Origin of the sequence: Flectobacillus roseus (assembly GCF_030056595.1) — a bacterium.
Taxonomy (GTDB): Bacteria; Bacteroidota; Bacteroidia; order Cytophagales; family Spirosomataceae; genus Flectobacillus; species Flectobacillus roseus.
Genome location: NZ_JASHIF010000009.1, coordinates 1 through 57,671, shown reverse-complemented (window position 1 = coordinate 57,671; position 57,671 = coordinate 1). Strand labels below are relative to the sequence as shown.

Below are 57,671 nucleotides of genomic sequence, written 5' to 3'. Positions count from 1 at the left end.
GATATGGAAACATGTTATAAGCTATTCAGAACAGATATTATTCAGTCGTTGACGCTAAAAGAAAAAAGATTTGGATTTGAGCCTGAAGTAACAGCGAAAGTATCTAAAATAAAAGGGATACGAATTTACGAGGTAGGGGTTTCGTACTACGGAAGAACCTACGAAGAGGGAAAGAAAATCAACTGGAAAGATGGATTCAGAGCCCTCTATTGTATTGTAAAATATGGTTTGATGAATTAATTAATAGTGCAAAATCGAATTCGATAATTCAAGATTCGGTTTTCAGCTATGGGCGCTTTGCTAAAATATTTCTCATTAATTCATAGAAGTTTTTGGCTGCTGGCCTAATGTCTATAAAATTCAAGTAATTCTGAATGCAAATTGCTAATAATTAAACATTTGTGTTCACAAGTAGAAGTGAACATAGGATTATAAAAACCATTTATTTCGGATATCGAAAGTTGGGTTTCGGAAGCGTAAACTTCTACATTGCCGAAATCCAACATGCCAAATGTGGAACAATTAGAAATCCTACGGGTAGTACTAATTTATAACTCAGTGCTACTGCTTAAGCTGTAAAATGCTGAAAGTCAATTATTAGTGTATGTGAGTATAAGATATTCTCAGGTTCAATACACTCAATTTTAGTGCTTAAGTTCTGATATCCCAATCCTGTCAAAGGAATAGAGGGCAGAAAGTGTACCTATCTTCATTAATAATATTCTCCATTCATTCTACTCTTTCATAAACTTCATAAGGACATTTTCGTGTTGCAGGTCCTACGCCATTAGTGAACTGTATCAGAATATTTCATATTCTTCAGACAAAATGATCCATCGCTAGACAACCAAAACCTTTAGATTTTGGTCATAAAAGCTGAGGGAGGGTTGTATGCTTAATTTATGTATAAGCTATCTATCCTTTTAACATAAATCATTGATAATTATGACCAATTTTTATTCATTTCCAAAATTACTTGGGTTGGTTTGTTCAATACTCTTGCTTTCAAATAGTACATTTTCTCAAAAAATTGATAATATTATTTTTAGGGATTTACCGCAAGAATCTCAACTATTTCCACGTGATGCCAATAATTTAGCCAATATTCCTATTGCAGGGACTATTGTGCAAAATGGATACTCGTATGTCTCTGTAAGCTTTTCAAGAGAGGGTAAACCATTTACTTATGCAAAAGGAGTCATCAGCTATCCGACAAACTCATCCACAGGGAGTTTTACGATTCCTAATATCTATATAAAGGCAGAACCTGCTGAATATGAATGTAATATCTATTTGGTGAAAGGGAGTGATTCAACTTTGCTTGTTACCCGTAAGCACCTAGTGGCAGGTGATTTTTATGTGGTCAATGGGCAATCCAATGCATATGCTTTTAATATTGGTAATGAGCCTTATTATGAGTCTAATCCATATATTCGAACATTTGGTATCAACATGGGTAAGGACTCTGATACTTTGTGGACTAGTCCAAGCCCACAAGTAGGAGCTTGGGCATTGGCACTGCAAAAATATATTATTCAAAATACAGGAATACCAACTTGCGTAATCAACGGGGCAGTACCAGGGACGAGTATAGCTTTACATTTTAGAGACAATCAGAATCCAACTAATTTAGGTACAATTTATGGCTCATTATTGTATCGGATTCAGAAAGCTAAAGCCACAAATTACATCCGTGCATTTATCTGGGCTCAAGGTGAGAATGATACTTTTGAGCACTCTACTACTTACCCCGATGATTTTAGAAAATTGTATCAATCTTGGCAAATAGATTTTCCAAAAGTAGAGCAATATATTGTTTTCCAAAATAATGTTTTACCATTGCCAACCCTAACTGGAGCTAGTATTCGTAATTTTCAGAGAATGACTCCTAGTCTGTTTAGTAAAACCGAGGTTTTTTCTCAAATCGGAATAGAAACAATCGATGGTATTCACCATTCTAATCAAGGGTATTTTCGCATAGCTTCAGAGTTGTATAAAATTTTAGCGCCTAAGTTTTATGGTTCTCAAGATGACCCCAATAATCACTCTCCAAATGTTAAACGGGCTTATTTTACCAATAGCCAACATACTGCTATCGCATTGGAATTTCCTGTTGGAACTACAATGATTGCTGTTCCAGACACTATTATAAAAAGCCCAGCAACAGGTAATACGGTGACTTTGGGCATAAAAGATTATATTTACTTTGATAATGATGAAACAAAAGTTTCAACCATTTCGGACATTTCTTATCAAGGGAATAAAGTAATTTTAACGTTTACGAAGCCTATTTCCTACACTAAAATAGACTACCTCCCAGCTCGTTATTATACGAATGATTTCCAGAAATTTATGGGGCCGTGTTTACGCTCCAAAAATTATGTAAATGCGTGTTCTTTTTATGATCTTGCAATAGACCATGAAAATACTGCACCAATTACAAACCCGACTCTTGGTGCTCAAGTTTTATATTACAACCAAGGCAAACTATATTGGAATCAGGTAGATAGGGCTATCTCTACTGTATTGGAAGTAGAACAGGCTGATGGTTATCATGTAATAACGACTCTGGATGCTTCTGTAACTGTTTGGAATTTATCTAATCTTTTACCCAATACAGTTTATAAATATAGAATAAAAGCGATTTCGGCAACAGCTACATCAGACTATGTATATGTCACCTTAACTACCCCAGCAATGCTAGTAACACCTAAGCTTGAAGGTTCACAAGTGGCGATTAATCAAAATAGAGTAACTTGGAATGATATTTTGGGAACCTCAAAATATGTGTTAGAAAGAGCGACTGGACTTGGTGTATTTGAAAAGGTTGGAGAATTTGCTTCCAACGTAACCTCTTATGTAGATGGTGGAATTAAACTGGGTAATTCTTATACATATCGCCTCAAAGCTTATGGCGTTTTAACCGAATCTGAAGCAGCCATAGTAGCTATTATAGTAAAAAATGAATTAAGTGTTCCCACAATTTCCCTCACCTCTGTGTATTCCTCTGCCAATGGCGTTTCTGTTGTGTCTCTAAGCTGGAAGTCGATTACTGGTGCTACCAATTATAGTTTGGAGAGAAAACAATCAGATAAAGCTTCTCAAATCATTACAAATTTAGATAATTCACAAACGAGCTACAAAGAACAAAATTTACTTCCTGCTACCACCTATGTCTACCGTATAAAGGCGGTAGGTGTATTGACAGAATCAAAATATGATTCTATAATTGTGTTAACTCCGAATGTATTAGCGACTCCGAACTTGACTGTAGATGAAAATTTAGGAAATAAAACCCTATCGATTCGTTGGAATGCGATTGCTGGGGCGACTTCATATCAATTAACTCGAACTATAGCTGGTTCAACAGAGAGTTTGAAAGCTAATGTTAGCGCTACCTCAATGATAGATTCAGCTTTTGTTCAAAAAGCTAATTATACCTATACTGTACAAGCCTTTGGTATTAATACCGAATCTGCCATTGCGACGAAAACATTTGTAACGTCTTTAATTTTAGCGAATGAGCCTCTGGCTGTGGAGTCACTGGTTTACCCGAATCCATGTAGCGAGTTTATGTCGATACGACTACCATATGTCACTTCGGGAAAGGTAGAAATTATAGATATTCAAGGAAGCATACTGAAAACTCTTGATTTTAAGAATCAAGAGTTACTAGAACTTTCAGTCCAAAATCTACCTGCTGGTATGTATATTACTAGGGTTCAAACCACTAAAGCAAATTGGGTTACAAAGATGAAGGTTGTTCATTAATTGACTTTAGTATAAAAACTTGCATCAAAAGCCGAATTGGAAATTATTATTCCGATTCGGCTTTATTTTTATTGGAGCTGTGAAAAGTTTTTGATTATGAGGTAGTTAATCAATACAATGTTATCTTGCGAAAATATGATAATACCCAAATACTACTTTACTCAAAACCTACTTTATGATTCAGCCCATTTATGTTTATGACCAGCAGATACTAGAGCAACCATGTCCTGATGTACCTCATAACTCGCCAATACTTACTAATTTGATAATTGACTTGTGGGATACCATGCGTAATGCCCAAGGATGTGGACTTTCGGCGCCACAAATAGGAGTATCCTACAGTGTTTTTATCATCGACAGCAAAAGTGTTTTTCAGTCTATAGGTACGGCGTTTAGACATAAATATTATGAGCCTGATGATAAAGGAATTACTGAAACTTTTATCAATGCAAAACTGCTTCAAACTTCTAGTGAGATTTGGACTGCAAAGGAGGGATGCTTGAGTTTACCCAGTTTGGTTCGTGATGTGAGTCGTCCTTGGAAAATAAAGATTAGTTATTTGAACCAAAATCTTGAAAAACAAGAGTGCGAGTTTACTGGACTAACTGCTCGTATGATTCTTCACGAACTTGATCATATCAATGGGGTATTGTTGTTAGCCCATCTCTTACCATTTTCACAGAAAATGCTTTATTTTAAATTGAAATCAATCAAAAACGGGAAAGTGAAAGTGACTTACCCCACTATGAAAAAACAAAAATTAGTAGCATAATTCTGTGGCTAAAATTTTGTGTGAACAGTTATGAAATCAACGATACAATTTGGTGTAGATCATTTAATGACAAATTTTGACCCTTTAAAATTTGGAAAAATTGGGTTAGTGACAAATGATGCGGCATTCACCTCATCAGGAAAACGCTCTCGAATAGCACTCTTAGAAGCTGGGTTTGAGATTACAAAACTATTTTCTCCAGAGCACGGCATCTCTGCCAAAGGCGCTGATGGTGCCTTTATGCCCAATGGAACAGATTTATCTACAGATTTACCGATTGTAAGTTTATATGGTGAAAAATTAGCACCTTCAACAGCAGATTTAGATGAAATTGATACAGTACTCTTCGATGTTCCAGATATTGGCTTACGATATTATACCTATCTCTGGACTTTATCTTACGTATTAGAGGAATGTTCCAGAAATCAAAAACGCCTAGTAATTTTAGATAGACCCAATCCACTTTCGGGAGTTATTGAGGGACCAATGCTTGATGAAGAACGTTGTTCGTCGTTTATTGGTAGATGGGATATTCCTGTTCGACACGGCTGTACCTTGGGAGAATTGGCTAAATTGTTTAATTCAGAAAAACAACTAAAGGTAGATTTGCAAATTATTCCTTGTCTTAATTGGCAAAAGAATATGTTTTTTAGTGATTGGAATCTCGATTTTCAACCAACTTCACCAGCAATACTGTCTTGGGAATGTATGCTTGCTTATCCCGTTACTGCTTATTTGGAAGCCACCAATTTAAGTGATGGAAGAGGTTCTGATACTCCATTTGCCCAAATTGGAGCTCCGTGGCTTATTGATATTAATTTGACAAGATTTTTGGAAATAACAACAGCCATTGAAGTTGAGCCTTGTCAATTTATTCCTGAGGAGGGTAAATTTCGAGGCGAACTTTGTTTGGGCATAAAGCTTAAGGTGACAAATCCATCTCTTTATCATCCTACGCTAGCAGGATTATGTTTGATAAAAACGATAAGGGAACAATACCCCAAATATTTTGCTTGGAAACCATATCCAACAAGAGCCAATCCCGCGGGTACTCGTCATCTGGACTTATTATTGGGTGTTTTTGAGGCAGAAAAGCTGTTTGATTTACCTTGGGATGCATTTCTTTCTAGCGTACTTGATTTGACGAATACTAATAAATGGCAGGAAAGAGTTAAACCGCATTTACTTTACTAAACAGGAGATGGTTTATTGAAATCTTATCAAAAACTTCGGTTTTAAAAGGTTTGTACTAACGTCAGAGTTAAAGAGTCCAAGTAAAAATGTAGTTTTGCATATAGAAAAGAAAAGGACATGATACAAAAATATCCAGTAGGAATTCAAGATTTTGGAGAGCTACGTACAGGAGGGTATTTGTACGTAGATAAGACCGAATATGTTTATCGCTTAGCGACTGAAGGGAAGTATTACTTTCTATCTCGTCCCCGTCGATTTGGCAAGTCGCTGCTTATAAGCACATTGGAGAGTTTATTTTTGTCGAAGAGAGAACTCTTCGAAGGATTATACATTGAAGATAAATGGGATTGGACTCAGTGTTATCCCATTATTCGTATTTCATTTAGCAATATTGGCCATAAAGAAAAAGGGCTTTACCAAGCTATTGACGACCAATTAGATAAAATTGCTGAGAGTCATGCAATAGTACTTACAGAAAGTGTAATCAGTGGAAAGTTTAAAGAATTAATAGAGCAGCTATCGGTCTCTAGAGGTAAGGTTGTGGTTTTAATTGACGAGTATGATAAACCGATTATTGATTATTTAGGAGATGAAACAGCCAAAGCTATTGAGAATAGAGATGTGATGAAAATCTTTTATTCAATATTGAAAGATGCAGATCCTCATTTGAAGTTAGTTTTTATCACTGGAGTATCGAAGTTTTCGCGGGTCAGTATCTTTTCGGATTTGAATAATCTAAATGATATAACAACGGATTATCGGTTTGCTGGAAGTTGTGGTATCACTGAGGATGAATTAGAGATTAATTTTGTTGAAGAGTTGAAGGAATTTGACCGCAAAACAATTAAAGAATGGTATAATGGCTATTCTTGGGATATTGGCGTAAGTGTTTACAATCCTTTTTCTTTATTGAATTTTTTTACAAAGCGAAAGTTTCAAAACTTTTGGTTTGAGACTGGTACGCCTACATTTTTGATAAAATTAGCAGAAAAGGGTCAGCTGTATAATTTTGAAGAGATAGAAGTTGGAGGGAATGCCTTGAGTTCCTATGATATCCAAAAGCTAGAGATTATTCCGTTGATGTTTCAGACAGGCTATTTGACGATGAAGTCTTATAGCGAAATGAGTGATGTATATGTATTAGGTTATCCTAATAAAGAAGTTCGTAAGTCATACATCGAAGTGCTGATGTCTTCTTACAGTCATAGCGATTTAGGATTTGGGGTAGTTTATGTCGATAAAATTCGACAATATTTAGAGAAAGGAGAGATCGAAAGAGTCGAGTCAATCTTAAATACAATCTTCAAATCTTTACCTTATGAGCTTTGGCAGGGAGAGAATGAGCACTTTTACCATGCGATTATTCATTTAACGTTTACCCTTTTGGGAGTTTATGTACAGTCCGAAGTACAGACATCCGATGGTCGTATGGATGCCCTTATCCGATTGAAAGATTATGTTTATTGTATAGAGTTCAAGTTAGATGAGTCAGCTACTAAAGCAATAGAACAGATAAAGGCGAAGGGATATTTAACTCCTTTTGCTTATGAGGGTAAGAAATTGATTGCCATAGGAATAAACTTTTCCCGAGAAAAGAAAAAGGTAGAAGAGTTGAAATGGGAGGAGGTAAATTTTTAAGAAACAACAATCATGATACAAAAATATCCAGTAGGAATTCAAGATTTTGGAGAGCTACGTACAGGAGGGTATTTGTACGTAGATAAGACCGAATATGTTTATCGCTTAGCGACTGAAGGGAAGTATTACTTTCTATCTCGTCCCCGTCGATTTGGCAAGTCGCTGCTTATAAGCACTTTGGAGAGTTTATTTTTGTCGAAGAGAGAACTCTTCGAAGGGTTATACATTGAAGATAAATGGGATTGGACTCAGCGTTATCCCATCATTCGTATTTCATTTAGCAATATCGGCCATAAAGAAAAAGGGCTTTACCAAGCTATTGACGACCAATTAGATAAAATTGCTGAGAGTTATGCAATAGTACTTACAGAAAGTGTAATTAGTGGAAAGTTTAAAGAATTGATAGAGCAGCTATCGGCCTCTAGAGGTAAGGTTGTGGTTTTAATTGACGAGTACGATAAACCGATTATTGATTATTTAGGAGATGAAACAGCCAAAGCTATTGAGAATAGAGATGTGATGAAAATCTTTTATTCAATATTGAAAGATGCAGATCCTCATTTGAAGTTAGTTTTTATCACTGGAGTATCGAAGTTTTCGCGTGTAAGTATCTTTTCGGATTTGAATAATCTGACAGATATAACAATGAGTCAGCATTTCTCAGGAAGTTGTGGTATATCCGAACAAGAACTAGAATCTTGTTTTGAAGAGGAGTTAAAAGTGTATGATAAAGATCGGATTAAAGAGTGGTATAATGGATATTCTTGGGATTTATCAACGAGTGTTTACAACCCTTTTTCGTTAATGCACTTTTTCAGAGAGGGGCGTTTTCAAAACTTTTGGTTTGAAACTGGTACGCCTACATTTTTGATAAAATTAGCAGAAAAGGGTCAGCTGTATGATTTTGAAGAGATAGAAATTGGAGGCAATGCCTTGAGTTCTTACGATATCCAAAAGCTAGAGATTATTCCTTTGATGTTTCAGACAGGCTATTTGACGATGAAGTCTTGTAGCGAAATGAGTGATGTATATGTTCTAGGTTATCCCAATAAAGAAGTTCGTAAGTCATATATCGAAGTGCTGATGTCCTCTTACAGTCATAGCGATTTAGGATTTGGGGTAGTTTATGTCGATAAAATTCGACAATATTTAGAGAAAGGAGAGATAGAAAGAGTCGAAGGAATCTTAAATACAATCTTCAAATCTTTACCTTATGAGCTTTGGCAGGGAGAGAATGAGCACTTTTACCATGCGATTATTCATTTAACGTTTACCCTTTTGGGAGTTTATGTACAGTCCGAAGTACAGACATCCGATGGTCGTATGGATGCCCTTATCCGATTGAAAGATTATGTTTATTGTATAGAGTTCAAGTTAGATGAGTCAGCTACTAAAGCAATAGAACAGATAAAGGCGAAGGGATATTTAACTCCTTTTGCTTACGAGGGTAAGAAATTGATTGCCATAGGAATAAACTTTTCCCGAGAAAAGAAAAAGGTAGAAGAGTTGAAATGGGAGGAGGTAAATTTTTAACACGGAAACCACCATTGAAGCATGTAAAGTTTATTCTTTTTAAAGAAAAGTAATACTTTCCCATCAGAGCTATGATTTGGAGTTTCCTCAAGAGCTATACATTTCATAACGCCGTTTTCAGGGGTGTTAAATTTTTTTAGTTTAGAAAAAGCATGAGGGAATATTTTGGAGACGACTTCTAGGGTAGTGTTCTTTGAGAGGCGTTGTTGTTTGAATATGATGTAATTTCCCTGTGTAAATTTAAACTCATTGACTATAACCTTATTTTTCGATACTTCAAATTTGATGCCTTTATTGAAGTAAAATTCACTATTTGGATCATCTTCAAAGTTAGACGTGCAAGCTTCTTCTGTTGTTACGCGTATTCTTCTTTCTGGCTTTTTGTAGATTCTTTTATAATCCGATAAACTCAAAGCTCTATGATGTTGACCATTGAGCATGATGTCTTTTTCTGACATTGCTTCAACAGAATTTGAAGTGGTAACTTGGATAGAGGTTTTTTGAAGGCCTTTTGTTGTGTAGCCTGTCATGAGCATTACCGACAATAGTGTTGTAAAAGTATTTTTGAAATAACTCATCTGTGTAGGGTTTAATTAAAATTGAATAGGTTTCTTTTACTTCTCTGATTAAATTACAAAAGGTACAAGCCTAACGAGACTTGTACCTTTTTATTATTCATTTTAAAGATGTTATGACAAACTTAACAATGTCTCTTTCACTGTCTCAGCCAAAGAAGTAGTTGGGCGACCGATTAAGGCTGATAACGTTTTAGAGTCATCAAACAAATCTCCTTTCGAGGCACTTACATCCCAACTAGCAATCGCTTGAGCAAAAAACTCAGGTAAGCCAAAGCTTGTCAAAATCTTGGCATATTCAGCCTCTGGAAGGTTTGCGTAAGGAATCGCTTTGCCAGTTTGTGCCGAAATTTCAGCAGCTAATTCTGTCAAAGTATATGATGTATCGCCAGCCAATTCGTACACTTTTCCGTCATGACCTTCGGTTGCTAATACGGTTGCTGCTGCTTCTGCAAAATCGATACGTGCAGCAGAAGCGATTTTGCCATCTCCTGCACTACCAATCAATGCTCCTCCTGCCAAAGCTCCACCGATTGAACCTGTGTAGTTTTCAGTGTACCAACCGTTGCGAAGAATCGTATAAATTAAGCCTGATTCTTTCAAGTTTTTTTCTGTGGCAACGTGTTCAACCGCCAAGCTCAAGGTTGAAGTATCTGCATGTAATAAGCTCGTATAAACAATTTTTTTCACGCCCGCTTCTTTGGCTGAAGCTATTACATTGGCATGTTGTACCTCCCGTTGTCCAACTTCGCTACCCGAAATTAACAGAAGTGTATCAATACCTTTTAATGCTTCTACCTGTGTGGCTTTGTTGCTGTAATCAAATGCTTTTGCTTCTACGCCCAAATCGCTTGCTTTTTCAGGTGTACGAACCAATACTACGATATTTTCTGAAGCTACTTTTTGTTTCAAACTTTCTACTACCAATTTCCCTAATTGTCCTGTAGCCGCTGTAATTCCGATTTTCATTTTTTTATCTGTTTAAAGTTTTAGAAAAGCAGTTGAACTGAGCTTTTATCTTCAAATCAACCGCCGATTTGATATGACAAAGCTAGCGCTATTCTGTTTTACCATAATTATCAAAATAGGCGTATAAAGTGTAAAAATCGGAAAGTTGGAAATTAGAAGAAATAGAAAGTTTGATGGGTTTTGTTTTATAAAAGATGAATATTCGCGTAAAATAAAAGGGAAGTTGTTTGGTATAGTAATGTTAAAACAAGAATTTATACAAAAGCCTTATCACATACGCCTCTGAAGGATTCGGGAGTATTTTGAACATATTTTTTGAAAAACTTATAAAAATTAGTGGTCTCCTCAAAACCAGCTTGATAGGCAATTTCTTTGATAGACAAGTTTGGATTTGTCAGTAGGCGTTTGATTTGCAAAATTACAATCTCATCTATAAACTGTTTGGCAGATTTATGAAGGATAGTTTGGGTAATATTATTGATGGTTTTGGTACTAAGATTCATTTTTTCTGCATAATCTTCCACTTTCTTTGTCTCCAAGCAATGGGCTTCGACCAAGGCTTGGAGTTTGACAAACTCAGGTAAATATTTACGTTTTTGTAATTGTAGAGCCGATAGTGATTTTTGACGTAGTAATTTATTAAGGAAAATATGTAACAAAGAACCGATGATAGGAAGGGCATACTCGTCTTGTAGACTATTATATTCTTGCTCGATTTCAGAAATTAAAGGAACAAAAAGCTCAAATTGTTTAGAATCCAACTCCGTTAGAGGAGCCGTAATCAATTCATTAAATAGTTGCAAGCATTTAGTCGCCTCAGATTTTTCGAAAAACTGAATGAAAAAATCCTCCGTAAACACAAACAAATACCCCTTACTTTCAGAATAATGATAACGATGAATTTGATCTTTTCGAATGGTTAAAATCGTGCCTTTTTGATAGGAGTAATCCACAAAATCAATGGTATGCTTCCCCGAACCCGAAGTGCAAATCAGAATGGTGTAGAAATTATTCTTCTGGTAATTCCGTAATGTATCACTCAAATCTGCTCTTTGGAGCAAATTCTCTAACAACAATAAGTCAAACTGGCTAGCATTGCGACGGTTATCGTATTTGATAAGTTGGATGTTTTGTTTCATGGTTTTAAAAATGACTTAATCTTGCTCAATAACCTAAATTTACCTTAATTGATTTCAAGATACTGCATAAAACCAAAACAAAAGTCCCACTCAGAGGAGTGGGACTGATATATTAAAAACTAAAACTAACATTTGCCATTAATCTTCTTGGCATTTGTGGCTCGATGGTGGTCCAGCCGCTGAAGTATTGTTTATTGGTAAGGTTGTCGAGTTTTAATCCTAAACGCATTTTTGAAATACTATAAAACACTGAAGCGTTCAGCACTGTATAACTTGGTAGGGTAAACACACCCGTCACCGAACTATTGGTAATAAGGTTTTCGCTTGCGTAATTTCCTCCCAAGCCAAATCCTAAGCCTTTGGCTTTACCTTGAAGAAGTGTGTAGCTAGCCCAAAAGTTAGCTAAATCCGCAGGACCTGCACTTACTGGACGACGGTTGAGTAAACTTTCGGCAACTTTTGTTTGCTTGCTATCATTATGCGAATATCCGAAAATGAGGTTCAATCCTGCAATCGGGTTAGCAATCAAGTCAAATTCGATACCGTTACTAATCTGTGTTCCGTCTTGAACGGTGATGTTATAGGTTTTTCCATCACTAACTACTACGTCTGCACGAGTCATGTTGTTGACAGTAATGTCGTAATAACTAGCAGTAAAATTGATTCTGTTTTGCCATAAATCTACTTTGATACCTCCTTCAAATTGGTTGGCCTGTTGAGGCTTGAAGGTTCCGCTAATATCAGCCAATGGTTGGGTCACAGGCGCTACGTTTCTAAAACCATTCATATAATTTCCAAATACAGAAACTTTATCTTTGATTACTTGATAAACAACTCCTAGTTTTGGCGAAAAGGCATCTTGGTTATAATTTCCTGAGGTTACTCCAGTCGCAAAGTTGGTAGTGCCAACGGTTTCGAAGTGGTCATAACGCAAGCTTGCCATTACCATCAATTGCTCGGTAAGATTGAACACATCCGAGGCGTAAATCCCATAGGTATTGCTTACGGCCTTGGTTTTGGTTGGTGCACTGTTGGTTGCAATTTTGGCATCTACGGCTTGTTTGGTCAACAAAGGATAGCGAGGGTCGTTGCTTTTACTGCTATTTACTTGGTCAAACAAAATATAGGCTGTATTGTAATTGAGCGCTACTTGTTGCAAATAGTCAAACCCAAACAGGAATCTATTTCTGATTTTTCCGATGTTAAAATCACCAATAAAATTCTGCTGTAAATTGGTTGTGGTAACTGTCGAGGTCAAGTCAGCGATGTATCTGCTTACCAAGGTGTCGTTATTCGCTTGCAAATACATGATGTACGAATAATACCCGTCTGATTCTCTTACACTTTTGGCAATATTGGTCTGAGAAGTCCATTTGTCAGAAATTTTATAATTCGCCTGACCGAAGATATTTAGTGTGTTGTTGGTAATGGTAATATCATTGCTTGTGTATGAGCGGTTGTAGTCAAATTGTAGTTCACTAGGGTTGGTTACAATGAGTTTTCGAGAACGATTCAGGAAAATCATCAAAGGATTTGTTCCTGTTTGAGTCATATACTCTGCCGTAATATTGACATTCAACTTGTCATTTACTTTATAGCTAAAACTAGGAGCTACAAAAGTACTTTTTCTAAATCCAGCATCCTGAAAACTTCCTTGATATTGATGTGAACCATTCACACGCATCAAGAGCTTATTTTCTTTATCGAGTGGCGTATTGACATCCAAACTTAGTCTACTCAAGTCATATCCACCAATCGAATACGATACCTCTCCTCCAAAAGTTTCGTAAGGCTTTTTGGTTACAATATTCAACAGTCCACCAAATGAAATTAAGCTACTGCCAAAAAGCGTTCCCGATGGTCCTTTAATACTTTCGATACTTTCGATATTAGCTGGGTCAATACCACCGTTGGTTTGTCCTGCTACACCATTTACCATGGTTGGCTGTACTGCAAATCCGCGCATAGAAAAGTATCCAGCACCATCGCCACCACGCCCTGTTGCCGACCATAGACGATTTACTCCTGGGGCATTTTTCAAGGCATCATCAAAGCTTACAATCATTTGTTCTTTCAAAAGCTCTTTACCGATGCTGTTGTAAACTTGTGGATTCTCCAAGTTTTTCAGTGGCATTCTGGCAATGTAATCTGTCTCTTTTTGAGCAAATTTATTCACACCTCCCGACACAATAACCTCATCTAATTGCTCAGCGCTCTCTTTTAGAGTAAAATTCAGTTTCAAAAATTGACCAGCTTTAAGGTCAATTTTTTGCTCCTGTGTTTCCAACCCAATCAAGCTTAATCTCAAGGTATATTTCCCAGGTTTTATACGCTCAATACTATACGTACCGTTGGCATCTGTCAAAGTACCACGGTTGATTTCAATGAGTTGTACACTTACATACGCTGCTGGCTTTCCGTCAGAAGTTTTGACATTTCCACTGAGTTTTGCTCGCTCATTTTGGGCAAAACACTGCCCAAGGCTTAGGATTCCTAAGACCAAAAAATTTAAAATTACTTTCATTGTTTTATAAAATTAGTGAGTGACAGTTTCTGTCAAAATTTGCTTTTTGCTTGATGTTACGTTTTTCTTTTTGCGACGACCCCACCAAATCAGGAATCCGCTTACGGGTAAACTAGCAGAGATAAGACTCACCACAAAGGCCAGTATCTTGGACCATATCCCAAAAATTGACCCTACATGGACATCATAGTTGGCTGCGATAGCTTTTTCTCCAAGATTTTTGTCTTGATGTTTGTGTACATACAGGAGTTTACCAGAGTTTTCGTCGAATATAAGATTATGATTTTTATGGTAAGAGTAGGATAATTCTTTCACAAAAACCGATAAACTTTCATGTTTATGGTCGTCTAAATGTTCTTGACCCAAGTCGATACGATACCCGTAAGCATGAGGAAAGCGTTGTTCAACTTGTTGTGAAATTCTGTCGATAGTTTGCGCACTTCTTTGCTCAATCGGTGCCGAAGTTTTGTAATTTGAGAAGTCTGGGTACTTGGTTTGACCTCCTGAAAACGTAAAATAAATTAAGGCTTTTACTGCGAAAAAGGAGTAAAAAATGCCCGTCATTGCAATAATTAAGGCAAAAAAGGAAGCGTAAAATCCTAGGACATTGTGTAAATCATAATTTTTGCGACGCCAGTTTTTAACATTTTTCCAAGAAAACCAAAAGCGCTGTTTGGCAGCTGATTTGTTTTTAGGCCACCACAAAATAATGCCTGAAATCAAAGAAACGATGAAAATAAGCACTGGAATACCGACGATATATTTGCCCCAATCATTTCTGAGTAGTAAACTCCAGTGAATGAATTTTACGATATTAAAAAAGCCATTTTTCTCATCAAAAACCGCCAATACTTTTCCCGTAAATGGGTTGACGTAAGCAGTTTTGTAGATCACCAATCTGTCGAAATAATGCCAACCTTTTTTATTGGACTCATGATAGACAAATTTATAGCTCTGCGCTTTATTCAGTGGAATTTCGACCCAATGCAAAGGATACTTTTCATGCGTTTGTTGATTCACCAAAGCTTCCATTTTTCGGATTGGAAGAGTATGCTTATGACTAATATTAGGCTCTTTGTGATAAATATACCCTTTTCTGATGATGCCTTGTATTTCCTCTTTAAATACATACATTGCTCCTGTGATGCTTACAATAAACACAATAATTCCTGTGCTTAAGCCAAGCCAAAGATGAAGTTTGCCAATAGTTTTTTTGAAAGACATGATAGATTTAGCTCAAAATAATTGTGTTTATTTAGACTTGTTAAAAATAATAGCACAAAGTAAAGGTGCTAATTTTTAAAAAGCAACAGTTATTTAGAATTATTATAAATAAAAAAGTGCAATCTAAACGTATTAGGATAAATTTTAGAATTGTCTGACTTCTTCCTTGATTTTAACCCATTCTCCTTGTTTTTTTTGATAGGTGAATATAAACCACTTTCCGACAGAGTGTACAGTTAATTCAATATGGGCATTGTTTTCTGCTATTTTGAATGAATCAACTGAGATATAAAATTTTGGATGAAGCCAATCACTTTTCCAACTACCTAATTGTGTAGAATCCTTGAGAGCTATGCCAATTCTTTGATTTTGAAACAATATATTTTGAGCCGACTTTTTATCAACAATAGTATCTAAAACCAAAATTGGAGGAGTATTATGGAAAGTAAAAGAAAGCTCTTCTCGAAATGCTTCATCATTGAGTGATTGATTTAAAATGTTGATTTTATCATCACTTTGGTGCCCTTTGGAACAACTCCAAAGAAATATAATTATCAGGCTTGTGATTGACTTTAATATTACCGTGTTCATATCCAGTAGCTTTTCATAATGATAAACTTACTTGTTTTTACTCAAATTTGAATTTCTGAGTAGTGAGTCTATAAGTTTTTCTGAATAAATCCGTTTTGAAAGAAGCGGTTCTTGAAGTTTAAATGCATAAAAGATAGATAAGAGCTAATGATTAATGCATTAATATTTTTGTCTCAATACTTTCAATTTACGACATAGACAAATGATAAGCCTTCTCTCATTTTTCCTAACTCACTTTTTATTTACGGAACCAACGCAGTATTACCAACTATCTGCTGAGGCTTTTAGTAAATTGCCTCAAATACAAATGCCGATCAATCCTGTTGCGCCAGACTATGAACTGTTGGATGCTGCGATTTTTCATCAGACTAATTTGATGCGGAAAAAATATGGTTTACCTGCATTCAAACTAGGAGAGGGGCTTTATCGTGCTGCCCGAAATCATTCGGAGGCAATGATTAATAAAGATTTTTATGACCATCAAAATCCGTACAATAAAAGTCTTCGAAATTTGGATGACCGAGTAGAACAATTTGATAGGCGCTACTTTGAATTAGCCGAAAATATTGCCGAAATTGATTTGATAGATACTCCAAATGATTTTTGCCCAGAAAGGATGTCTAATGGCGAATATCGTTATATGGACTGTCGTACACATCGACCTTACAAAATGATGTCCTATTGGACATTTGCTGAAGAAGCACTTCGTTTGTGGATGGATTCTAAACCTCACCGACGTAATATTTTACATCCTGAAATGCGTCTTATTGGATGTGCTGTCCAAATCTGTAAACGTCCTTACGCTACCGAAGAAGGACCTTTTGCTAGACTCACCCAAGATTTTGCTTCAGAACCCTTACCCGAATAAAAACTTTAAGTAGTGTCAAACTATGCGGGTATTTCTTGTGTTATCCAAAAATAGACTTAAGTTGCAGGAAGTTGTGCTATCTTTTGAAAAAGTGACCAAAAAATGCCTGTTTTTAGGTATCTTTGTCAGATAGCACCAATAAAAATACAGTTTCTCTGCATATTGGCAAAGCCCGCTTTCCCATAAATTACGAATAAAAGGTTCTTCATTGTCAATGTTTTTTGACAGAATAATCGAGAGGTATTTGGTGGTTGGATTCGAAGAACCAAATGTTTGATAAGTCCATCTGTCTCATCCTCTGTTTATTGTGATTATTGATTCGTAGCTTTTTGGGTTATTTATAGAGAATTGTATCAAAATAAGTAAACCACTGGTGCGAGATAAAAATGACTTTTGGCAAAATTAAAATGTATTTGTGCAGGGGATAAAAAAGTATTTGCCCAATAAGGAAAAAGTCATTTTGTTATATCTCAAAATTGATTTGATATACGAAGACAGAAATATAGACCAATGAAATTAACATTTTGGGGTGCTTCGAGACAAGTAACAGGTAGTATGTACCTGCTTGAACTCGAAGACGATTACAAGATTCTGATTGATTGTGGTACGGACATGGAGCGTGAATTAGATTTTACGCAACCCGTTACTGGATATCAACCTTTCTTCCCCTTCGAAGCTGCTCAGGTCAATTTGGTTCTGTTAACTCACGCACATATCGACCATTCGGGTAACATACCCATGTTATACCGTGAAGGTTATGAAGGACAAGTGCTATGTACGCCTCCTACGGCCGAATTAGCGGAGATTCTTTTGTATGATGCAGCGAGTTTGAACTACAAAAAACTGAAGCAAGCGGAAGGAGATAGCAAGAAGAAAAAGAAAAAAATGGACCGCTTGATGGTAAAGGGTGACCTTTATCTACAGAAGGATGTCGAGGATACGATGAGTAATTTTGTTACTCTTCAATTTAATCGTCGATTTAAGGTAAAAGATGGTGTGTGGGTAACTTTTGTTCCTGCTGGGCACCTTTTGGGTGCAGCCCACGTTATAGTCGAAGCATTTGACAAAGGTGAAAAGAAAAGTATTTGCTTCTCAGGAGATATCGGAAGAGAAAATTATCCTCTTTTGGTTGATCCCGCAAAGGAGTTGCCACAAACAGATTATGTAGTTTGTGAGACCACCTATGGCGCACGTTTGCATGAGGATAAGGTAATTCCTGAGGATGCACTGGCCAAGGTTATTCAACGAGCTTGTATCGATTTGCCAGGCCGTTTGATTATTCCAGCCTTTTCTGTAGGTCGTACGCAAGCTTTGCTGTATACCCTCAATAAGCTTTATACCGAACGTGGATTCAAGCCTATTAAGGTATTTAGTGATTCACCTTTGGCGTATGCTAGTACGAAAATTTACCAGAAAAACGTACGCCAGTTGAATAAAGCAGCACAGGAGTTTTATGAAGAAAACGACGGTTTGTTTGACTTTGAAAACTTGCAGTATATTCAATCTGAAAAAGCGAGTAGAGCTATCTCGAATTATACCGAGCCTTGTATTATTATCTCTGCTTCTGGTATGGTGTCTGGTGGGCGTGTTGAACAGCATATTGCTGCCAATATCAATAATGTGTATTGTACCATTTTATTAGTTGGTTTTGCTTCTGAAGGTACTCTAGGCTGGAAGTTGATGCACGGACAAAAAACACTTCGTATCAAAGACGTGGAATTGCCTGTATTGGCAACAGTCGAGAAAATCGACGTGTTTAGTGGACATGGCGACCAAAATGACTTGTTGAAATTTGTAAGTAAACATAAACCAGAGCGTGTAAAGAAAGTATTCTTGGTTCACGGTGAGGAAGAAAGTATGGTTATTTTCAAAGAGCTTCTTGAAGGAAAAGGCTACGCCAATGTCGAAATGCCAGAGAAGGGACAATCATACGAATTATAGGTTTTGTGCTTTAGGGACAAGGCAACAGGCACAAGGCAAAGAGTGTTAAAATGTTTTTAACGACCTTGGACATGCATTTTTCCCATAGCCCACCGCCGAAAGCCGATACCTGAAAGCTTAAAGCACAATCTTAAACTTTATTTTGCGTACTAACTTAACTATAGCATAGTTTTATATCAAAAAAGGCGTTCGAAAAACTAACTTCGAACGCCTTTTTTGATACTATATTTCAAATAATATCTCTTTAGACGCAAAGAGTTATATCTCTAATTGTAAAATTTTATTAAAAATAATCACTCATCCACTCAATCCCTACTCGCTAAATTGAGGATGATTTTTCAGATTTCAGATGGTTAATAAAAAATATAGAGGCTAACTACCGCATCCGCTGCATCCACCACTACAACCACTACATCCGCTACCACAGCCACTGCACCCGTGCCCACCACCGTCACCACTATGTCCACCATCACCTGCATGTCCAGCGTCGCCACCATCAGAAAAAAAAGTAGCTCCACATCCTGAGTCTACTTTCGCTCTTTCATCATGATTTGTGTTTGAGCCTTGTTGTGAGGCTAAAACAATAGCTACTAGTATTCCTATGATACCCGAAATTACCCAAAAGATACCAGAACCGGATGCACGAACAAATAAGAACAAACAACCAACTATGAAGAATGAAATAAGGACAGGTTTTATCGAATTGAAGAAGGTGTTTTTTTGAATCAACCAGTAGTTATTGGTATCTAATCGTTGGAATTGTTGTTTTCCAAATCGTTCTTGGTGTGGTCGCCAGATATTTTGAGGAGGAAGGGTGTCGAAGATTTCTTGATAAAATTTTAGGCTTTTACTGTAGTAGTCATCAAACTTATGGGCTTCTTTATTGCCACCTTCGGTAGGATTATGGTGTATGTGTTTTTGTAGCGTATTTTGACAGAAATCTATCCAATAGGATTGTGTATAGGTCAGGTGTAAATGCCAAGCTTGGTCAACTTCATCGGATGGGGTAATAGGAGTGGGACTAATACAACAGAGAAAGATAAATTTCTTATATTCTTGAATCACTTTTAAAGAATATTGGTGTGTCCAACCATTTTCTCTAGCTAGTCTTTTCGAAAAGGGAAAAGATACATTTGGAACATCCAGTTCAAACTGTTGAATGCGGTTCCATAAGTCAAGGTTTTGTTGAGGAATCATACAAATAGAGGTTTTATTTCTATATAAAATATATAGACTATATTCCATATTTGCAAGTGTTTTAATCAATTTTTGTGTAGGATAACTGATTACTGCACAAATTTGAAGTTACTAGTTCAAGACTTAGTCTTGGACTCATTTTTTTAACAGTTTAAAACTGTTTTTTAAAAATGCGTGAAAAAGTCGATACACCTGAATCAGGCTTTCTCGTTTTATCCAGTAATCAGAAAAAAGCTGTAATAAAAGTCTACAGACAGATTACCACAGCTTTTTAAGGTTAGATTTTTTACTAGACAATCGAATTAAGAACTAAAACACCCATTAAACCCATTACACCTACAATAGTTTCCATCACCGACCATGTTTTGAAGGTATCCTTGATAGTCAGGCCGAAATATTCTTTGAACATCCAGAAACCTGTATCGTTTACATGTGAGCACATCAAGCTACCTGCTCCAATTGATAATACCATTAATTCAGGGTTTACATGGGTGGTAGCCATCAAAGGTTGAATAATACCTGCTGCAGTCAAACCAGCTATTGTGGCTGAACCCAATGCTATTCGGATAATGGTGGCGATTAACCAGCCCAATACCAATGGGGATAAGGTAGAATCTTGAAAAGCTTTTGCTATATCTGTTCCGATGCCACTATCAGTTAATACCTGTTTGAATGCGCCACCTGCTGCAATAATCATAATAATCATTGATGCAGAACTAATAGCACCTCCTGTTTTTTCCATTAAATACTCCATTGTTTTTCCACGACGAATACCCAAGAATATCAACGCAAATGTTACTGCTATCAGCATCGAAATACTTGGGTCACCCAAGAACTTTAAATAGTGATGTAGCGCAGAGTTAGTGTCCATCGTTAACTCACTCGCTGTAGCCATGCCCATAAGCACTACAGGAATTAAGGCTGTTAGGATACTTAAACCAAAACCAGGCATTTCTTCCTCTTTGAATTGTTTGGTTTCGAATAGACCTTTTGGAGGATTAGAAGAGATATTTTTGATAAATTCTGGAAAAACCAAGCCCGCAACAATTAAGGTTGGAATTGCCACAGTAAGTCCATAAATCAAAGTTTTACCAATGTCTGCTTTAAATAACACCGCAATGGTTGTAGGACCAGGGTGAGGAGGTAAAAATCCATGCGTTACCGACAAGGCCGAAGCCATGGCGATACCCACATAAATCATCGGCTGACCAGTATTGAGAGCCACTGAGAAAACCATGGGTATCAATATCACGAAGCCTGCATTATAAAACATGGCAATACCCACTACAAATCCAGTAATTAATACGGCTAGTTTTACTCTCGATGCCCCAAAATACTGAATAAGAACTTGACTGATTCGCTGTGCTGCGCCACTTTCTGAGAGTAAGCTCCCTAGCATTACGCCAAGTCCAAGAATCAGAATGAGCGACCCAAGCGTGCTACCTATTCCTTTTTGGATGGATGCCAAAATATCTGCAAGGGGCATCTGTTTGGCAATACCCACTAAAATTGCTGAGAAAATTAGAGAAAGAAAGGCATTGAGTTTTCCGAAGGTTATGAGGATTAGAAGTAATAGAATACTTAATACTAAGATTAAAATTGACATGTTTGAAGGGTTTTATGTATTTACTGGGATAGTATGCCAAAAATAACATAAGTAGCGTATTTTCTCTAAAAAATAGAACTTTTTTAATAGGGTCTTAGACGAATAACGCTAAGAGTACAAAAAAACGAGCTTTGAGGAAAAAGCGTGGATTCATATCATTTTAGAATTGTATAAAAACTAGAGAAAAAAGCGGTTGTTTCATGAAATTATCCTAAATTGCCCAAGAGATTTATTGAAAAAATAAAATCAAATCAGAAAAATACATTTCATAATTAGACAGGTAACTGCTTCATTATGAGGTATTAATGTAGTTTGAGTTAGATTGGTCACTTGAAAAATATGATTATTTCGTGTTGCGAAAGGTCTTTTTGACTAACTTTGAGGGCTAAAAATCTTCCTAACGTAAGGATTGTTATTACTTAATCTATGCTCAAGCAAAACTTGGGTATGCGATAAATTCAACAACAAAATGCGAACTCTCTTGGATTTTGAAAAACCGATAGCCGAATTAGAAGCCAAATTGGCAGAAATGAAAAAATTGGCGATTGATAATAATGTAGATGTATCGACAGCTGCGGCTCAATTGGAAGCTAGCATTGAAGAACTCAAAAAAGAAACTTTCTCAAACTTGACACGCTGGCAAAGAGTTCAGCTGTCTCGTCACCCAGAACGTCCATATACACTCGACTACATCGAGCACATGTGTGATGAATTTATCGAGTTATTTGGTGATCGTACCGTAGCAGATGATAAAGCAATGGTGGGTGGTTTTGGTAGAATTGGTGACGAAACTTTTATGATTATTGGTCAACAAAAAGGTCGTAATACCAAGCAACGTCAGCTTCGTAACTTTGGTATGCCAAACCCAGAAGGATACCGCAAAGCGTTGCGTTTGATGAAAATGGCTGAAAAATTCAATAAGCCAATCGTTACTTTGATTGACACTCCAGGGGCTTTCCCAGGTCTTGAAGCAGAGGAGCGTGGACAAGGTGAAGCAATTGCACGCAACATTCGCGATATGTTCATGTTGAAAGTACCAGTTATCTGTATTATCATCGGTGAAGGTGCTTCAGGTGGTGCGCTAGGTATTGCGATTGGTGACAGAGTTTTGATGCTTGAAAATGCTTGGTATTCAGTAATTTCTCCAGAAAACTGTTCTACCATCCTTTGGAGAACATGGAATTTCAAAGAGCAAGCAGCAGAAGCATTGAAATTAACAGCCGAAGATATGAAAGGCAACAAGTTGGTAGACGGTATCATTCCAGAACCACTAGGCGGTGCTCACTTAGATTTTGAGCAAGCAACTCAAACTGTGAAAAACGTAATTCTTGAAACCTACAAAGAGCTATCTCAACTGACACCAGAAGAGAGAATCGACCAAAGAATTGAGAAGTTCTCAGCGATGGGCGTGGTAACAGAATAATCAGTAAGTAAAAATGCAACTAAAATAAGCATATTAATAAGAGGTAAAACGATGAAATTACAGCGTTTACCTCTTATTTTTTTGTCTACAAAACTTCGAATCAACCGTTTATTTATTTTATGAAAAACATCATTTTTGATTTAGGAAATGTCGTAATCGATATCAATCTGAACGAAACTTATAAAGAGTTAGCAAAGCTATCAAAGGATTTTTCTTGGGAGGACGGAGAGAGATTATTGAAGGAAAAACAAATTTGGGCTAACTACGAAAAAGGACATTATTCAGATGCTGAATTTAGAGATTTGTTACGTCAAGAACTGAATATCACAGCCTCTGATGAGGAAATCGATCGTGCTTTTAATGCACTGTTATTAGATATTGATCCTAAGAGAATAGCCTTGATTAAACAATTAGGACAGAAGTATAATACCTATGTTTTGTCTAATACTAGCAATATTCATATTATCGAAGTAAATAAAATTTTGGAGCGTTGTACTGGCGAAAAACGTCTTGAGGATATATTTACCAAATTGTTTCTTTCGTATGAGATGGGCAAAGCCAAACCTCACACCGATATTTATGAAGCTGTTTTGAAGGAAGCAGGTTTGAATCCCGCCGAAACATTATTCCTCGACGATATGTTGCCTAACTTGGAAGGAGCTGCGAAAGTTGGTATCCAAGTAAAACAGATTATTCCCAATGAATTTACGATTTTAGATATGTTTGCAAATGAAGAATAAAACTTTAGCGATTCAGTTGGTGCTGTTTGTAGTGACAGTTATAACTACAACATTGGCAGGAGCGGAGGCAATGACAGGGCGCTTTTTCTTCTTTTTACCTGAAAAGGATATACTCAAATTTCCACGAGATTTTTGGCAAGGATTTGAGTTTTCGATTCCTTTTTTAGCAATCTTGACCTGTCATGAATTTGGTCATTTTTTTATGGCAAGGTATTATAAAATCCGAACGACACTCCCATATTATATTCCAATGTGGCTAAGTGCATTGGCTATGAGTATCGGAACGCTTGGCGCAGTGATTCGTATTCTTGACAGAACACGTACTCGTAAACAATATTTCGACATTGGTATTGCAGGACCATTGGCAGGTTTTGTGGTTGGTTTTGGTGTGCTGTGGTATGGATTTACACATTTGCCAGCACTTGAGTATATCTACAAAATTCATCCTGAGTATATTAAATATGGGGCTAATTATGCTCATGAAATGTCCAAAAATGCCAATTTGCTCAATGGGCAAATGACCTTAGGAGACAATTTACTGATGCTTTTTTTCAAAAACTATGTAGCGGATTCTGCTTTATTACCACCTAATTTTGAGTTATCGCATTATCCACTGCTTTGGGCTGGTTATCTATCTTTGTTTTTTACTGCGCTAAATTTATTCCCAATTGGACAACTAGACGGTGGACATATTTTGTATGGTCTTATTGGCAAAAAGAAATTTAATGCCATTGCGCCGATCATCTTTGTAGGATTTTTGTTTTATGCAGGCATTGGAATGTATACGATTGACGAAATTAAGTCAATTGGCTTTGAAGGAAGCGCCTATAGCTCCGACTTAGATTTTTTCCTGTGGTTGGGTATTTATATCTTTTTCTTGAAAACCTGTCTTTCCCGAATATCTCCGAATCCACTAACTCCTTGGGTAATCAGTTTGAGTATGGTAGTTGTTCAATTGGTAATGAGTGCAACGCCTGTGGTTAAGGATTTTCAGGGTTTCTCAGGATTTTTCCCATTTGCTTTTTTACTCGGAAGATTTTTAGGAATCTATCATCCAGATGTAGAGGAGGATTCGCCACTCGATACCAAGCGTAAAGTTTTAGGATGGATTTCTTTGGGGATATTCATACTTTGCTTTACACCTCATCCTTTTATGTTGATTGATATTAGTAAGTAAACATAGGGGATAAGGCACAAAGGCACAAAGTGTTTGTTTGAATCGTATTTAGACAGATACTTTGTGCCTTTTTACATTCATTATTACTGAATTATGTAATTTTTCCAGTGAAATTGTTTCCGCTGAAGATTTTAATTATTTTCACTTGAAATATTAATTCACTTAAAATTATGCTAAATAAAATATTTATAATGCTATTTAAGTTGGCGGGTTGGAAATTGGAAGGACAAATCCCCGCATCACTTAAAAAAAGTATTGTGGCGGTTGTGCCACATGCAAGCTGGGTGGATTTTCCTGTGGGGCTTGGTGCAAGGGCTGTTATCGGTAAAAAGATTGGATATTTAGGAAAAGAGGAGCTTTTTAAACCTCCATTTGGCTGGCTGTTTAAAGCTTTAGGAGGAACTCCCGTTGATAGGTCTAGGAATAATAACTTGGTGGAAGCGGTTATTCAGGTATTCAATAAAACTACTGAATTACACATAGCGCTGGCACCAGAAGGGACTCGTAAAAATGTTGAAAAATTAAAATCTGGATTTTATTATGTCGCAAAAGGAGCTAATATTCCAATTGTGCTGGTTGGATTCGATTATCCAAGAAAGACTGTCTTTGTGAGAGAACCTTTCTATCCGACCGATAACGTTGAAGCTGATTTCAAAGAAATTGCAACTTACTTTAGTCAAATACAAGGTATCCAGAAATCTTGGATTAAGAATTATTTGGAAGGAAAATATCTCTAATTGAGTGCATGAGTGATTGAGTAATAATTTTTAGAATGACTCAATCACTCATGCACATAAGCTCTAACTATTTCAAAAGATAGTCAACCATCAAACTACCAGCTTTAGCAGACGCGCCTTTGTCGCCTAATAAAGCTTTCACTTCGGCATATCCTTCTAGTTGTGCTTGGCGTCCTTCTGGCGTTAATATTTTGTTTAGTTCTTCCTGAACAGTGGTATTATTCAAATCATTTTGAATTAATTCTGGAACAATTTTTTTCTGAGCTACCAAATTTACCAAAGAGATATAAGGCACTTTGATAACCATTTTGGCAATGGCAAAAGAAATACCACTGGTTTTGTAACAAACCACCTGTGGAATATTCAGTAAAGCAGTTTCTAACGTGGCAGTTCCTGAAGTCACTAAAGCAGCATCAGCTACTGAGAGCAAATTGTAGGCGTCATCATACACCACTTTAATCGGAAAAATAGACTGCCAGCGTGCGTATAATTCTTTGGGAAGATTAGAAACTCCTGCGATTACAAACTGGTAATCGGGGAAGTTATACGCCTGTGCCACCATCATAGGGAGAATTTTGGCTACCTCTTGGTGACGCGAGCCAGGTAAAAGCGCAATAATGGGTTTTTGACCAACACGGGCTTCTTTTCTGAAATTAGGTTTCGGCTGAAAGTCTGCAATAGCATCAAACAGTGGGTTTCCGACATAATCTACCTCGTAATCATATTTCTTAAAAAAGTCTTTTTCGAAAGGAAAAATCACAAACATGCGGTCAACAAATTTCTTGATATTGAGTGCACGTGATTGATTCCAAGCCCAAACTTTTGGCGAAATATAATAGAATGTTTTGATACCAATAGACTTGACAAACTTCGCCACACGCATATTGAATCCCGCATAGTCGATAAGAATCACCACATCAGGCTGATAGGCTTGAATATCTTTTTTGCAAAACGATAAAAGTCCAAGAATTGTAGGGAGATTTTTGATGACTTCGGCAAAGCCCATAAAGGCAATGTCCTTGTAGTGTTTTACAAGCGTAGCACCTGCTTCCTGCATCATATCGCCGCCCCAAGCACGAATTTGGGCGTTGGCATCCTTTTGAAGGATGGCTTTGATGAGATTAGAGCCATGCAAATCGCCTGAGCGTTCGCCAGCAATGATATAATATTTCATGTTGTGGGCTTTAGGCTGAGAGCTTCAGGCTGCTTGAGGAGCCAAGAATACCAGCCCAAAGCTTCACACAGTACAATTATTCGCCGTAATACTTCACTGAGTTTTTAGGCGTTTCGATGAGTTCGATGCAGTGTAGCTGTCCATGTGGAATTTGTTCATTGAGCTTTGGAGCTAAAATTTTCCAAATTTCCATGGCAAATATTTCACAACTTGCCATCTTACCTTGCATAAAATCTACATCGAGATTTAGATTTTTGTGGTCAACACGTTCGATGATTTCATCTTTGATAATTTGGCTCATCACTTTCATATCAATCACGAAACCTGTGTCAGGGTCTGGAATACCTTTTACAGTAACGATAAGCTCAAAATTATGTCCGTGCCAGTTGACATTTGCACATGGACCAAATACCTCACGATTCTTTTCCTCTGTCCAGTTAGGATTATACAGCCTGTGAGCGGCATTGAAGTGTTCTTTACGAACTACGTAAACCATTTGTTTTCAGTTAATTTATTCGTTTTGCGAAAATCTCAGATGTTATACTAGTGGTATATCTGTTATCAGTTTATAAGTAAAAATGACCAATAACAGACAATAATGACAAAGCAAACGCCCCAAGCACAAAACTACGAGTGATGACCAGCAAAATCGCCGTGATTGGAGTTGGGAAAACGTAGCAAAACCAATCTGTGGATTAAGAACACAAAGTTAATGGCTTTTAGTTTCACAAAAAAGAAAGCTGAAAACAATCATTTTACGAAAGTCTTTAATTTGTTCAATTTATTTCATTATTTTTAGATGTGATATTTCTGTTAATCAGCCTATTACTCTAACCCCTCTTATTACCCTATAAGTGTTATCTTGAAAAGTTTATATTTTTTCAAAGTTAAGTGTATTGGTTTTTCGCAAAGCTTTAGGTACTTTTGCTTAATTTTTCTAGGAATAGTGCGATTTTAAGTCTGTTTTGATTTCTTATAATAAATGGCTTTTGTCATAGAATTAAAAATCCCGATATTCCTACAAAACAACTTTGCTCCTTATCTGCTTATTGTATTTTGACAATATAGATTTAATAAATAGACAGGTTCGTAATAGAACCACGTAGTCGAGTTACTACCTTTCGGAATTATTTATTATCCAACATGATTGAACATATCTTCCGAGTGGATTTTTCTCGATTATAAAGAGAATCATTAGTTTTTCATAAATAACACATTCCAGAACCACTCAATTTTAGTTTCTATTGTATGATTATTGTTACAGGTGCCGCTGGGTTTATTGGAAGTTGCCTTATTCAACGCTTGAATGAGGACAATTTTAACTATATCATTGCTGTTGACGATTTTTCCGATGAGCAAAAGAATAAAAATCTTGAAGGAAAAAAGATTCAAGAGCGTGTAGACCGCGAACACTTTTTTGAGTGGTTGGATGCAAACTATCAAGAGGTTGAATTCTGTTTCCACATTGGTGCTCGTACAGATACGACAGAATTCAATGTAGATATTTTCAACAAATTGAATTTGAATTACTCAAAGAAGATTTGGAAAAAATGTCATGACTACCAAATTCCTTTGGTGTATGCTTCTTCGGCTGCTACTTATGGTTTGGGCGAGCATGGCTATGATGATAATGAGTCTTTGATTCCTCAATTGAAGCCTTTGAATCCTTATGGTGATTCAAAAAATGACTTCGATATTTGGGCATTGCAGCAGCAAGAAAAGCCTTTCTTCTGGGCTGGGTTGAAGTTCTTCAACGTTTACGGACCAAACGAATTCCACAAAGGTCGTATGGCATCTGTGATTTGGCATACATTCAACCAAATCCAGAAAACTGGCGCGATGAAGTTATTCCGCTCTCATAACCCTGATTTTCAGGATGGTGAGCAGATGCGTGACTTTGTGTATGTAAAGGATGTGGTAGAAGTTTGTTTGTTTTTGATGCACCACCGTCGCAACTCAGGTATCTATAACTTAGGTTCTGGAAAGGCAAGAACTTTCTTGGATTTGGTAAAAAATACTTTTTATGCCTTGAATCTTGAGCCCAATATCTCATTTATTGATACTCCAGAAGATATTCGTGATAAATACCAATATTTCACTGAAGCAAATATGTCAAAATTAAAGTCGATTGGTTACGAAAAACCTTTCCATACTTTAGAAGAAGGCGTAACAGATTATGTGAAGAATTATTTAGCAGATCAAAAGTATTACTAATATATATTTAGTGAATGGGTGAGTTGTGAATGAGTGATTATTTTTACAAGTCTCTTTCTTAAAATCAAAAAAAGCGGTCAAAAATTGATTTTTGACCGCTTTTTTTGATACTACCATTCTAGATATAACTCGGCTTACGACGCAATCATTGCGTCTCTACTGCTAGAATACAAATTTTAAAAATAATCACTCAATCGACAATCACTCACTCACTAAATTTTTCAAAACTCTACACTCAAAACTCATCACTTCAATCAGGATGGATATTCGATGTTGTCTCCTAATTGTTTATATCCTTTTTCTTCAAACAGTTTTTTCCAACCTTCAGTGATAAAACCTATGCCGTAGCCCACCAATTGCACATATACGGCAATTACACTGAGTAAACCTACTTGAATACTCTTATTCTTGAGTGTTGAATCAATAAAATTGAGTAAGGTATATAGGGCAAAAATACCGATAGCCAGATAGAAAAATGGTTTGAACACCAACCACCATAAAGGAATACTAAACAAGCCAAGTGTAAATACCATTGGAAAGGTGTGTACCAATTTGAGTTCTTTTGGAAAAAAGCGACTGATATTGATTCTTGCTTTTCCAAAAAATCTCAACTGTTTGTAAAACTGTATAAAACTAGTTCTTCGTTTATGATAGATAAAAGCTTCAGGAATAAGTCCAGACTTAAAACCGAGGCTTATAGCACGAATCGAAAATTCAATATCTTCGCCCATACGAGTAATAATGAACCCTTGGGTTTTGCGATATACCTCCTTCGACATACCCATATTAAAGCTTCTAGGATGAAATGTACCTCCAAGATTTTTCTTGCTCCCTCTAATTCCTCCTGTAGTAAAAAGGGAAGTCATAGAATAAGAAATGGCTTTTTGAATAGGAGTGAAGTTGGGGTGGTCGCGGTCTGGCCCGCCATAAAGGTCTAGGAAATTGCTATTGAGCTGTTTTTCTACGATTTCCAGATAGTTTGGTTCTATTAGCGCGTCAGAGTCAAGAATAATGAAATAATCGCCAGTAGCGTGCTTAAAACCTGTATTACGAGCAAATCCTTGACCAGTATTTTGTTGTTGGATATATTTTATTTCCAGCTCAGAATGATATTTTTCAACAATTTTATCGGCTTTTATGGCCGAGCCATCCTCTACAACTACCACTTCGAAGATTTTGTATGTTTGTTTTACTAAACAAGCCAACAATTCATCCAATTCGTCGGGGCGGTTGTATACAGGAATAATAATGGAATAATTTCGCATGGAAAAAGCGCTGTGTTGAAATAACAGCTATTGTTTAATTTTTTGTGTTGAAAACAAGAAAGTGCCATTGCATCAGACCTCTTCTAATGGGAGACACTCATTCTTCAGACCACAAAACTAATCATTTTACATATTTTTTCTTCACTTTCATTTCCCAATCCCCGAAGCTTCCATATAATACCATTGATCCAAATCTGAAATTATCAATGATTTCTTGTCCTTCTTCTACACTATCATAAAACTCCTTGTCTACAGGAATCTCAAAATCTACCGCATTCATAGCATCTTTTATATGTTTTTTGATGCTTAATGATAAATGCGATTGTTTCAAACGAAGTTTGAGGATATACTTATGCGAATCACCACCATTTTGGGCAATACGCAATTGCTCTTTCAAAGCACGATTTTCTTCTCGAAGTTTGTCTGCTTCGGAACTTCCACAAGAAAAAAGGAGAAAAATGACGAAAGTAGAAAGAAGATAAGATTTCATATGGAACGGAGAGGTTTTAAAAAAGGTCAGCAAATTGCTGACCTTTGATGGAAAATGATATTTGGCGCTAAACTATGCTGAAATCTCTTTAAAGCTCTCATAACTCGCATCCAAGATTTGAGCAACGTGTTCATCAGTAAGCGCAGTCGAGATAAACATAGCTTCATATTGTGAAGGAGCCATATAAATACCTCTTTTCAACATAGCATTAAAGAATTTACCGAATAGTGCAGTATCTGATGATTTTGCATCTTCAAAATTGTTTACAGGCTTCTCCGTAAAGAATAAAGTAAACATAGAGCCAACGTGGTTGAGGGTATAATTCAATCCAAGTTTTTGCATATTGGCACGAATACCAGAGGTTAAAGTATTACCAACCGTTTCGATTCGCTCGTATACTTCTGGATGCTCGTTCAAGTAAGTCAACATAGCTTGACCCGCTGCCATAGCAATTGGGTTTCCTGAAAGTGTACCTGCTTGATATACTGGACCCGCAGGAGAAACGCAATCCATAATTTCTTTTTTACCCCCGTAAGCACCTACAGGCATACCACCACCGATGATTTTGCCCATGGTTGTCATATCTGGTGTTACGCCACAACGTTCTTGAAAACCTCCTTTTGCCAAACGGAAACCAGTCATTACCTCATCAAAGATTAAGACAATACCTTCCTTATCGCAAATTTGGCGAAGTCCTTCTAAGAAGCCTTCTGCTGGTTTTACCAAACCCATATTACCAACTACGGGTTCAAGGATAATACAAGCAATCTGATCTTTATTAGCATCAACTAGCGTTTGTACTGCAGTTAAATCATTATATGGAGCTGTTAGCGTATCTTTGGCCACACCTTTAGTAACGCCTGGACTATCTGGATGTCCGAATGTGATGGCACCAGAACCTGCTGCTATCAAAAATGAATCACCATGACCGTGATAACATCCTTCAAATTTGATGATTTTGTCACGACCCGTATAACCACGTGCCACACGAATAGCCGACATCGTAGCCTCTGTGCCAGAGTTTACCATACGTACTTTCTCAACAGAAGGCACAATCGAAGTAATGAGTTCTGCCATTTCTACTTCACGACGCGTAGGGGCACCATAAGAAAAACCTAACTGAATAGCATCGGCAACGGCTTTTTCGACTAGCTCATTGGCATGACCCAAAATCATAGGCCCCCATGAGTTGATAAGTTCGATAAATGCGTTTCCATCTTCATCGTAAAGGTAGGCACCTTTAGCCGATTTGATGAAAAGAGGATTTCCTCCAACGGCTCTAAAAGCTCTTACAGGTGAGTTTACACCGCCAGGGATGTAGTTTTTAGCTTTGTCGAAAAGTTCTTGGCTGTTTTTAGTAGTCATTTTGTCAAAAATTAATGCGATGGTAGCCCATGCACTATTTAGCTAATACAAATTTATAATTTTGGAAAGTAGTAATGGGTACTACTTGGTTGTCTTGAGACTGTGTGTAATCGTACCCTGAGGTCGAGAAAGACTGTTTGTAGGTATCTAAATCGTCCAAACCTTTTTTGAAGTTTACACCATATTTAGAAAGAACCCTTCCCCAAAACAAAGTCATGTCATATCCACAGAACGAATAATAGGAAGGAATGCTTCCATATTTAGCAAAATATTCCTTTTTAAATTTATCTACCTCTGGATTTTCATTATCAATAAACTCTGGGTCAATACAGTAAATTTCTCTTCCTGCAACGGTTGTGCCACTCAAATTGCTTGATTGAAATGCCTCTGCAGTAGTCACAAGTGGCGTTGATAAATCTTTCTGTAAAGCCGTGAGCATCGCCAAGCCTGCTTTTTTATCTGAAGTTGCCAAAAAAACATGACTGAGTTTTTTGTCAGGAATTTTGCTAGCAATCATTTCAGAGTTGGCTGTTACTTTTACAAAGGCCTCAATATCATAACCCTTTTTAACAAGTACTTGTTTGTAAGCTTCTGCCAACAAGGAATCAGTGCTAGAGGAGGTATAATAAATTGCGGCGTTGCGTCCTAGAAATGCTTGTTTTGTAACATATTCGGCTGCCTTGATGGCTTGCATTTTGACAGAAGGTTGTGCTAAAAATGACTTATCGAAGATTTCTAAGAGTTTTTCATTATTAGAAATAGGGTTGATAAGTGGTATTTGATAGCTTTCACAAAAGGCATTTGCTAACTTATTACTTTCGGAATAAAGGGGACCAACTAACAAATCGGTTGTTTGGAAGTAGGCATTATTCAGTACTTCAAGCATTTGATCTCCGTCGTTCGAAATATCATATACCTGAAGATTCACATTGATTTTTTCCTTTTGTAATTGTGCTTTTGCCAGTTTGGCGCCCTGATACATGTCGAACACATATTGGTTGGCACGACGCGGGTGGTCAGGCGATAGTTCGTCGATGTTTACTGGAAGTAAAAACGCAAAATTAAGAAAGCCCTTGTTCAAGCGGTATTGCTGAAGGTCTTTCGTCGAAGACATTTCTGAAGATTTGGCTTGAATACGTTCTTTTAGTAATATTTCATCAGGAAATTGCTCACTCAATGAGGTTAATTTCTTGGGGTCAGTAATATCAGAAAGAAAGTTTTTCTTTAGATCTAGGATATCATTCTTCAAAGAATCAGAAGTAATAGCATTGGCTATCTGGAGTCCTTTGGCATAATCTTTATTCTCAAATGCAATGGTTGCATAAAGATAGGCTACTTCTTCATTTTTCTCCCAATTGGGATATCTCAATTGAAGATTTTGCAAACTAGCTTCTGCTTCGGCATATTTTCCTACTTTGATGGCTGCCAAAGCTTGAAAATAGTAAGAATAAGGAACAATAGGATTATTAAAACGAAGGTTACTTAGCTGGCTAAAGGCGATTCTAGCTTTTTCAAAATCATTGTTTTGATAGAAAAGTAAGGCTTTTTGATATTGAGCTTCGTATTCTGACAGATTGCTCTGGGCCTGACTGAAGCCGTAGGATGATGCCACAAGTAACACTCCTAACAATAATTTCTTCATAATTCATGGAATTTGTGATTGTACAAATATAATAAACTTTGACGAATGCCGATTAAGTTGGGGTAATTGATGACATTATTATTAAATTTACTATTGTCAACCTAAAATCACAAACTATTAATTATCCTCTTATGAATTTGAACTGGTACTATAAACATTTTAGAAATCTCAGCACGACAGAACTTTATCAAATCTTGCAGTTACGTTGCGAAGTGTTTATTGTGGAGCAAAATTGTCCGTTTCAAGACCTTGATGATAAGGACTTTAAATGTCATCACCTCATGGGATTTGATACTGAAACACAACAGATTGTAGCATACACACGCATCGTTCCTCCAGGGTTATCCTATGAAGAGGCATCTATTGGACGTGTGGTAACTTCTCCGAAAGTAAGGAAATTTGGAGTAGGAAAGGAATTAATGAGAAATTCTATCGAATTAGCTGAAGAACTTTACGGCTCGTCTATCAAGATAGGGGCACAGTTGTATCTAAAGGGATTTTACGAATCTTTTGGTTTTGTGCAAACTAGTGAAATATATCTCGAAGATGGGATTGAGCATATAGAAATGCTGAAAGATTAATTTGAAAATTAGGTAATTTGAAGATTTGGAAATGGGGGAATCTGAAAATTTGGGAATTTGAAAATTTGATAATTAGGCGATTTGGTAATTTGATGATTTGGTAATTTGAAAATGGGGGAATCTGAAGATTAAGTAAATTGAAAATTGTTGAATTTAAGAAAAAAAGAAGGTCTTCATAGAGAAACAATTTAGTTCTCAGTGAAGACCTTCTTACATTAATAATTTTCAAATCATCGAATTTTCAAATCTTCAAATTCTCCAATTATTTTTTCTTCTTCTTATCTTCGTTTTGCTGTTTCTGCATTTCTTCAGCAGCTTTCATTTGCTTTTGCAAATATTCTGAGAAACGAGATTTTTTACCACCGCCTGCAGCGATTTTCTTACGGTTTTCTTCCAAAACTTGCTTGATTTTATCTTCGTCAACAAACTTACGAATACCGATTTGTTGTAAAATCGTTACTAAGTTAGATACGAAGTAATAGAAGCTCATACCCGCTGGAAGTGAGTTCATCACGAACATAAAGATTACTGGCGTGATATAAGCCATTTTCTTCATATCGATTGGCTGACCTACTTGATCTGGTGTATTTTGGTTGTTGTAATAACCGTATGCAATACTCGAAAGGGTCATCAACAACGTAAACAAACTGACGTGGTTACCATAGAAAGGAATGCTAAATGGCAAATCCCATACAGAGTCATAAGTAGAAAGGTCATTAGCCCACAAGAATGCCTCCTGACGAAGGTTAATCAAGTTAGGGAACAACATAAATACCGCCATCAAAATAGGCATAGTTGCTAATACAGGCACACAACCACTCAATGGACTTACACCTACTTCACCATACAATTTCATTTGAGCTTGTTGCAATTTAGCTGCATCGTCACCCACTTTTTCCTTGATAGCATTTAATTCTGGTTGAAGAATACGCATTTTTGCCATACTTACATACGATTTGTAAGTCAATGGCAACAACGCAAACTTAATTACCAATACCAAGGCAATAATCAATAAGCCGTAGTTGCTAAATACTGTTTCAAGAATATTGAATAAAGGAACAAATACGTAGCGTGTAATTGGCAAGAAAATATCGTAACTCAATTTTACGTTGCGACCAAATGCTGGTGCAATTTCTTTGATTTTATTATAGTCGTTTGGACCAAAATACCACTGATATTGTCCTTTACCAGCTTTCATATCAGCCAATGAAACCTCCATATTAGCACGCAATGTTTTGATATTTACCGAATCCTGAGGATTTGGCGTAGCCCAAATTTGTGCTTTTGAGATTGGCGTATTTTTAGCAATAAAACCTGACAAGAAGTACTTTTTCTTGAAAGTCAACCAATTTAATGGCTTTTCAAGTGTAGCATCGTTGGCACTTGTAGGGTTTTCGGTCAACTGGTCAAACTCTTCACCTTCAGCGATTAGGTAGTTAACAGTAGCCTTACGGTTTTCGTTTAAGTCTTTTTCTGTTGGACGAACCTCTTCAATCCAGTTGATTTTAGCAGTTTGGCTTTTCAACAAACCGTCCAATCCTTTGATTTGAGTATTTTGGTCTACTAAAAAACCTTCTCCAGCCAAAGTATAAGTTTGTTCGATAGACTGACCATTTGCCAAAGCCAATGTGAATGTTACAGATTGTTTTTGACCTTCCGCAACCACACCACCTTTTGATTGGGTTGTAAAGAACAATTTGTTGATGTCTACATTACCTTTTGTTGTAGCTAATTCAAAAGAAAGTTTGTCGAATGCTTCATCATAAATCGTCAAAGGGGTTTCTTTATGAGCTGCAAAGTCATTATATGTTTTGTAGTGCTTAAGCAACACTTGTTTTACTTTACCACCTTGAGTTGAGAAAGTAACTTTGATGTCTTTGTTTTCAAGAACTACATCTTGTGCCACGCCTGTAGCTGCCGTTGCAAAATCACCAGCTGCGGCCTTCAAAGCTACAGTATCAGTGGTTGGAGCTACAGTTTTGTGTACAGTAGTTTGAGCAACTTGCGCTTTTTGTGCTTGTTTTGGTTCATCTTTCGGAGCAAAGAAAAACTGGTACCCCAGCAACATCCCCATCAGCAATAATAGCCCCGTGATTTGATTTCTATCCATTTGGTATTTGTTTAAAAGCGCCTTTCATTTTTAAAAGGCTAGTTATTTTTGGAATTGTAGTATTTAAAAGTTTGACCTTGGTTATTTTGAGGCAAAAGCAAAAGTAACTGTTGGCTAATGTTTTCGTATTGAGAATAAAGTTAAATGAATGTTTAGTTTGTATATAAATACTATTTTTCTCTTCGCAAAGCCCTACTTTTCTTGTCTTGACACAAGAAAAGTAGCAAAAGAAAGTCAAGAATTTATAAACTCGCTTCGCTCAAACAGTATAAATTCATTGCTTACGCAAGCAATCTCCCACAAGTTTAAACAGCTTCAATATGTTCAATATCTTTAAAATCGAATAGTAAAGAAATAAAAATGCACCGCCTCGACTTTGGCGGTGCAAAATTACAAAGAACTTGGCTTTTTAGCTGTATTTTTTTACAAAAGGTTATTTACTTGTTCCTTTTGCTACTGGAGAAGCATTTTTTAAAGCCGCCTTTACAAAATGTACAAACAATGGAGCAGGATTTACCACTGTTGATTTATATTCTGGGTGGAATTGAACACCGATAAAGAATGGGTGATCTTTGATTTCAACAATCTCAACCAAACCAGAGTCTGTATTGATACCTGTTGGGGTCATTCCAGCAGCTTTGATTTGTTCAAAATAATTATTGTTAAACTCATAACGGTGACGGTGACGCTCTTGGATATTCAATTTTCCGTAGATGCTGTGTGCCAACGAACCTTTTTCGATTTTACAACCATAAGCACCCAAACGCATGGTACCACCTTTGTTAGTGATGTCCTTTTGTTCAGCCATGATATCAATTACTGGATGAATGGTCTCTGGGTTCATTTCTGAAGAGTGAGCTTCTGCTAGACCCAATACGTTACGAGAAAACTCGATTACGGCACATTGCATACCCAAACAAATACCAAAGAATGGAATTTTGTTTTCACGGGCATATTTTACTGCGTTGATTTTACCTTCTATACCACGCTCACCAAAACCTGGTGCTACCAAGATACCGTCCAAGTTAGCCAATCTGCTTTCATAACCAGCATCGATTAGCGTTTCAGAAGAAATCCAACGAATATTTACTTTTGTTTCACAAACCGCACCCGCATGAATAATTGCTTCAGCAATAGATTTATACGAGTCTTTCAATTCTACATATTTACCAACCAAACCGATAGTGATTTGTTCTGTAGGGTTTTTCAATTTACCCAAGAACGCTTTCCATTGGTCTAAGTCTGCATCACGGTCGTTGTAAATATCTAATTTGTACAATACTCTTGCGTCTAATTTTTCTTTACGCATCAATAAAGGTACATCATAGATAGTCTCAGCGTCCATAGCCTCAATCACATCGTTGGCAGATACGTTGCAGAATAGGGCAATTTTGCGACGCATATCTTGTGGAAGAGGATGCTCTGTACGACATACCAAAATATCAGGCTGAATACCAGATTCTGACAATTGACGTACTGAGTGTTGAGTTGGTTTGGTTTTAAGCTCACCCGCTGATGCCAAATATGGAACCAATGTTAGGTGGATAAACAACGTGTTTTTCTCACCTAAATCCCATTTTAATTGACGAGTAGCTTCAATAAATGGAAGTGACTCGATGTCACCCACGCAACCACCGATTTCAGTGATTACTACGTCGTATTCGCCAGTTTCGCCCAACAACAAGATGCTTCTTTTGATTTCATCTGTGATGTGAGGAACTACTTGAACGGTTTTACCCAAATAATCACCACGACGTTCTTTCGTGATTACATTGTAGTAAATACGACCAGTTGTAATGTTGTTTGCTTGCGAAGTAGGTACGCCCAAGAAACGCTCGTAGTGGCCTAAGTCAAGGTCAGTTTCGGCGCCATCGTTGGTTACATAACACTCCCCATGCTCATAAGGGTTAAGTGTACCCGGATCGATATTGATATACGGGTCAAATTTTTGAATAGTTACCGATAATCCTCTGGCTTGCAGAAGTTTTGCTAATGATGAGGCAATAATACCTTTGCCTAATGAAGAAGTCACACCGCCCGTAACAAAGATGTATTTCGCGGTTTTAGGTTGCCCTTTACCTGACATTGTAAGAAATGATTGATTTGTGAATTTTCCGATGAACGAAAGTTCATGGACGTTTCAGATTTCCCAAAGAAGATTTCATTTTAGAAAATCCGAAACTATGGTTACGGGATACAAAGGTAAGAAAATTACTTAGAACTCTAAGTGTAAAGGGGCTAAGTTTTTTTGAAGTGCCTGATTTTCAGGATAATATTTTTTTATTTTTTTTGAAGATACATTCTGCGAAAAATTTTACCTGATGATGTTCAGAAAACTCTTTCATCATGGTCTGATTTCCGACAGTTTTTGATTGACTTAACAAAAATTGTATTTTTTCTTGTAACTCTTCTGGATTATTTGGCTCAACGGTAATTCCCAGTTGATTTCTTCGGGTAAGTTCTCCCATCAAACCATAATTGTAAGTCAAGAGTGGTTTTTGGGCAAAAGCTGAGCGCACCATAATGCCACTCATACCTATATGTTTTTGATACAAGCCCATAATTACATCAGAAAGCGCAAAGAATTGTTGAATCAACTCTGGCTCTACGAAATAATCAACTTTAACAATTTGTAAGTGGTTTGAACCCTCAATAGCTTTGAGTTTTTCGTCAAAACGGTATTTTTCCTCCGCAGTCCAGCCACCTACTAACAGTAAGCAGGCTTCTTGTTGTTGTTTTTGGGGTAATTGAAGTAATGCCTCCAAAGTTGGAATGATTCCTTTTCTTTCGTCCAAAAAACCAAAAATTAGAAAAACTTTTCGATGCGGTTCGATGCCCAATTGTTGTCTGAGCAGAATAGGAGCTTCCTGAGCAAAAGGATAGGTTTTGACAGGGTCAGGTAAATATAGTGCTTTGTTACTATGCCATTTTTCTTGAATATATTCGGCAGCATAAGGGTCAAGACAATAAAGATTGGTCAACTTTTTAGAAAAAAGTAAGCCACGAAGCATCCATTTTTTACGAATAAAATTGATACGTTCTTTCCAAGAATCTGGACGATAATTGGTTAGTGTAGTTCTAAAAAATATGCCAGAAAAGGTGCAAGGCGCTTGATTGCCTTTTTGTAAAATCGCCAATTGTAAATGGTCAAGATACATCAAAACGCCATGTTTGGCTTGAAATACTGAAGCATATTTACAGAATAATCCCCATTCAAAATCTCCACGTTTGATGACATTATTCTCTGCTTGATACTGCTGAAATTCCTCCTCAGAAATATATTTCCACTCAAAAACTGAAGCATCTACCGACGTTCTTTGCGTGAGCTTAGCGTGTTTTGTGGCAAAGATGGGACTTACCAAAGCTATTAATTTGATTGGTAAACGATGTTCAAGCTGATATTCAATCAAATGTGTAAGATATTCAGAATGATGACCAGAAGCATCTAAATCAAATAATAAAATAGTCGGGAAAGGCATTTTGAGTGAGGAGTGCTGAGTTTTGAGTGAGGAGTTTTTAAATTATTGGGGATTTCAGATATTGGAATTCGGAAAAATCAAACATTTCCGAAATCCAATATCTGAAATCGCAGATAACAAAGACACTTTGTCCCTATGTGCCTTTGCCACTTTGTGCCTGCCTATCTAGGCATTCATCAAGCTTTCGATTTCGTCAGCGTCCATTGGAATACTTCCCATCAAATCGATATTGCTATCTTGAGTTACTAAAATATTATTTTCTAGACGAACACCTAGACCTTCTTCTTGAATATAAATTCCAGGTTCAATTGTAAATACCATACCTTCTTCAAAACGACGGTAGCGATTCCAAACATCATGCACATCCAAACCTAGGTGGTGTGATGTTCCGTGCATAAAGTATTTTTTGAATAAAGGAGATTCTGGGTTTTGATTTTTTACGTCGGTTTTATCAAATAGACCTAATCCAATCAATTCAGACTCGATAAACATTTCTACTTCGTGTTGGTATTCACTCCATAAAACACCTACCTGCATGATAGACTTAGCGAATTTGAAAGCACGATGTACGGCATCATATACCGCACGCTGACGAGCCGTAAAACGACCATTGACAGGAATAGTACGCGTTAAGTCCGCATTGTAGTTAGCATATTCAGCTGCTACGTCCAACAACAACAAATCTCCATCTTTACAAATACGGCTGTTTTCGATATAGTGCAATACACAAGCATTGGCACCCGAAGCAATAATTGGCTGATAAGCAAAGCCTTTTGAGCGATTGCGAACAAACTCATGGATAAGTTCTGCTTCTACTTCGTATTCTGTAACACCAGGTTTTACAAAATTCAAAAGTCTTCTAAAACCTAATTCTGTAATACGAATAGCTTCGTTGAGTTGCGCAATCTCCACAGGACTTTTGATTACGCGCAAATGGTGCATAAGCGGAGCCACGCGCTCAAGACGGTGCAAAGGATAGCGCTCTTTTACCCAGTTGATAAACTTTGCGTCGCGTGTTTGTACCTCAGAACTATTACGAATATGTTCGTTGGTGTTGAGATAAATGGCATCTGCCTCAAATACCAAAGTAGTTAATATTTGCTCAAATTGACTAGTCCAATAAATAGTCTGGATGCCTGAAACCTCTCTTGCGTGTTCTTTCGTGTATTTGTATCCTTCCCAAACCGCAATCAAATCTGATGTTTCACGCAAGAACAAAATTTCTCTCATTCGAGGGTCTGGCGCATCTGGAAACAACAAAACAATGGTTTCTTCTTGGTCGATACCACTCAAATAAAACAAATCAGAGTTTTGTCTGAAGCCCATTGTACCGTCCGCATTGGTTGGCATAATGTCATTTGAGTTGAAAATCGCTATAGATTTTGGTTTCAACAGCTGGTTTAATCTAGCTCTGTTTGTTACAAACAGTTGACTATCTATTGGTAAGTATTTCATTGATGAGTGTTGATGGGGTTATTTTTTTTCGCACAAATAAATAATCTCCTCCTTCGGAAGAGCATAGCGTTCTACTTGGTCTTTTGGCATTTCCATCACAAAACGGTCTTGCGTTACATGCCAACCACCTTGTTCGAGGCGTTTGTGGTAGTCACGACCAAAAATACGGAAGTGGTCATCTTGTTTGAAAAGACGCTCACGCTCTTTCGGGTCGGTGATGGTTTTATCCTCAAAAGTAGTTTCCAAGTTCCAGTCTTGTGGCGATTGCATAATACCCCAACCGTTTGGTTTCAGTACACGACGCATTTCTTGCATACAACGAATATCATCGTCGACGTGCTCCAATACGTGATTACAGAAAACTACATCGAAAGTATTGTCTTCGAAAGGAATATTGTGCAAGTCCATTTTTACTTTTGCCAAAGGCGACTCAATATCAGCGGTGATATAGTCCAAGTTTTTCATTTTTTCGAAACGGTCGATAAAACAATACTCAGGCGCCACGTGCAAAACTTTAAGGTCGGCTTTGAAGAAATTTGTCTTTTGTTGAAGGTATAAATACATCAAACGGTGACGTTCGAGCGCAAGACAGTTTGGACAAAGAGCGTTATCACGAGGCTCAAGACGACCATAAGGAACGAATTTCGAAAATGTAGAGCCACAAACTGTACATTCCACCTTATTACCTCGCAAAAAGAACGCATATAGGTTCATGGCAAAGTGACTAACTAATTGCAAATACTTACGAGGAATGTTTCGGAGTGTCCAGCTAATAATTTTTTTCATGGAAATGATGGTCAAATATATTTTTTGCAAAGGTAAAAAATGATTCCGAAATAAAATAGGAGGGATTACTTACTTGACAGAATAGCCTGATTAAGTAGCTTTGATTAAAAATGCTAGCCTTATGAGTGTTTTGTAATACAAAATGTAACTAAATTTATAGAAATGAAACCTTTGTGAATCTATAATTTATTTAAAAAGCATATTTGAATATGTAATTTATTTTGCAAGTTTGTCATTTCGTTTAACCCTTAAATTAAAACCCTGTAGAATTTCAAAATATAAACACCTTCATTACTATGAACATCACCGAACAGGAAAAGCATATTGTATCCTTATTTCGAAAACTTCCATCTGAGGAGAGCCAGACTAAGATTGTCAAAGCTTGGTGTCAAACAGGCAGAGATGTTACAAACCCTCAAACGAATGTAAGTATAGATTTTTATGAAGAGTCTTTAACGACAATCATCGAAAGGGTAGGAGAGTTAAAGATAAAATACGAAGCATACATTGCATTAAAAGAGCTACTAATCAACCAATTTAATAATGGTAACAGCTACAGCGATATCATGGTTACTTTGTATCCTGATGGAAATTATGAGTTTAAATACTGGTATGACGAAGAACGAATTTATAAGCAAGAATATGATGTTGGAATGCTTCGTTCAAAAGATTTTCCTCATGCAATGGCAAAGGCATTAGTATTTTACCATTTGGAAGATATTAAGTTTAGGAGGAAATACAACAGAATAATAATGACTTTTGAAGTAAAGGAAGGAGAACCTTTTGTGGATTTGTATCTCATAAATGGTAGAAAACAAATCCTTCCTGTTTACGATGCAGAAAAAATTGAAAAGTATGGAGATATCATCTCTGAGAATACCTCCAATGTAAAGACATGGTTAAAAGAGCACTATGAAAGGACTAACCATGGAATATTAAAAGATGTCTGGAAACCATGGAATAAAATCGTAGTGAGCGTACCTTCAAGTGGGTATTTGAATGAACTTGAGGATATACATTATTATTTGGATGAGGTAGAACTGGAAAAAGATTTTTTTCTGAAGGGCTATTAATCTAGTTTATGCCTTATGCCCTCGTTGGAGTTTTCTCCATTGAGCCTAGCGACAGCAAAAAGTCTGTTATTTATGCTAATATGTTGCTTACGCCAGTTTGTTGGAGAGAATTTCAACAAGGGCGAAAATAATGACTAAATCTTTCTATTAAAATCTCCACAAAGAATAATGACAAGGAAATATTTTTTAACGGAATTAAATAAGCTAATGGGTTCTTATTTAGCTGAACATGGCTTTAAAATCAAGCAAGATTGCACTATTTGTAAAACAACAAATGACTTTTTTTGTAAAATTAAATTGTCCTTCTTGACCTATGATACTATTCGTCTTAACTATATAAATTGTTCCATTAAAATGGTCAGCCTCGAAAAAGCATCTACTGAGATATATTATGGTCATCTTACCAAAGAAAGAATAAAAGAAAAATATCAAATGGCTGTAACGCTGTATGGCCCCCGTAAAGAGGTAGAAGTAGATATTTATCAGGATGAGCAAATAAGCTTGTTTGTTATTGCATTTAAGGATTACTTCGAGAAAGTTCTTCTTCCATTTTTTAACAAGTATTCAGATATACAAGCACTCAGTGAAAGGTATCAAGAATATGATTTAGAGTATCAAGAGGGTACTGGTTATATAGGTAATTTCCATGATTTTGAAGCAAGTCGACCCTATTTTGGCTACCTCTGTACACCTGACGCAGTAGGTCGTAGAGTTTTAATTATGAAGTATATTAATGACCCCAAAGTGAATGATTTCCTCAAATGGTACCAATCATGTATTGAATCTGGACAAGTTGGTTTAGAGGTCAATAGAGATTATTATCTTCGTATAGTACCGAAATTAATTGATTGGGAAGTTCCCCAAAAATACCTTAAATAGTACTAATTCCTTAAATATTCTCGTTGGCGAGAACATCACGCACGGCGAAATATCAAAAAATAAACACCTTTTTATGCCCTAGTTGGAGTTTTCTCAAACGAGTCCGGCGACATCAAAAAGTCTGTAATTGATACTTATTTGTTGCTTACGCCAGTTTGTTCGAGTAATCTGTAACATGGACTAAAAATCACAAAAGCGGTCGAAAAACTCATTTCGACCGCTTTTGTTTTAACTCGAAAATCGAGAATATTAAGCTTTCTGAATACGATTGGTCAAGTAAATACCTGCTAAAGTAAGTCCACTGCCAAAACCTGCTAACATTAATTTGTCATCCAATTGTACTTTGCCGTTTTGGATACCGTTGTACCAAGCAATTGGAATAGAGGCTGCTGAGGTATTTCCGTAGTTGACAACGCTCTCCAAGCATTTTTCAATAGGGAAATTCATTTGTGAGCAAGCTGCTTCCAAAATACGAATATTCGCACTGTGAGGAATCATCCAGTCGATTTGATCTGTAGTGATGCCATTTTTTTCAGCTAATTTGATAATATTAGCGGGGAGGTTTGATACAGCCCATTTGAATACGGTACGTCCGTTTTGGTGGATTTTTCCGTTACAGTCTATCTGTTCAAAATTGATAGGAGCGGGTTGATTCGATAAATACAAATCTTTTCCTAAGTCGCCATTGGTTGTCGAAATAGATTTATGAAGATATTGCGTTTCTGAACTTTCTACTAAAACTGCACCAGCGCCATCACCGAATAACACACAACTGGTACGGTCGGTAAAATCTGAGATTTTTGAAAGCGTTTCACCGCCAATCACCAGTACTTTTTGGTAATCGCCAGTAGCGATAAGACCTTTAGCTACAATCAAACCGTATGCAAAACCTGCACAACCAGCAGATATGTCCATACAGCCTGCACTTGGAATTCCTAAACGACTTTGTACCTGACTTGCCATACTAGGGAAGGCTTGTTCTGGTGTACTGGTGGCTACAATCACAAAGTCAACGTCTGCAAGATTCTTTTGATAATTGTCAGCAAGATTTTGAGCCGCTTTTACACACAAATCACTGGTATATTCGGTTTCTGAGCTGTAATAGCGGGTATTTATCCCTGTTCTGCTCACTATCCATTCGTCGGTGGTTTCCAAAAATTGCTCGAAATAGTGGTTGTCGATTTTCTTTTCAGGAAGATACACCCCGATAGAATCAATAATTGCATTCATAATGACTTGTTTTTGAATTGTTTGAATACACATACCGAAAGGTATGTGGTACTGCAAATTTTTTTAGAGGCGGATCTGTTCAATAATAGCCGACTCAATATGATTAGCGATATTTACGATGTAATTTTTATTTTGGGTAATCAAAGACATGAATATTCCTCCTTCAATCATGGAATAAATATTGGTAGCCAAGGTATGTGCGTCGGTGGCTTCTTTGATTTCTTTGTGCTTAATGCCATGGGTGATAATCGTGGCAGTATTTTGGATAAGTCTATCGCAAATTTTACGAGCCTCCTCAAACAAAATTGGATTGTTGAAACGAGCATCAACTCCCAAATTAAGAAGCGGACATCCACCTCTTTCAGAAGCTAATTCATAATAATATTCTTTGAAATAAAAGGTCATGCCATAAAGCTTGTTAATAGCACCTTTACGTTCAATAACTACATTATTAAGGGGTTTTACCAATTTTTTTACATTCAAATGAAAAGCTTGAAATGCTAAATCTTCTTTATTTCTGAAGTAAAAATATACTGCTCCTTTGGTGAGATTGGTGGCCTTAGTAATCTCAGAAAGCGACGTACCGTTATAGCCTTTTTTGTTAAAAAGAGGAGCTACTTTTTCGAGTATGTATTCTTGCGTCGTTTCCATGGATTGTAAATATAGGAAAAAAAATAATTCACATACCAATCGGTATGTGAATTATTTTTTCGGGTTAAAGAAAATTAACTTGTTCTAACCTAAAATCTTATGGATACAACTTTTAAAAAATGCTTCTTTCAAAGTTAATTCTACAGTGAGAATCAAGCGAAGCAGAAAATGAAATTCCTCTGGTAAAAAATAAGTCTACAAATCACATTTTTTTGCAATAAAAGTGCCTCATTCTTTGTTCTAATAAAGTAATAAAACATAATCCTCAACAACTTATACATATATTTTATGAAAGATACCGTCTTTGCCAACTGGACTTTATCTAAACTTTTGAGCAAAAAACAATCTCTAAAGTTTTACGTTAACACTTTTTTTGTATTTCAAATTACATTGGTGCTTATATCGGTGTATCTCATCTCCACCATCAACAAGCCAGCCTTAATGTCTCCCTTAATTTTGTTGAACGTAGGAGTACAGCTATATCGTAACAAACATAAGTTACAATTAAAAATGGTAGAGCAGGAGATTTATTCAAGAAGGAAATAATAATTGCCTGATCAGGTATTCGGCAAACTATTTCTAATGAATCAAAAAAGCGGTCGGAAAAAACTAATTTCGACCGCTTTTTTGATGCTACTATAAAGACGCAATCATTGTGTCTCTACCAATGGAATACAAATTTTTACTCAATCACTCAATCTCAATTCACTCAATGAAGAAAGATTCATTTATTTGGAAAAAATGGTGCCTTCACGATGACTAAACTTTCATATTTATTCTCCTAGCAAAGCCACTGCTTTATCAATTTGGTCGCAGTATTTGTTTAGTACTGAGGACACAATCTCAATGCCTTTTTCTGCTTCTTTCCATTTTCTTTGTTCAATAGACTCACGTACCGAAGGAATTGTTTTTACCCCATATCCCGTAAAAAATCCTGGCGCATAAATTTGGTGTTTATACCACGGACGATTCGGTAAACCTTCTGTTAAAGTCAAGGTTCTTTCTATCGTATAGAGAAGTTGGTTCAGTGCCTCAAGTTTTGCTGGCGCTAATTTATTGCTATTTTTTACCGCTGAAGCGTAAGAATTAGCACTTTTGTTAAGACGATTCAGACTATTTTCGAGCGGTGCAAAATTGATATAAGGAACCTCATCATAAGTTTTTACCATAATTGGTTCGTTCGGGTCAGCGGCTGCCGCAAAATGTCCTTCTTTTACCAAACGATTATTCTCTTCGGTTTTACTACGAATATTTTCTAATAAAGCCTTTACCTCAGTGCCGTAGTTTTGAAGGGTATTCGAAAAGTTTTGGAACTCAAAAGGCAGAACATCGGCATTTGCCAAACGCAACACGGTTCTTCCCATGGTTTTTGCCAACGTAACCCCATAAGCAAAATCAGGGTCTTTAAAACGAGTGTAATGGTCAAATGAATCATAAATTGAGTGGTATTCGCCTCCTTCATCTTCGCCACCATAGCCCACATTCATAGCAGATACGCCTAAATGTTGTAAAAATGGTGTGAAATCCGAACCTGAACCCAAGGCACCAATCCGAATATCACCACGACTCAATGCTTCTTTTTTACTTTCCCCCGACCCATTTACCAAAATATAGGAACGTAAACGGTCATAAACACTGATATTTTTTTGTGGGTCGATGACATCTCGGCTTACTTGATTAAAGAATTTTTCTAGGGTATGAGAGCCTCCTGCCGAAAGAAAACCTCGTCCGTTGCCATCAGAGTTGAGATAGGCTACTGCTTTTTTCTGTAATTCTGCACGATTGGCCTCAGCCCATTCGGTTGAGCCTAACAAACCAGGCTCTTCACCGTCCCAAGCACAAAATACTAGGGTTCTTTTCGGTTTCCAGCCTGTTTTTGCCAATTCTCCAATGGCACGAGCTTCTTCCATAACGGCAACCATACCACTCAACGGGTCGGCTGCACCAAATACCCAAGCATCATGGTGATTGCCTCTGAGAATCCACTGGTCAGGAAATTCCGAACCTTTCATGACGGCAATAACATTAAACAAAGGCTCTACTTTAAAGTCAAATTGTAACTTCAAATGTACTTTTGCTGCACCCGGACCCACATGATAGGCAATAGGTAAGCCCCCTCTCCACGATTCTGGTGCTATTCTTCCATCCAGTGCTTTGAGTAATGGCAAGGCATCGCCATAAGAAATAGGCAATACGGGAATCGTCATGATGGTTGTGGCGTCTTTTATGTCTAATCGTTTGGCATCTTTGGTATCTCCATAACCTGGCGTTAGTGGGTCACCAGGTGCAACAGGCAGGTCTAATACCGAACCACGTTGTGCACCAGCTTCTGGTCTGAAGGGGCCTTTGGGGTATACATCGCCTTGACCGTAGCCATCGTCTTTAGGGTCGGAGTAAATAATACAACCCACTGCACCTTTTTCGGCAGCTAATTTAGGTTTTAAGCCACGCCAAGAACCGCCATAGCGCACAATTACAATTTTTCCTTTGACATTCACCCCCATTTTTTCCAGTACTTCATAATCATCAGGACGACCAAAATTGACATAGACTAACTCAGCCGTAACGTCTCCGTCTGCCGAAAAGCAATTGTAAGTCGGCAAATGATCTTTGAGTTGGTTGGAAGTACCATCTTCTTTGAGCATAGGTTCGACCAAACTGGCTTTGAAAATCGTAGGACTTACCAAACTCACCTCACGAACTTTGGGTGTTGGAAAAAGCGTGTACAAGGTGTCGATACGAGCCTCAAATCCCCATGATTTAAACAAATCACGCATATATACGGCATTGGCACGGTTGTGTGGCGAGCCTACGTAATGAGGTTTTGAACTCATATACTTCATCCAAGTACGTAGGTTTTGGGCATTGAGTTGAGCGTCAAACTTAGCTTCTAATTCTTTTTCTGTAGAAGTTCCTTTTTCAGAAAACCCTAAAAAATTTTGAGCTGACGAGGTAAGTTGTCCAAGGCACAAAAAGCCTAGGAGTGTAATCAGTTTTTTCATAATAAGTTACGATGAAGAAAAGTGAACATAATCGCCGAAGATTAAGTCAAATTCGGTATTAGTAAAGATAAGAAGTTTATCGATTAGCAAAAGGATTAAATACCCTAAAGTTCAGAAAGAGGAAAAATTAGTAACGGGTTATGCCGATAATCACTTTTTCAATTTACTAACTATCATATTTTTTATAACTTGAAGGTCATTAAATCACAACTAAACTAAATCACCTCTCGACATGAAAGATGAAACCTATTCAAAATTGACCCTTGAAGAACTAAAAGCCAAAGAAAAAACATGTAAGATATCATTTTACATTACCCTCATTCTACAAATGCTTTTGGCAGTATTGACTATTTATTTAGCTATTGTAAAAAAACAATTTGCCTCTATTGCGATATCTTTAGGCGTCTTACCATCATTGATTTTTATGTATCAAAACCTCAAAAAAGTTCAAGAAGAATTAAATAAACGTATTTAGTAATGTTCAAAAATTTAGGATTTCAAGAATATCTATCGATTGGGTATCTTTATTTATTGATTCTCGGCGTGGTCAGCGAGTCTATTTTCTATAGAATGTTGGGCATCAATATCCTCCATTTCGCTTCACTTTCCGATATTCTCACTGCTCCATTGACATTGCTAGTAAGTCATTGGATGATTCCTGCTAGTATTGTAGGAATGATTTTAGTTTTGTTTTTACTAACTAAGCTCAGTGAAAAGTTTAATGCAAAGCATAATAAGGAGCAGTCTGTAAACCTCCTAGTATTGTGCTCAGCATTTATCTTCTTTGGTTTCTTCATCGGGATAGAACTAGGAAGAGGAACTAAACAAAAAAGTTTAATCGCTGAAGGAAAAAACCAGCCAAACTATCTTATAACTTTCGATGATGGACAAGCCCAAAAGGTGAAAGTGATAGGACAAAATTCTACTTATCTATTTTATGTTCCTGAAAATGGTAAAAAGCTTATTATTACTTTGATTGATGGGAATGTGAAAAAGATGGAGGTTTTGTAGAAAGAATCTCTCAAAGAATCTAGTTATGTATTGTTAGTGAAAGGTGAATCAGTTATTTGAATATATTCATAACATGTAGTCATTATAGCATTTTTTAACAGATAATCACCAAAATAAAGCATTCGTCCATTCGTTGCATAGAATAGCTAGATTTGTATTTTTTATGAATCTAGCTATTGTTTTCTAGTTTCAACCTAAATATTAATAGCTTGTGAAGAAAAATTTTATGTTCGCATCCTGTTTACTCTTTGTTTGTACTGTACCTCTGGTTGCACAAGATACGCTTGAAGGTCAAGTTCAAACAGTGCAGCTCTCTACCACTGAAACAAAAGTCTCTACGGAACATTTTCCTAATATTTCTAATGATTCTGAGTCGAATAGACCGACAGGGAGTCTACCAAGTTATCATATCCCCACCGAAAGAAAACGGATTCAAATGCTTGTCAAGGCAGAGTATAATACTTATGGCTATAAAACCTACAGAGTCGCAGATAACGAGAAAATGTTTCAAAAGTCAGCTTTATCCAATATGTCGTTAGGAGCAGGGGTGCTCTGGGAACCCAAAGGTTTTAATCGAAAGCTAGGCGTAGAGATTGATGCCGCTTTTGCAAGCTATGAAGAACTTGCACAAATGAACGCGGGGTTTTTACCAGCGAAAAATGTAACGGCCTTAAGTTTTGCGCTTTTACCTCAATACGTTTTTTACCAAAACGAAACAGAAACGGTTGCTTTATTTATACAAGCTGGACCAACTTTTGAAAAGGTTATAAGTGATAGTACTCCCATGAAAACATATGTCTATTATGATGACATATTTGGATACAAAGTAAGTTTAGGAACAAGATTTGGTAGGTTATTCACTACTGTAAACTTCTCTCAAAATGATTCAGGAAGAACATCATGGAGTAATTTTGTAAAAGCTCGCATTACAAAAGTTGGTTTGTCGTTGGGGTATAATTTGAGTAAGTAATAAAAACAAAAAAGCGAGCGTCTCGAAAAACGCTCGCTTTTTTGTTAGAATCCTAAAATCTTACAATTCTCTAATCCAAACATTTCTGAAACTTACTGCATTTCCGTGGTCTTGCAATGAGATTGGGCCTTTTGGACCGTGTACAGGATTGGTTGGCTGACCAATATAGTTAGTTACACCTTGAATTTTTGTATGATTTTGTACGATAATGCCATTGTGAATTACTGTAACATAACCAGGCGTTTCGATACCACCATTTACTGTAAAGCGAGGGGCTGTATAGATAATGTCGTAAGTGTTCCAGTCGCCTTGTTTCGCTGTAGCATTTACCATTGGAGGTGTTTGCTTATAAATCGAACCAGCTTGTCCGTTGCGATACGTTCTGTTTTTGTACGAATTTAATACTTGTACTTCGTAAATGCCGTGGAAGAATACACCGCTGTTGCCACGTCCTTGGCTTTTTACATTTTCAGGTTCTTCAGGAGAACGCCATTCAATATGTAATTGACAATCGCCAAAATGTTTTTTAGTTGAGATATTGCCAGCGCCTTTAACGACTGTAAAAACACCGTCTTTTACTTCCCATTTAGCAGCACTACCATCTTTGACAGATTCCCACTGGTCAAGATTTTTACCATCGAACAACACAATGGCATCTGAAGGAATTGCTCCTGGGGTTACAACGCGAACTTCTGGGTCCCAATATTCAGTGGCGTCTGGTTTTTCAGGATTTTTTTCTACAAAACGGAAATCCTGTGCTTGAACTTTTAAGCCCAAAAGACAAACTGCGGCACTTAAAATTACCTTCTTCTTGATTTTCATTGGAAAAATTGTTTAAGTTTAAATTTTAAATACAGTAAAACAATTCTACAACTTTGGATGTATCCAAATTAGGAGTTTTGCCCTACTGTAATTCGGGAATAGTTATTGATTATAAAAATAGTTTTAAGTTTACCGAAATAAACTGTCTGTAAATTTAACAGCAAACTTAAATAAATATGAAAAATGCCCAAATTAATTGGATTAAATTCTATATCCTATCAGGGTTTATACTTATCTCTCATACTTTTTTTGGACAAAATACAGCTTTTCGCTATCTTGATGTAAATACATTATGTAAGGACAAACGTGTTTTGGCACTTCGAAATGAATTGCCTAAAGGTTGGCGTTTCAGAACCAATGGCTCAAATTTTTACATCGAACGCATTGATGATGTATATTTGCCCAAAGAGGCTCTCAAAAGCATAGAAATGAAGACTCAGCCTGTTGAGAAATATCTAAACGGGAAAAAAATATTACTTTTCAAGACTAAGGCTTACTTTTTGATGAGTGTTGAGAAAAAGATTCCTACCAAGCTCAATAATAAACAAAAGTCGATTATGAAGGCGGTTTATGAATCTGATTTTTATACATTTTTCTTATGGCAGAAACACGGATATACTTATGCCAAGACTATTTTGCCTCAAAATCTTTATGAAGAATTTAGAGAAGTAGAGAAATTGCTGGCAAATTATTGGCTTTCCGAATAGCCAGAGTGGCATCAAGGGTCAAATAGCTTTTAGTAATCAGTTATTTCAAAAATTGTTACTAGTGCCTCGTGCCAAACTAACACATCCTTTTAACCCTAATACTTTTACAATACGAAATGAGACCAAAAATTGCAAAAAAAGCACCAGGAGAAAGATTAGTAAAGCGTATGCCATTGCGTACCAAGTGGATATTATGCGCTGCTGCTGGTATTTTATTATTTGGATTTGGCCTTTCTGTGGTTACTACCGCTGCATTCAAAAAAGGCATGAACGAGGCCTTTTATATATGGTTCTTGCTGGGCTTGTATGGATTAATCCTAACAAGTTTGGGATTGGTATGCCTTGGTCAAGCTGTTCGCTTTAGATTGTTGATGGACATCAATAAGAAAATGAATAAGCAAGAAAAAGAGCTAGCTAAGCAAATTAAGAAACTAAATCACTTGGGTGAGGTACTTAGAAATAAGGAAGACAAAAAGGTGGAAAAGAAAGAAGAAAAAAAGGACGATAGAAAAGGGAAGCCCAATCAAAGAAAAGTAAACGAAAAACCCAAGGTAGAAAAACAAGAAAACCCCGCCACTACCGACGAGGTTTAAATCTCTTAGAAGAAATTTCGAAAATTACTTCGCAGCCTTCGCAGCAAATTCAGCTTTGATAGCTTCGATATCAATCAACTTGATTTCTGGCTTCAAACGCAAACGCTTAATTGCTTCGACTTTGTTTGTAGCTATAGCCTTATTTCTTCTGTCTTTTCTTTTTAGTCTTGTAACGGCCATTGTAAACAGATTTTTTGTTTGAGGTGCAAAATTACAGAATTAAACATTCTTATCCAACACAATATTGGATATTCCTTTGAGAAATACCCTGAAATATAGAGATTTTCGGATATTAAAACCCTTTAGGCTTCCAAAAACCTAAAGGGTTTGTTATTTTTGCAGACATTTTAAAAAAGAGTAGGAAACCCATAAGTCAAGTTTGAATCTCAAAAATGCCATAAATGATGTGATTCGGTATTTTTATTATGGCTCGTCTTAACAAGCTTCTACTTTTTTAGAGTTAATCAAATTACTAATTCAGAATCATGAGTAGCAAACCATCATTAGCAAGAGGAACTAGAGATTTTGGCCCAGAGAAAATGGTCAAAAGAAATTATATTTTTGACACAATCAAGGCCGTTTTTCAAAGATTTGGCTTCCAACCATTGGAAACTCCTTCGATGGAAAACCTCTCGGTTTTGATGGGTAAATACGGAGATGAAGGTGACCAACTTTTATTTAAAATCTTGAATTCTGGAAACTTTTCTGAGGAAATCTCACAAACAGATTTGGATGAAGGGTATAAAAAATTAACGACCAAAATTTCGGAAAAAGGCTTACGCTACGACTTGACTGTGCCTTTTGCAAGGTACGTCGTGATGAATCGTAATGAATTGCCTCTTCCTTTCAAAAGATACCAAATCCAACCTGTTTGGCGTGCTGATCGTCCTCAAAAAGGTCGTTATCGTGAATTTTACCAATGTGATGCCGATGTAGTAGGTACGGATTCTTTGATTTGTGAAGCCGAAATCGTGATGATGATTCAGGAAGTAATGCAAAGTTTGAATATCAACTTTAACCTGAAAATTAATAACCGTAAAATCCTTTCTGGTTTGTCAGAAGCCATTGGTGCTGCGGGTCAAGAAGCCGCTTTGGCTGTAGCAATTGACAAATTAGATAAAATTGGTCAAGAAAAAGTGATGGAAGAATTGGCAGAGAGAGGCTTTTCTGAGGAGGCTTTGGCTAATTTGACTCCTGTTTTCTCTATCACAGGTTCAAACCAAGAGAAGTTTACGAAGCTGGAGGAATTACTTCAAACGTCGGAAGTTGGTAAAAAAGGGATTGAAGAACTTCGTGAAATGTGGAATTACATGACAGCCTTTGGCGTGACAGACGAAAATATTGAATTAGATATTACGCTTGCTCGTGGTTTGTCATATTACACTGGTGCGATTTTCGAAGTAAAGGCATTGGATGTCCAAATTGGCTCTATCACAGGTGGTGGTCGTTATGATAACTTAACAGGTACTTTTGGGGTTCCAGGATTGTCGGGTGTTGGTATTTCTTTTGGAGTTGACCGTATTTATGATGTGTTAGAGGAGCTTAATTTATTCCCTAATAATCAAGCGGTAACCACCAAGTTATTATTCTGTCATTTTGGAAAAGAAGAACAAAACTATGCTTTACCATTGCTTCGTGCGGCACGAGAAAAAGGTATCAATGCAGAGGTTTTTCCAGACAATGCCAAAATCAAAAAACAATTGGATTACGCAGACCGTAAAAAGATTCCATTTGTCGTAATTATTGGTTCTGATGAATTGCAATCAGGTTTGTTGACCTTAAAGGATATGACTTCTGGCGAACAGTTCAAACTTTCGATAGACGATATTTTTGCAAAAATTACAGAATAACAGATTACATCAATATACATAAAGAACCCCACCGACGAAAGTTAGTGGGGCTTTTTTGTATCTGTATTTTCAAGTAATTATTTGATATATAGATTACTCAGTTCAGCTTTATTTCCAAGGAAAACATTAAAATCTACTGTTCCTTTGATACCCTCAACCCAGCCATTTTTGTTATGTTGCCAAAACCAAAGATTTGAGCCATATCCTTTCAGAGACTCATTGGAATAATCCGCAATCCAAAGTGGATAATCGTCGTAATTACCTTTGATAAATTTTTTGTAAAAATTAGGATTGGTATAAATGATGGGCTTGGTTCCATAATGATTTTCAACCATGGTGAGCCACACGCCAATTTCTCTAATAATTTGCTCATCAGATTTTAACGAATTTTGCTCGATATCCAAAACAGGAGCGAAGTCGCCCTTTTCTAATTTTACTGAATTGATAAAATTTCTTGCTTGACCCACTGGCTCACGCCAAGCTATATAAAAGTGATAGGCACCACGTCGCATACCAAATTTACGCGCATGTTCCCAGTTCCGGTCAAACTGACGATCGGCGTGTGTAATCCCTTCGGTAGCTTTCAAAAAGGCAAATTCTATTTTTCTGTTATCGTCAAAACGCATCTTTTCGACTTTTTTCCAATTAATTTCACCATTGTGGTGTGATACATCAATGCCATGTACTTCGTAACGTAGAGGCATTGAAATTCCTACTTTCGAGACCTTTTCCCAACCATTAGGGTTAGGTCTGAAAAGCATTACAATAGCATAAATCCCCCAAATAATTAAGGAAATAATAGATAGGAAACCTGTAAGAAGTATGGCAATCTTTATGTTGCGTGGTAAAGCGAAATATCTTTTCAGTAATAGTTGAATCATTTTGCAAAAATATAAAATTCATACTAAACTATTCCTGAACTACTTGCGCTTTTGAAAGAAGATTTTGATAGAAAAGATAGACATAAGCTATTCTAGATTCTGGAATTAGACTTATGTATCTGCTGAATAACAAAAAAGCATTCGAAAAATTATTTTTCGAATGCTTTTTTGATGCTACTCTGCTATGTGTGACTCGGCTTAAGACGCAATGCTTTGCGTCTCTACAGCTTAAAATAATCACTCATTTACTCAATCTCAATTCTCTCAATTAGAGACTAAGCATAGCAATGGGATAACATAAAACAACCTATAACCTATTTGTTAGGCTGTGGTGTTGTACGTAAATATGGTTTAACTACTGTGAATCCTTTAGGGAATTTCTCAGTTGCATCCTCAGTTTTTACGGCTGGCGTAATAATAACATCTTCACCATCTTTCCAGTCTGCTGGCGTAGCCACTTGGTAGTTGGCAGTCAACTGCAATGAGTCGATTACACGAAGTAATTCTTGGAAATTGCGACCAGTAGAAGCTGGGTAAGTAAGAGTCAATTTGATTTTTTTATCTGGACCGATAATAAACACCGAGCGAACTGTAGCTTTTTCAGAAGCATTTGGGTGAATCATATCGTACAAAGTAGCAACGTTACGGCTTTCGTCAGCAATGATAGGAAAATTAACTGACACACCATTTACCTCTTCAATATCTGGAATCCAACGTTGGTGAGAATCCAAATCATCTACTGAAACTGCAATAACTTTTACACCTTTTTTCTCAAATTCACCTTTCAAAAGCGCTGTTTTACCTAACTCTGTAGTACAAACAGGAGTAAAATCAGCTGGATGGCTGAACAATAAAGCCCATGAGTCGCCTATCCACTCGTGAAAATTGATTGTACCTTGCGTTGTTTCTGCCGTAAAGTCTGGGGCAATGTCTCCTAATCTTAATGACATAATAATATTTGTTTTAGGTTTATACTCTGAGTACTCTAATTAGTCTATAAACTTACAAGATTATATCCATTTTAGTTCCAGTTTGGGAGAAAACTTTATGAATCTTGATAAAAATCAATTTTTTTAGAAAAGATTTAGCCGAATATACAAAGATTAGGTCTATTTTTTATTATTTTAATGATAAATGTCCACTTTGTGTCTGTAAATATCATCCAAAAAACACTCTTATTATGAAGTACCACTTTGCTAAATTAATGAATTACGAAGTTTGGGCAAACGAACAGGTGATTCAAGCCTTGCAATCACTCGACAGACCAGATACACGCTCATTAGAACTATTATCGCATATTTTAGCAGCTCATCTGACTTGGTATAATCGTGCCAGAGAGGTTCGAGCCTATATTCCTCTTTGGGAAACCAAAGACTTTTCGGAATGTGTCATAATGCTGAGAAATATTACGCAAAGATGGCAGGAACTTATCGACCAAAGCGAAGAATTGACCTTTGGAAGAACCGTTTCGTATACCAATAGCAAAGATGAAACGCATTTTTCTAGTTTGTATGAAATACTAACACATTTGATGCTCCATTCAGGCTATCACCGTGGGCAATTGGTGAGTCATTTGAAAGGCAAAATGCAAGAACTTCCAGTCACTGATTTTATTGTTTTTGCTAGAGAAGATGCAAGAAAATAAATTAGTAACCAATGAATAAAAAAAGCCCCGTGGCTACGATAGAAAATAAATTCTTAATGAAGCTGTTTAAACTTTTGAAAAGTATTCCCAAATAAGTGAGAATTTTGTGTTGCTAAATCATAAAACATCACATAATGGGAATACTGAGTAAAAATACAATCGAAACGTGGATTATCC

The 57,671-nt window shown here is 36.7% G+C and carries 50 protein-coding genes (1 of these 50 running past the window's edge); 24 read left to right on the top strand and 26 right to left on the bottom strand.

The window, feature by feature from the left end:
* The 6 genes from QM524_RS11140 to QM524_RS11115 all read left to right on the top strand — a co-directional run.
* On the top strand, positions 1-240 hold the final stretch of the coding sequence (locus tag QM524_RS11140; RefSeq protein ID WP_095162778.1) for a glycosyltransferase family 2 protein. The gene continues 483 nt to the left of window position 1, outside the view; the window shows 240 of its 723 coding nt (coding positions 484-723); the start codon falls outside the window, past its left edge; its stop codon occupies positions 238-240.
* 705 nt (positions 241-945) lie between these two features.
* Entirely contained in the window at positions 946-3,771 is a 2,826-nt protein-coding gene (locus QM524_RS11135) for a T9SS type A sorting domain-containing protein (RefSeq protein WP_283344643.1), read from the top strand.
* Between the two features lie 175 nt (positions 3,772-3,946).
* Positions 3,947-4,543, top strand: a complete 597-nt coding sequence (locus QM524_RS11130) for a peptide deformylase (RefSeq protein ID WP_283344642.1) — start codon at positions 3,947-3,949, stop codon at positions 4,541-4,543.
* A gap of 30 nt (positions 4,544-4,573) precedes the next feature.
* Positions 4,574-5,737, top strand: coding sequence for an exo-beta-N-acetylmuramidase NamZ family protein (locus tag QM524_RS11125; RefSeq protein ID WP_283344641.1), 1,164 nt, complete (start codon positions 4,574-4,576; stop codon positions 5,735-5,737).
* A gap of 117 nt (positions 5,738-5,854) precedes the next feature.
* Positions 5,855-7,375 (top strand): ATP-binding protein, encoded by a 1,521-nt coding sequence (locus QM524_RS11120; RefSeq protein WP_283344640.1) that lies wholly within the window; start codon positions 5,855-5,857, stop codon positions 7,373-7,375.
* A gap of 12 nt (positions 7,376-7,387) precedes the next feature.
* Positions 7,388-8,908, top strand: a complete 1,521-nt coding sequence (locus QM524_RS11115; protein ID WP_283344639.1) for an ATP-binding protein — start codon at positions 7,388-7,390, stop codon at positions 8,906-8,908.
* Here the strand turns inward: QM524_RS11115 and QM524_RS11110 are convergent.
* From QM524_RS11110 to QM524_RS11085, 6 genes are all read right to left on the bottom strand, one after another.
* Positions 8,905-9,486, bottom strand: a complete 582-nt coding sequence (locus QM524_RS11110) for a hypothetical protein (protein ID WP_283344638.1) — start codon at positions 9,484-9,486, stop codon at positions 8,905-8,907. The genes QM524_RS11115 and QM524_RS11110 overlap by 4 nt on opposite strands.
* 111 nt (positions 9,487-9,597) lie before the next feature.
* The gene (locus QM524_RS11105; protein WP_283344637.1) at positions 9,598-10,452 is read right to left on the bottom strand and encodes an SDR family oxidoreductase; all 855 of its coding nucleotides are present in this window, start codon (positions 10,450-10,452) and stop codon (positions 9,598-9,600) included.
* A 254-nt stretch (positions 10,453-10,706) separates the two neighbouring features.
* Positions 10,707-11,591 (bottom strand): helix-turn-helix domain-containing protein, encoded by an 885-nt coding sequence (locus tag QM524_RS11100; protein WP_283344636.1) that lies wholly within the window; start codon positions 11,589-11,591, stop codon positions 10,707-10,709.
* A 112-nt stretch (positions 11,592-11,703) separates the two neighbouring features.
* A complete protein-coding gene (locus tag QM524_RS11095; protein WP_283344635.1) occupies positions 11,704-14,115 on the bottom strand; it encodes a TonB-dependent receptor in 2,412 nt (803 codons plus the stop codon).
* Positions 14,116-14,127: 12 nt separating this feature from the next.
* Positions 14,128-15,339 carry a PepSY-associated TM helix domain-containing protein gene (locus QM524_RS11090; protein ID WP_283344634.1) on the bottom strand — a complete coding sequence of 404 codons (1,212 nt, stop codon included), beginning with the start codon at positions 15,337-15,339 and terminating at the stop codon, positions 14,128-14,130.
* Positions 15,340-15,483: 144 nt separating this feature from the next.
* Complete coding sequence (locus QM524_RS11085) at positions 15,484-15,930, bottom strand: hypothetical protein (protein ID WP_283344633.1); 447 nt, start codon at positions 15,928-15,930, stop codon at positions 15,484-15,486.
* Between the two features lie 202 nt (positions 15,931-16,132).
* Here QM524_RS11085 and QM524_RS11080 point away from each other — a divergent pair, with 202 nt between their 5' ends.
* Positions 16,133-16,798: a CAP domain-containing protein gene (locus QM524_RS11080; RefSeq protein WP_283344632.1), complete on the top strand. Its 666-nt coding sequence runs from the start codon at positions 16,133-16,135 to the stop codon at positions 16,796-16,798.
* Between the two features lie 510 nt (positions 16,799-17,308).
* The gene (locus QM524_RS11075) at positions 17,309-18,739 is read left to right on the top strand and encodes an MBL fold metallo-hydrolase RNA specificity domain-containing protein (protein ID WP_283344631.1); all 1,431 of its coding nucleotides are present in this window, start codon (positions 17,309-17,311) and stop codon (positions 18,737-18,739) included.
* Positions 18,740-19,111: 372 nt separating this feature from the next.
* Here QM524_RS11075 and QM524_RS11070 read toward each other — a convergent pair whose 3' ends face one another.
* Both QM524_RS11070 and QM524_RS11065 read right to left on the bottom strand, forming a co-directional pair.
* Complete coding sequence (locus QM524_RS11070; protein WP_283344630.1) at positions 19,112-19,936, bottom strand: glycine-rich domain-containing protein; 825 nt, start codon at positions 19,934-19,936, stop codon at positions 19,112-19,114.
* 289 nt (positions 19,937-20,225) lie between these two features.
* Entirely contained in the window at positions 20,226-21,542 is a 1,317-nt protein-coding gene (locus QM524_RS11065; protein WP_283344629.1) for a gluconate:H+ symporter, read from the bottom strand.
* 469 nt (positions 21,543-22,011) lie between these two features.
* Here QM524_RS11065 and QM524_RS11060 point away from each other — a divergent pair, with 469 nt between their 5' ends.
* The 4 genes from QM524_RS11060 (at position 22,012) to QM524_RS11045 (ending at position 25,619) form a co-directional block, all read left to right on the top strand.
* Positions 22,012-22,965, top strand: coding sequence for an acetyl-CoA carboxylase carboxyltransferase subunit alpha (locus QM524_RS11060; protein ID WP_095162808.1), 954 nt, complete (start codon positions 22,012-22,014; stop codon positions 22,963-22,965).
* Positions 22,966-23,084: 119 nt separating this feature from the next.
* Positions 23,085-23,705, top strand: coding sequence for an HAD family hydrolase (locus tag QM524_RS11055; RefSeq protein WP_283344628.1), 621 nt, complete (start codon positions 23,085-23,087; stop codon positions 23,703-23,705).
* Positions 23,695-24,882: a site-2 protease family protein gene (locus QM524_RS11050; protein WP_283344627.1), complete on the top strand. Its 1,188-nt coding sequence runs from the start codon at positions 23,695-23,697 to the stop codon at positions 24,880-24,882. The genes QM524_RS11055 and QM524_RS11050 overlap by 11 nt, the downstream gene beginning before the upstream one ends.
* 170 nt (positions 24,883-25,052) lie before the next feature.
* Positions 25,053-25,619, top strand: coding sequence for a 1-acyl-sn-glycerol-3-phosphate acyltransferase (locus tag QM524_RS11045; RefSeq protein WP_283344626.1), 567 nt, complete (start codon positions 25,053-25,055; stop codon positions 25,617-25,619).
* 67 nt (positions 25,620-25,686) lie between these two features.
* Here the strand turns inward: QM524_RS11045 and lpxB are convergent, their stop codons facing one another.
* On the bottom strand, positions 25,687-26,793 hold the full coding sequence (gene lpxB / locus QM524_RS11040; RefSeq protein ID WP_283344625.1) for a lipid-A-disaccharide synthase: 1,107 nt from the start codon (positions 26,791-26,793) through the stop codon (positions 25,687-25,689).
* 76 nt (positions 26,794-26,869) lie between these two features.
* The gene (locus QM524_RS11035) at positions 26,870-27,289 is read right to left on the bottom strand and encodes a 6-pyruvoyl trahydropterin synthase family protein (protein ID WP_095162818.1); all 420 of its coding nucleotides are present in this window, start codon (positions 27,287-27,289) and stop codon (positions 26,870-26,872) included.
* Between the two features lie 752 nt (positions 27,290-28,041).
* On the opposite strand from QM524_RS11035, the gene rfaD reads away from it, so the two are divergent.
* Entirely contained in the window at positions 28,042-29,007 is a 966-nt protein-coding gene (rfaD, locus tag QM524_RS11030; protein WP_283344624.1) for an ADP-glyceromanno-heptose 6-epimerase, read from the top strand.
* Between the two features lie 254 nt (positions 29,008-29,261).
* Here rfaD and QM524_RS11025 read toward each other — a convergent pair whose 3' ends face one another.
* From QM524_RS11025 to QM524_RS11010, 4 genes are all read right to left on the bottom strand, one after another.
* Positions 29,262-30,272 (bottom strand): glycosyltransferase, encoded by a 1,011-nt coding sequence (locus QM524_RS11025; protein ID WP_283344623.1) that lies wholly within the window; start codon positions 30,270-30,272, stop codon positions 29,262-29,264.
* A gap of 121 nt (positions 30,273-30,393) precedes the next feature.
* Positions 30,394-30,762 carry a hypothetical protein gene (locus QM524_RS11020; protein WP_283344622.1) on the bottom strand — a complete coding sequence of 123 codons (369 nt, stop codon included), beginning with the start codon at positions 30,760-30,762 and terminating at the stop codon, positions 30,394-30,396.
* 72 nt (positions 30,763-30,834) lie between these two features.
* Positions 30,835-32,127, bottom strand: a complete 1,293-nt coding sequence (gene hemL, locus QM524_RS11015; protein ID WP_283344621.1) for a glutamate-1-semialdehyde 2,1-aminomutase — start codon at positions 32,125-32,127, stop codon at positions 30,835-30,837.
* 34 nt (positions 32,128-32,161) lie between these two features.
* Positions 32,162-33,769 (bottom strand): ABC transporter substrate-binding protein, encoded by a 1,608-nt coding sequence (locus QM524_RS11010; protein ID WP_283344620.1) that lies wholly within the window; start codon positions 33,767-33,769, stop codon positions 32,162-32,164.
* Between the two features lie 131 nt (positions 33,770-33,900).
* Here QM524_RS11010 and QM524_RS11005 point away from each other — a divergent pair, with 131 nt between their 5' ends.
* The gene (locus QM524_RS11005) at positions 33,901-34,350 is read left to right on the top strand and encodes a GNAT family N-acetyltransferase (protein WP_166577475.1); all 450 of its coding nucleotides are present in this window, start codon (positions 33,901-33,903) and stop codon (positions 34,348-34,350) included.
* Positions 34,351-34,612: 262 nt separating this feature from the next.
* Here the strand turns inward: QM524_RS11005 and yidC are convergent, their stop codons facing one another.
* The 5 genes from yidC to QM524_RS10980 form a co-directional block, all read right to left on the bottom strand.
* Positions 34,613-36,460, bottom strand: coding sequence for a membrane protein insertase YidC (yidC, locus tag QM524_RS11000; RefSeq protein ID WP_166577476.1), 1,848 nt, complete (start codon positions 36,458-36,460; stop codon positions 34,613-34,615).
* A gap of 433 nt (positions 36,461-36,893) precedes the next feature.
* On the bottom strand, positions 36,894-38,546 hold the full coding sequence (locus QM524_RS10995) for a CTP synthase (RefSeq protein ID WP_283344619.1): 1,653 nt from the start codon (positions 38,544-38,546) through the stop codon (positions 36,894-36,896).
* A 178-nt stretch (positions 38,547-38,724) separates the two neighbouring features.
* On the bottom strand, positions 38,725-39,939 hold the full coding sequence (locus tag QM524_RS10990) for a glycosyltransferase (protein ID WP_283344618.1): 1,215 nt from the start codon (positions 39,937-39,939) through the stop codon (positions 38,725-38,727).
* Positions 39,940-40,104: 165 nt separating this feature from the next.
* Positions 40,105-41,394: an aminopeptidase P family protein gene (locus tag QM524_RS10985; protein WP_283344617.1), complete on the bottom strand. Its 1,290-nt coding sequence runs from the start codon at positions 41,392-41,394 to the stop codon at positions 40,105-40,107.
* Positions 41,395-41,412: 18 nt separating this feature from the next.
* Positions 41,413-42,180: a class I SAM-dependent methyltransferase gene (locus QM524_RS10980; protein WP_166577480.1), complete on the bottom strand. Its 768-nt coding sequence runs from the start codon at positions 42,178-42,180 to the stop codon at positions 41,413-41,415.
* A 296-nt stretch (positions 42,181-42,476) separates the two neighbouring features.
* Here QM524_RS10980 and QM524_RS10975 point away from each other — a divergent pair, with 296 nt between their 5' ends.
* Both QM524_RS10975 and QM524_RS10970 read left to right on the top strand, forming a co-directional pair.
* On the top strand, positions 42,477-43,253 hold the full coding sequence (locus QM524_RS10975) for a hypothetical protein (RefSeq protein WP_283344616.1): 777 nt from the start codon (positions 42,477-42,479) through the stop codon (positions 43,251-43,253).
* A 168-nt stretch (positions 43,254-43,421) separates the two neighbouring features.
* Positions 43,422-44,132 carry a hypothetical protein gene (locus tag QM524_RS10970; RefSeq protein WP_283344615.1) on the top strand — a complete coding sequence of 237 codons (711 nt, stop codon included), beginning with the start codon at positions 43,422-43,424 and terminating at the stop codon, positions 44,130-44,132.
* A gap of 249 nt (positions 44,133-44,381) precedes the next feature.
* Here QM524_RS10970 and QM524_RS10965 read toward each other — a convergent pair whose 3' ends face one another.
* Positions 44,382-45,362, bottom strand: a complete 981-nt coding sequence (locus QM524_RS10965; protein WP_283344614.1) for a ketoacyl-ACP synthase III — start codon at positions 45,360-45,362, stop codon at positions 44,382-44,384.
* 63 nt (positions 45,363-45,425) lie between these two features.
* The gene (locus QM524_RS10960) at positions 45,426-46,013 is read right to left on the bottom strand and encodes a TetR/AcrR family transcriptional regulator (RefSeq protein ID WP_095162864.1); all 588 of its coding nucleotides are present in this window, start codon (positions 46,011-46,013) and stop codon (positions 45,426-45,428) included.
* 288 nt (positions 46,014-46,301) lie between these two features.
* On the opposite strand from QM524_RS10960, the gene QM524_RS10955 reads away from it, so the two are divergent.
* The gene (locus QM524_RS10955; RefSeq protein ID WP_283344613.1) at positions 46,302-46,559 is read left to right on the top strand and encodes a hypothetical protein; all 258 of its coding nucleotides are present in this window, start codon (positions 46,302-46,304) and stop codon (positions 46,557-46,559) included.
* 227 nt (positions 46,560-46,786) lie between these two features.
* Here the strand turns inward: QM524_RS10955 and QM524_RS10950 are convergent, their stop codons facing one another.
* Positions 46,787-49,015, bottom strand: coding sequence for a transferrin receptor-like dimerization domain-containing protein (locus QM524_RS10950; protein WP_283344612.1), 2,229 nt, complete (start codon positions 49,013-49,015; stop codon positions 46,787-46,789).
* 232 nt (positions 49,016-49,247) lie between these two features.
* On the opposite strand from QM524_RS10950, the gene QM524_RS10945 reads away from it, so the two are divergent.
* The 3 genes from QM524_RS10945 (at position 49,248) to QM524_RS10935 (ending at position 50,996) form a co-directional block, all read left to right on the top strand.
* Positions 49,248-49,490 carry a hypothetical protein gene (locus tag QM524_RS10945; protein ID WP_283344611.1) on the top strand — a complete coding sequence of 81 codons (243 nt, stop codon included), beginning with the start codon at positions 49,248-49,250 and terminating at the stop codon, positions 49,488-49,490.
* Positions 49,491-49,492: 2 nt separating this feature from the next.
* On the top strand, positions 49,493-50,026 hold the full coding sequence (locus tag QM524_RS10940; protein ID WP_283344610.1) for a hypothetical protein: 534 nt from the start codon (positions 49,493-49,495) through the stop codon (positions 50,024-50,026).
* Positions 50,027-50,252: 226 nt separating this feature from the next.
* The gene (locus QM524_RS10935) at positions 50,253-50,996 is read left to right on the top strand and encodes a hypothetical protein (RefSeq protein WP_283344609.1); all 744 of its coding nucleotides are present in this window, start codon (positions 50,253-50,255) and stop codon (positions 50,994-50,996) included.
* A gap of 60 nt (positions 50,997-51,056) precedes the next feature.
* Here the strand turns inward: QM524_RS10935 and QM524_RS10930 are convergent, their stop codons facing one another.
* A complete protein-coding gene (locus QM524_RS10930; RefSeq protein WP_095162877.1) occupies positions 51,057-51,818 on the bottom strand; it encodes a 3-keto-disaccharide hydrolase in 762 nt (253 codons plus the stop codon).
* A gap of 176 nt (positions 51,819-51,994) precedes the next feature.
* Between QM524_RS10930 and QM524_RS10925 the strand changes: the two genes are divergently transcribed.
* Together QM524_RS10925 and QM524_RS10920 are read left to right on the top strand one after the other, a co-directional pair.
* Positions 51,995-52,525 (top strand): hypothetical protein, encoded by a 531-nt coding sequence (locus QM524_RS10925; RefSeq protein WP_095162878.1) that lies wholly within the window; start codon positions 51,995-51,997, stop codon positions 52,523-52,525.
* A gap of 116 nt (positions 52,526-52,641) precedes the next feature.
* The gene (locus QM524_RS10920; protein ID WP_095162880.1) at positions 52,642-53,118 is read left to right on the top strand and encodes a hypothetical protein; all 477 of its coding nucleotides are present in this window, start codon (positions 52,642-52,644) and stop codon (positions 53,116-53,118) included.
* A gap of 24 nt (positions 53,119-53,142) precedes the next feature.
* On the opposite strand, the gene QM524_RS10915 is transcribed toward QM524_RS10920, so the two are convergent.
* Positions 53,143-53,298 (bottom strand): hypothetical protein, encoded by a 156-nt coding sequence (locus tag QM524_RS10915; RefSeq protein ID WP_166552404.1) that lies wholly within the window; start codon positions 53,296-53,298, stop codon positions 53,143-53,145.
* 305 nt (positions 53,299-53,603) lie between these two features.
* Between QM524_RS10915 and hisS the strand changes: the two genes are divergently transcribed.
* Positions 53,604-54,968, top strand: a complete 1,365-nt coding sequence (gene hisS, locus QM524_RS10910) for a histidine--tRNA ligase (protein WP_283344608.1) — start codon at positions 53,604-53,606, stop codon at positions 54,966-54,968.
* A gap of 77 nt (positions 54,969-55,045) precedes the next feature.
* On the opposite strand, the gene QM524_RS10905 is transcribed toward hisS, so the two are convergent.
* Positions 55,046-55,849, bottom strand: coding sequence for a glycoside hydrolase family 25 protein (locus QM524_RS10905; RefSeq protein WP_229362948.1), 804 nt, complete (start codon positions 55,847-55,849; stop codon positions 55,046-55,048).
* 314 nt (positions 55,850-56,163) lie between these two features.
* A complete protein-coding gene (locus QM524_RS10900; protein ID WP_095162884.1) occupies positions 56,164-56,799 on the bottom strand; it encodes a peroxiredoxin in 636 nt (211 codons plus the stop codon).
* 230 nt (positions 56,800-57,029) lie between these two features.
* On the opposite strand from QM524_RS10900, the gene QM524_RS10895 reads away from it, so the two are divergent.
* The gene (locus QM524_RS10895; protein ID WP_095162885.1) at positions 57,030-57,494 is read left to right on the top strand and encodes a DinB family protein; all 465 of its coding nucleotides are present in this window, start codon (positions 57,030-57,032) and stop codon (positions 57,492-57,494) included.
* The last annotated feature ends 177 nt before the right edge of the window (positions 57,495-57,671 follow it).

Bases quoted from the DNA above. Each gene is read 5' to 3' on its own strand.
- QM524_RS10930 (WP_095162877.1), bottom strand. From the start codon at position 51,818: ATGAAAATCAAGAAGAAGGTAATTTTAAGTGCCGCAGTTTGTCTTTTG.
- QM524_RS10935 (WP_283344609.1), top strand. From the start codon at position 50,253: ATGTTCGCATCCTGTTTACTCTTTGTTTGTACTGTACCTCTGGTTGCA.
- QM524_RS11085 (WP_283344633.1), bottom strand. From the start codon at position 15,930: ATGAACACGGTAATATTAAAGTCAATCACAAGCCTGATAATTATATTT.
- QM524_RS11110 (WP_283344638.1), bottom strand. From the start codon at position 9,486: ATGAGTTATTTCAAAAATACTTTTACAACACTATTGTCGGTAATGCTC.
- QM524_RS10900 (WP_095162884.1), bottom strand. From the start codon at position 56,799: ATGTCATTAAGATTAGGAGACATTGCCCCAGACTTTACGGCAGAAACA.
- QM524_RS11090 (WP_283344634.1), bottom strand. From the start codon at position 15,339: ATGTCTTTCAAAAAAACTATTGGCAAACTTCATCTTTGGCTTGGCTTA.
- QM524_RS10905 (WP_229362948.1), bottom strand. From the start codon at position 55,849: ATGATTCAACTATTACTGAAAAGATATTTCGCTTTACCACGCAACATA.
- QM524_RS11115 (WP_283344639.1), top strand. From the start codon at position 7,388: ATGATACAAAAATATCCAGTAGGAATTCAAGATTTTGGAGAGCTACGT.
- QM524_RS10975 (WP_283344616.1), top strand. From the start codon at position 42,477: ATGAACATCACCGAACAGGAAAAGCATATTGTATCCTTATTTCGAAAA.
- rfaD (WP_283344624.1), top strand. From the start codon at position 28,042: ATGATTATTGTTACAGGTGCCGCTGGGTTTATTGGAAGTTGCCTTATT.
- QM524_RS10920 (WP_095162880.1), top strand. From the start codon at position 52,642: ATGAGACCAAAAATTGCAAAAAAAGCACCAGGAGAAAGATTAGTAAAG.
- lpxB (WP_283344625.1), bottom strand. From the start codon at position 26,793: ATGAAATATTATATCATTGCTGGCGAACGCTCAGGCGATTTGCATGGC.
- QM524_RS11065 (WP_283344629.1), bottom strand. From the start codon at position 21,542: ATGTCAATTTTAATCTTAGTATTAAGTATTCTATTACTTCTAATCCTC.
- QM524_RS10940 (WP_283344610.1), top strand. From the start codon at position 49,493: ATGTTCAAAAATTTAGGATTTCAAGAATATCTATCGATTGGGTATCTT.
- QM524_RS11080 (WP_283344632.1), top strand. From the start codon at position 16,133: ATGATAAGCCTTCTCTCATTTTTCCTAACTCACTTTTTATTTACGGAA.
- QM524_RS11135 (WP_283344643.1), top strand. From the start codon at position 946: ATGACCAATTTTTATTCATTTCCAAAATTACTTGGGTTGGTTTGTTCA.
- hemL (WP_283344621.1), bottom strand. From the start codon at position 32,127: ATGACTACTAAAAACAGCCAAGAACTTTTCGACAAAGCTAAAAACTAC.
- QM524_RS10915 (WP_166552404.1), bottom strand. From the start codon at position 53,298: ATGGCCGTTACAAGACTAAAAAGAAAAGACAGAAGAAATAAGGCTATA.
- hisS (WP_283344608.1), top strand. From the start codon at position 53,604: ATGAGTAGCAAACCATCATTAGCAAGAGGAACTAGAGATTTTGGCCCA.
- QM524_RS11070 (WP_283344630.1), bottom strand. From the start codon at position 19,936: ATGATTCCTCAACAAAACCTTGACTTATGGAACCGCATTCAACAGTTT.
- QM524_RS11005 (WP_166577475.1), top strand. From the start codon at position 33,901: ATGAATTTGAACTGGTACTATAAACATTTTAGAAATCTCAGCACGACA.
- QM524_RS11125 (WP_283344641.1), top strand. From the start codon at position 4,574: ATGAAATCAACGATACAATTTGGTGTAGATCATTTAATGACAAATTTT.
- QM524_RS11075 (WP_283344631.1), top strand. From the start codon at position 17,309: ATGAAATTAACATTTTGGGGTGCTTCGAGACAAGTAACAGGTAGTATG.
- QM524_RS10895 (WP_095162885.1), top strand. From the start codon at position 57,030: ATGAAGTACCACTTTGCTAAATTAATGAATTACGAAGTTTGGGCAAAC.
- QM524_RS10970 (WP_283344615.1), top strand. From the start codon at position 43,422: ATGACAAGGAAATATTTTTTAACGGAATTAAATAAGCTAATGGGTTCT.
- QM524_RS11055 (WP_283344628.1), top strand. From the start codon at position 23,085: ATGAAAAACATCATTTTTGATTTAGGAAATGTCGTAATCGATATCAAT.
- QM524_RS11050 (WP_283344627.1), top strand. From the start codon at position 23,695: ATGAAGAATAAAACTTTAGCGATTCAGTTGGTGCTGTTTGTAGTGACA.
- QM524_RS10945 (WP_283344611.1), top strand. From the start codon at position 49,248: ATGAAAGATGAAACCTATTCAAAATTGACCCTTGAAGAACTAAAAGCC.
- QM524_RS11100 (WP_283344636.1), bottom strand. From the start codon at position 11,591: ATGAAACAAAACATCCAACTTATCAAATACGATAACCGTCGCAATGCT.
- QM524_RS11010 (WP_283344620.1), bottom strand. From the start codon at position 33,769: ATGAAGAAATTATTGTTAGGAGTGTTACTTGTGGCATCATCCTACGGC.
- QM524_RS11095 (WP_283344635.1), bottom strand. From the start codon at position 14,115: ATGAAAGTAATTTTAAATTTTTTGGTCTTAGGAATCCTAAGCCTTGGG.
- QM524_RS10985 (WP_283344617.1), bottom strand. From the start codon at position 41,394: ATGAAATACTTACCAATAGATAGTCAACTGTTTGTAACAAACAGAGCT.
- QM524_RS10980 (WP_166577480.1), bottom strand. From the start codon at position 42,180: ATGAAAAAAATTATTAGCTGGACACTCCGAAACATTCCTCGTAAGTAT.
- QM524_RS11060 (WP_095162808.1), top strand. From the start codon at position 22,012: ATGCGAACTCTCTTGGATTTTGAAAAACCGATAGCCGAATTAGAAGCC.
- QM524_RS11105 (WP_283344637.1), bottom strand. From the start codon at position 10,452: ATGAAAATCGGAATTACAGCGGCTACAGGACAATTAGGGAAATTGGTA.
- QM524_RS10990 (WP_283344618.1), bottom strand. From the start codon at position 39,939: ATGCCTTTCCCGACTATTTTATTATTTGATTTAGATGCTTCTGGTCAT.
- QM524_RS11025 (WP_283344623.1), bottom strand. From the start codon at position 30,272: ATGCGAAATTATTCCATTATTATTCCTGTATACAACCGCCCCGACGAA.
- QM524_RS11120 (WP_283344640.1), top strand. From the start codon at position 5,855: ATGATACAAAAATATCCAGTAGGAATTCAAGATTTTGGAGAGCTACGT.
- QM524_RS10960 (WP_095162864.1), bottom strand. From the start codon at position 46,013: ATGGAAACGACGCAAGAATACATACTCGAAAAAGTAGCTCCTCTTTTT.
- QM524_RS10995 (WP_283344619.1), bottom strand. From the start codon at position 38,546: ATGTCAGGTAAAGGGCAACCTAAAACCGCGAAATACATCTTTGTTACG.
- QM524_RS11035 (WP_095162818.1), bottom strand. From the start codon at position 27,289: ATGGTTTACGTAGTTCGTAAAGAACACTTCAATGCCGCTCACAGGCTG.
- QM524_RS11020 (WP_283344622.1), bottom strand. From the start codon at position 30,762: ATGAAATCTTATCTTCTTTCTACTTTCGTCATTTTTCTCCTTTTTTCT.
- QM524_RS10925 (WP_095162878.1), top strand. From the start codon at position 51,995: ATGAAAAATGCCCAAATTAATTGGATTAAATTCTATATCCTATCAGGG.
- QM524_RS10955 (WP_283344613.1), top strand. From the start codon at position 46,302: ATGAAAGATACCGTCTTTGCCAACTGGACTTTATCTAAACTTTTGAGC.
- yidC (WP_166577476.1), bottom strand. From the start codon at position 36,460: ATGGATAGAAATCAAATCACGGGGCTATTATTGCTGATGGGGATGTTG.
- QM524_RS11130 (WP_283344642.1), top strand. From the start codon at position 3,947: ATGATTCAGCCCATTTATGTTTATGACCAGCAGATACTAGAGCAACCA.
- QM524_RS10950 (WP_283344612.1), bottom strand. From the start codon at position 49,015: ATGAAAAAACTGATTACACTCCTAGGCTTTTTGTGCCTTGGACAACTT.
- QM524_RS10965 (WP_283344614.1), bottom strand. From the start codon at position 45,362: ATGAATGCAATTATTGATTCTATCGGGGTGTATCTTCCTGAAAAGAAA.
- QM524_RS11045 (WP_283344626.1), top strand. From the start codon at position 25,053: ATGCTAAATAAAATATTTATAATGCTATTTAAGTTGGCGGGTTGGAAA.